Origin of the sequence: Caulobacter sp. DWR1-3-2b1 (assembly GCF_049895765.1) — a bacterium.
GTDB lineage: Bacteria > Pseudomonadota > Alphaproteobacteria > Caulobacterales > Caulobacteraceae > Caulobacter.
This window is the reverse complement of the sequence record NZ_JAFCSZ010000026.1, coordinates 1-53,526: the sequence shown is the minus strand read 5'-3', so window position 1 is coordinate 53,526 and position 53,526 is coordinate 1. Positions and strand designations below refer to the sequence as shown.

The following is a 53,526-nucleotide window of genomic DNA, read 5'->3' as shown; positions in this document are numbered from 1 at the left end:
CTCGAATGCAGTGTCAAATCGTTTTTCGCAAAACCATCCGACTTTCTCAACTTGGCCAACCCGAAGGCAAACCCGGAAGAGCTGGCAGCTTCTAGAGAAGCTACCAAATCCAGTCAAGCACTTTCTTCGAAGAAAACTTCTTAGATAAGACCGACTAGACTTTGCACCGCGCCGCTGAATTCTTGCGAAGACTTGGCGGCGGTGCCGGAGCGGGGCTTTTAGAGAAGCGCCACTCCGTAGTCAACCAACTCTTTTCGGCCATTTCAAATCCCAGAAACCGGGGAGCGAAAAGGCCAAAGAGATGAGCCAGGGCCGCCGGGGCCGCCCTCTGTTTGATGCATCACCGAGTCGATTGGAGCGCGGAAACTAACGAAGTGATCTGGACTAAGCAAGCGCCCTTCAGGGAACCAACTTCGTCCGGGCGCAATTCGTTTCCGAGCGAGGGGCGGATTTAGGCCTCGCCATCTGACATGGCAACCCCTGCGTGACGGTATAACGACGCTTTTTAAACGTCGCCCCTAATGTTGGCTTTCTGGGAGCCGCACCGTCAGGCCGTCGAGCGCGTCGCTGACCTTGATCTGGCAGGACAGACGGCTGTTGGGTTCGACGTTCTCGGCGAAGTCGAGCATCGACTCTTCCATGGCCGACTTCTCGCCGGTCTGGGAAAGCCAGGCGTCATCGACATAGACGTGGCAGGTGGCGCAGGCGCATGCGCCGCCGCAATCGGCGTCGATACCGGGCACATTGTTCTTCACCGCGCCCTCCATGACCGTCAGGCCTGGCTTGACGTCGAGAGCGTGTTCCGTGCCGTTGTGCTCGATATAGGTGATCTTGGCCATGCGCTGTCCTTGGATTCCCCTTTGGGCGGCTTTCAGGCCGCCACGTCCTTCATTGATACAGTAGCGTCGGCGAGCTTTTCCAGCGAGACCGGCGTACGCTTGGCGATCAATTGCTTGCCCGCCATGAATTCAGGCGGCGCATTGACCGCTTCGACGGCCTGGATCAGGTCGCCTTTCATATGGAAGACCGCAAACTTCGCCGCCGCGACGTCGCCGCGCACCAAGATGCGGTCCGCGTCGAACGGCAGGCCAGCGATCTGCAGCTTCAGGTCATATTGATCAGACCAGAACCACGGGACCTCGGGCGTCGGACCCGGGCGACCGACAATGGCGGCTGCGACCTGCTTGGCCTGTTCCAGCGCATTGGGCACGCTCTCCAGCCGGAACTGACGCTCATATAGCGGGAGAGGCCGGTGGCTGACGTCGCCGATCGCAAAGATGCGAGCGTCCTTCGTGCGCGCTTCGAGATCGACAACCACGCCATTGGCGCAGTCGAGACCGGCGTCCTTGGCCAGGTCGTCATTGGGGATGGCGCCCACTCCGACCAGGACGGCGTCGCAGGCGACGACGCGGCCATCGGAGAAGCGCACGCCGGTAACGTGGCCGTCAGCGCCTTCGAAGGCCGCGACGCCGGCATTGAGCTCGAAGACCACGCCCCTGGCGCCGTGATAATCCTGAAAGAAGGTCGAGAGCGCATGACAGGCGACGCGGGCCAGGACCCGTTCCTCGCGCTCGATGATCATGGCGTGCGCGCCGAGGGCCCGCGCAGAAGCCGCGGCCTCGAGACCGACATAACCGCCACCGACGACGACCAGGCGCTTGCCTGGACCCAGGGCGGTCTTCAGCAGTTCCGCGTCGGCCGCAGTGCGCAGGGCCAGCACGCCGGCGAGATCCACGCCAGGGATCGGCAGCATCCGGGCGCGGGCGCCGGTGGCCAGGATCAGATAGTCGTAGGCACAGGTCTCGCCCGAAGCCAGATGGACGACCTGTTCAGCCCGGTTGATGCGCGTGACGACGCCGCCCAGTCGCAAGGAAACGCCGTTGTCGGCGTACCATTCGGCGGGTTTCAAAGAGAGTGACTCGGCGTCGGCCTCGCCCTTGAGCCAGCCCTTGGACAGTGGCGGCCGTTGATAAGGCAGGAGCGGTTCGTCGCCGATCAAAACGATGGGACCTGTATGGCCGTACTGGCGCAGGAAGGCCGCCGCCGAGCCGCCGGCATGGCCGGCTCCCACGATGACCACGCGTGCGTTCAGATCGCCCGACTCAGCTGCGCTCAAGACGCGCCCTCCATTTCGTCAAAAATGACGGCGGCGTCACCTTTTGGCAAGCACCTTACACGGAAGAGAGAAGAGCGAGCGCGTCAGACGACGCGCTCGACCATCATCTTCTTGATCTCGGCGATCGCCTTGGCCGGGTTCAGGCCCTTGGGGCAGACCTGGGCGCAATTCATGATCGTGTGGCAGCGATAGAGCTTGAACGGGTCCTCGAGCTGGTCGAGGCGGTCGCCGGTCGCTTCGTCGCGGCTGTCGATCAGCCAGCGATAGGCGTGCAGCAGAGCCGCCGGGCCCAGATACTTGTCGCCGTTCCACCAGTAGCTGGGGCACGAGGTCGAGCAGCAGGCGCAGAGGATGCATTCGTAAAGACCGTCCAGCTTCAGGCGATCTTCCGGGCTTTGCTTCCATTCGGTCTGCGGCTCGGGCGTGTCGGTGTGCAGCCAGGGCTCAACCGAGGCGTACTGAGCATAGAACAGCGTCAGGTCGGGGATCAGGTCCTTGACCACCGGCGCGTGGGGCAGGGGCGCGATCTGCAGGTTCTTGCCGGGCACTTCAGCCCAGCCATAGGTGCAGGCCAGGGTGTTGCGGCCGCCGATGTTCATCGCGCAGGAGCCGCACACCCCTTCCCGGCACGACCGGCGGAAAGCCAGCGTCGGGTCGATGCTGTTCTTGATATAGAGCAGAGCGTCCAGAACCATCGGTCCGACCGCTTCCATATCGACGTCGTAGGTGTCCCAGCGCGGATTGCCGCCCGCCTCGGGGTCGTAGCGATAGATCTTGAAGGTCTTGACCTTCGTGGCTCCGGCGGGCGCAGGCCAGTGCTTGCCGGCCTTGACCTGGGAGTTCTTGGGAAGCGTAAGCTCGACCATCGGACCCTCAATAAACCCGTGTTTTAGGCGGGATGTAGGCGATGTCGTCAGACATCGTGTAGCTGTGGACCGGGCGGTAATCGATCTTCACCTTGCCGGTGTCGACGTCGAGCCAGGCCAGGGTGTGCTTCATCCACTCGCCGTCGTTGCGGTCGCCGAAGTCTTCCCGGGCATGGGCGCCGCGGCTTTCGGTGCGGTTGACCGCGCCGGCCACTGTTACGACCGCCTGGCCGATCAGGTTGTCGAACTCCAGGGTCTCCATCAGGTCGGTGTTCCACACCAGCCCGCGGTCGCTGACCTTGATGTCCTTGGCCTTCTCCCAGACCGCCGCCAGGCGCTGGGCGCCGCCGACCAGGGTTTCACCGGTGCGGAACACCGCAGCGTCTTCCTGCATGGCCTTCTGCATTTCGAGACGCAGGGCGGCCGTGCCCTGCGTGCCGCTGGCGTTGCGATAGCGATCGAAGCGCGCCAGGTGCGCGTCGGTATTAGCGTCCTTCAGCTCTGGCTGGGTGGCCATGGGCTTGAGGATCTCAGCGCAGCGCAGCGCGGCAGCGCGGCCGAACACCACCAGGTCGATCAGCGAGTTGGAGCCCAGACGGTTGGCGCCGTGCACCGAGACGCAGGCCGCCTCGCCCACGGCCATCAGGCCGGGGATCACCTGGTCGGGGTTGTCGCCCGACTTGGTGACGACTTCGCCGTGATAGTTCGTCGGGATGCCGCCCATGTTGTAGTGGACGGTCGGCAGGACCGGGATCGGAGCCTTGGTCACGTCGACGCCGGCGAAGACCTTTGCGGTCTCGGAAATGCCGGGCAGCCGCTCGTGCAGGACCTTCGGATCCAGGTGGTCCAGGTGCAGGAAGATGTGGTCCTTGTTGGGGCCCACGCCGCGACCTTCGCGAATCTCGATGGTCATGGCCCGGCTGACCATGTCGCGCGGAGCCAGATCCTTCACCGACGGCGCATAGCGCTCCATGAAGCGCTCGCCTTCCGAATTGCTCAGGTAGCCGCCTTCGCCGCGCGCGCCTTCGGTGATCAGGCAGCCGGCGCCGTAGATGCCGGTGGGGTGGAACTGCACGAATTCCATGTCCTGCAGTGGCAGGCCGGCGCGCAACGCCATGGCGTTGCCGTCGCCCGTGCAGGTGTGGGCCGAGGTGGCCGAGAAATAGGCGCGGCCGTAACCGCCCGTCGCCAGAATGACCTGCTGGGCCTGGAACCGGTGCAGGGTGCCGTCGTCGAGCTTCCAGGCGGTGATGCCTCGGCAGACGCCATCTTCCATGATCAGGTCGAGGGCGAAGTACTCGATGAAGAACTCGGTGTCGTGCGCCAGGGACTGGCCGTACATCGTGTGCAGCATGGCGTGACCGGTGCGGTCGGCCGCCGCGCAGGTGCGCTGGATCGGGCCTTCGCCATAGTTCTTGGTCATGCCGCCAAAGGCGCGCTGATAGATCTTGCCCTCGGCCGTGCGCGAGAAGGGCACGCCCCAGTGCTCCAGCTCATAGACGGCGGCCGGCGCGTTGCGGGTGAGGTATTCGATGGCGTCCTGGTCGCCCAGCCAGTCCGACCCCTTGACGGTGTCGTACATGTGCCAGCGCCAGTCGTCCTGGCCCATATTGCCCAGCGAGGCCGAAATGCCGCCCTGGGCCGCCACGGTATGGCTGCGGGTCGGGAACACCTTGGTGACGCAGGCGGTCTTCAGACCGGCCTGGGCGCAGCCGAGCGCGGCCCGGAGGCCCGAGCCGCCGGCGCCGACGACGACGACGTCGAACTTGTGGTCGATGAACTTGTAGGCCGACATCAAAAGGCTCCAGTGAGGGCGACCTTCAGGATCGAGAAGACCCCCAAGGCGCCGCTGAGCACGCAGACGAAAATGTTGAGGATGACGAGGGCGCTCTTGGTCGTGAACTTCTCGATATAGTCCTCGATCACGACCTGGACAGCGCCCTGCAGGTGGATCAGGGCGGTGATCAGCAGCAGGGCCAGCAACACCGCGTTCAGCGGGGTGGCCAGCCAGAGGGCCGCGCCCTCGAAATCACCGGCCGCCAGCTTCAGGCCCGCGAACACGCCCCACAGCGACAGCGGGATCAGGGCGATAGCCGAGACGCGCTCGGTCATGAAGTGGCTGACGCCATGGCGAGCGGCGCCCAGGCCGCGGGCGCGCGACAGCGGGGTGCGGAACCGTTCCGACTTGATCTCGGCCATGATTTAGAGCGCTCCCGTGGCGGCGGCGATCACCCAGGTGACGGCGGTGGCGACCACCGCGAAGGCGATCGCGGTCGCGCCCGTCAGGTCGGCGGTCTTCGGCGCGAAGCCGATCCCGGCGTCCCAGAAGGTCTGGCGGATCGCATAGGCGATGTTGAAGAATAGGGCGAAGGTCAGGCCCAGCAGGACGAGCTTGCCCAGCAGCGAGCCCATGACGCCGGTGTAGAGTGCGTAGCTCTCATGACCCGAAGCCAGGGCCAGAGCCCACAGCGCCAGCAGAACTGCGCCGACATACAGGCCCATGACGCAGCCGCGGTGCAGGATCGAGCAAGCCATGGTGATATGCCAACGCCACACTTGAAGGTGCGGCGACATCGGGCGCTCGGGCAGCCCCCGGCTCGTGTCGGTCATGATCGGTCCAACCCAAATAGGCATTGTGCGTTGCGAGATGCATTTAAGCCTTGGTGCGGGAGTGTCAACGAAACCACCACTGTTGAGAAACGTTCTCACGACGATATCGAGGGGCGCCGGAACCTTTAAGGTCAAGCTGGCATTCTCCTGCCTGTGATGCGCGGGAGGCGCGCCTGTATGCGTGATCCGATCGATTTCCAGATAGTGTTCGACCGGATCCCCAGTCCGTACATGATGCTTGATCGTGAGCTGCGTTATGTGGCCGCCAATCGCGCCTATCTCACGACCATGGGTCGTGTCTGGGAGGAGCTGAAGGGCGCCTATGTCTTCGACGCCTTTCCCTCGGACGGTGAGAGCCGCCAGATGCTGGAACGCTCGCTGGTCCGGGCGCGCGATAGCGGTCAGGTCGATCTATTGCCCCTGGTCCACTACGCGATCCAGCGACCCAGACACTTGGGCGGCGGCTTCGAGGCGCGGATCTGGAGCGCCACCCACACGCCAATCGCCGGCGACGATGGCGAAACCTGCTACATCCTGCAGCACACCCAGGACGTCACCGAGATACAGCGCCTGAAGGACGTGGCCTTCGGCGGCCGCGCGCCCACAGCGGCCTCCATGTTGGGAGACGACCTGCTGCGGCGGGCCGAGGCCGTCCAAGCCCAGAGCCTGCAGCTACGCCAGCTTTTCATGCAAGCTCCCGGTTTCATGGCCGTGCTGCGCGGCCCCGACCATGTCTTCGAGCTGGTCAACAACACCTATCTGCAACTGATCGGTCATCGCGACATCGCGACATCGTCGGCCTGCCGCTGGGCCAAGCCTTGCCCGAGGTGGTCGAGCAGGGGTTTCTCACCTTGCTGGACTCGGTGCGCAAGACCGGCGAGGCCTTTGTGGGTCAGCAGATCAAGATCGCGCTGCAACGCGCGCCGGGCGACCCCCTGGAAGAGCGCTATCTCGACTTCATCTACCAGCCGATCATCGAGGACGACGGCCAAGTCTCAGGCATCTTCGTCGAAGGCTCGGACATTACCGAGCGGGTCCTGGCCCAGGACCGCCAGCGCCTGCTGATGGACGAGCTGAACCACCGCGTGAAGAACACCCTGGCCACCGTCCAGGCCATCGCCCAGCAGACCCTGCGCGGGTCCGCTACGCCCGAGCGGTTCGTTGAAGCCTTCGAGTCGCGCCTCTTGGCCTTGTCGAAAACCCACAACGCGCTTACCGACAGCCAGTGGAGGGGTGCCGGCTTGTCGCAAATTCTCCGGCAGGAACTCAGCCCCTATGGCGCTGAGCGCGTGACGCTCAGCGGAACCGACGTCAAGCTCTCGGCGCGCGTCGCCCTGGCCCTGGGGATGGTGTTTCACGAACTGGCCACCAACGCCGCCAAATATGGCGCGCTGTCGGCCGGCGGTCACCTGAGGGTCAGCTGGTTCATGGAAGTCGACACCCTGTCGCTGGAATGGCGGGAGACCGGTGGCCCGACCCCTTCCCCGCCGACACGGCGAGGCTTCGGCTCCCGCCTGATCGAACGCAGCCTCACCGGCGAACTGCAGGGCTCGGTGATGATCGACTACGATCCGGCCGGCTTGATCTGCAGCTTCACAGTGCCGGCGGCGCGCGAGGTTTAGAGCATTTTTCGATCCGATAACCGTTTCACACTTATCGGAAAATGCTCTGGCGCAGGACGCTCAGGGCCAGGTGCTGCAGCAGCATGATGGTCTTGGCGTCGCGGATGCGGCCGTCGGCGATCATGGCCAGGGCCTCGTCGATGGTGGGCTCCAGAACCTCGATGTCCTCTCCCTCTTCGGGATGACCGCCGCCCTCGCCGATCCGCATGGCGGCGTCGTATTCAGCGATGAAGAAGTGCAGGATCTCGGTCACCGAGCCCGGGCTCATGAAGGCCTCGAACACCTTGCGGACCTCGCCCAAGCGATAGCCCAACTCCTCCTCGACCTCGGCGCGGATGCGAACCTCGGGCTCGGCGTCGTCCAGCAGGCCGGCGGCGGCTTCGATCAGCAGATCGTCGTAGCCGTTCACGAACGCCGGATATCGAAACTGCCGGACCAGCAGCACCGTGCGCTTGGCCAGATTATAAGGCAGCAGCACCGCCCCGTTGCCGCGGTCATAGTGCTCGCGGGCTTGCGTCTGCCAGGTCCCATCGCGGCGTTTCCAGTCAAAGCTCGTTGTCTTCAGAACGTACCAGTTGTCGGAAAGCAGCCTGGTCCCGCGCACGCGGATGCGGTCCTGGACGCTCATGGCTTTCTCCTAATCCCGCACGCGGGCCACATAGTCGGCCGAGCGCATTTCCTGCAGCCGCGAAACTGTGCGCTCGAACTCGAACGACCCATCGCCGGCCGGATAGAGATCCTCCGGCTCGGCCTCGGCCAGGGCCACCAGCTTGGCGTCGGCCTCGTAGAGCGCGTCGATCAGGGTGTTGAAGCGCTTGGCCGCGTCGCGCCGCTCAGGCGTCAGGCGCGGCACATCTTCAAGGAAGACGGTGTGGAAACGCTCGGCGAGGGCCAGATAGTCCTGGGGTCCCAGGGCCTGCTGGCACAGACTGGCGAAGGACGAGCGCAGCATTCCCCCGGCGGCGCGCGGCAGGCGGATCTTGCGGCCCAGCACCTCGAGGTTGGCGCCCGTTTCGGCCGATCCGTCCAGCATGTCGGCCCAGAGCCGCTCGAACTCGGCTTGGCAGGCTTTGTCGTTGGGCGACAGCCAAGTGCGCGCAGCCCGGAGGCGGTCCAGCCGGAAGTCCACCGGACCCCGCACGGCCACCACATCCAGCCCGTCCTTCAGCATCTCGATGAAGGGCTCGAACAGCTGGCGGTTCAGGCCGTCCTTATAGAGGTCGTCCGGCGGGCGGTTGGAGGTCGCCACCAGCGTCACGCCATGGGCGAACAGACCTTCGAACAGCCGACCCAGAATCATGGCGTCGGCGATATCGGTGACCTGCAGCTCGTCGAAACACAGCAGCCGCGCTTGGCCGGCGATCAGCTCGGCGGTCGGCACGATGGGGTCGTCGCCCCTGTGTTGGCCAAATCGCGCCTTGCGCTCGGCTGCGTCGCCCTTGCGCCAGGCGTCGATATGGCCGTGGACCTCGGCCATGAAGGCGTGAAAGTGGATGCGCCGCTTGCGGGTGACCGGCGCGCTGTCGAAGAACAGGTCCATCAGCATGGACTTGCCGCGTCCGACCGGCCCCCACAGATAGACGCCCCGCTGGCTCTTGGGCTTGCGGCCGAACAGCGAAAAGCTCGGCTCGCCCGCTGAGTCCAGGTCGGCCTCCAGCCGCGACAGGGCGTCGACGGCGGAAGCTTGAGCCACATCGGGCTTGATCTCGCCCTGGGCCAGGCGCTCGCGATAGGCGGTGCGGAGTGAAGTCGGCATCGGGACTGCGGTTAGCGCGGGACGCGCTTCAGGGAAAGGGGTGGGCCACCGATGGCCAGGTTCAGCGACAGAAAGCTTCCGAGGCCAGGACATAGCTGGGTCCGCGCCCCTGCCAGATTTCGCCGAAGTCGAACTCGGCGTCATCGCTGAAGACCACCAGAATTCGCCCGCGATCTGGCGCGATGATGTTGCGTATCTGGACGCCATCGACAGCGCCGCGCCGCTCGACCATCGCCACTGCGCCTTGGCAACCCGCCAGGGGCGCACTGAAGGACCATGCGCCCAACGCCGCATATCCTATGGCGGGGTCGCCTTTCCACATCACGTCGGTCGAAGCGGAGCTCACCAGACTGCGGGCCAGGAGGGCTTGATCGAATCGCACCAGGTCTTCCGGTGTCCCCAGGAGCGCGCCGGCCGCGCCGAAGGTGGCCAGATTGACCGGCTTGACCGCCTGACCCTTGGCGTTGGCGATGATCGGCCGCTCGTTGGCCTTGGCTAGGCGAAGCGACTGCAGCCCAAGCGGCCGCGCGACCCGGTCGGCCAGAAGTTGCTCATAGCCCTTCCCCATGGTCGATCCGAGCACGCTGGCAAGCACGATGGTGTCGCAGTTATTGTACTCAAAGCTGGTCTCGGGCGGGCGTTTGACTGGTCCTGCGCAGAAGGTAACGGCGTCATCCCGTTCCGCATCAATCGCGCGCCGCAGATAAAAGGCGGGGATGTCGTCGGTCTGGGGCGTATCCTCGGGATTGGCTAGGCCCGCGGTGTGGCGCAGCAACTGCCGGATCGTGACCCCGCCGATTGTCGGGGTCGGAAAGGCCTGCCAATACCGGGCGATCGGCTCATCGAGAGCCAGCTCGCCCCGATCGACGCCGGACATCACGATGACCGCGGCGACCTGCTTGCTTACCGAACCCCACGGCCAGATTGGCGCGTCGCCATAGGCGCCGGACCGCTCGTCGGAGAGGATCTTCGTGCGATCAGCGACCAGAACCCTGCCTGTCAACGGGGGGCCGCCAGAGCGGATGAGCGCGGCCAGCGGCTTGGCTTCGTTACCAACGGCCAGCGGCTGCGCCGTAGCGCCGCCAGACAACGCGGTGGCCACCGCGAGGATCAAGGCAGCGTTCCAGTGATGTCTGGGTTTTGTCAAACCCTTCACGCCCCCAGCTCTTTCCGCACGAACCGATAGGTCTCGCGCTTCTCGCAGGCGCAGGCGCGCATCTGGCCGTCCTTGGTCCACCAGACCATCAGCGGCCAAGCGAAGTTGACGCCATTATCCTTGAGCAGCGGGACCAGTTTTTCGACATTGGCGCGGCCGGCCTCGATCACCGCCGTGCGGGCGATGTCGCCATCGGCCGGCTTGATGCCCGGCGCGGTCCAGGCTTCGACCGGGGTCTCCTCCCACCGCTCGGCAAGAGCCCAGCTGCGGTTTACCCACAGCTCGGCCACGGTGGCGCGTTCGACGGGCGTGGATTTCGGCACGCCGTTCTTGTCGGCGCGGGCGATCTCGATCACCCGCGTATCGACGCCAGCCTTGTGCAGCCTGGGAAACTCATCGGCCTTGAAGCGCACGCAGTCGGGGCAGGTGCGGAAGCTGACCATGTAGAATTTCGGACCCGTCAGACCCGGCGACACCCAGCCAGACTCCTGCAGGATCTTGGCGATCTCGATCTGATGCTTGGTGATGGTTTTGGGCCGCCAGCGCAGCTCGATGTTCCAGTAACCGTAGGCGCCGGCGGCGATCACGACCACGATCCCAAGGGCGATCAGCCCGCGCATCAACTTCTTCACGTCCAGCACTCCCGTCGCCACACTTCCGTGGATTGGCGGACCTTAAGCTCAACCCTCGCGCGTCGGCCGTCAATTTTCCTGACATCGACCGCGACGGCGCCTAAGCTCCCGCCATGGTCAACGTTCCAGAGGCGCGTCCGGCGCCCAGGCCCCCGCATATCGTCGACACGCTCATCGCCGAGCGTGCGCCTCGGTTGACCGCCTCGCCCCTTTGGCCGCTCTTTCGCCCGCCGCTCTACGCTTTGCTCGGCTACGACAAGGCTCGGCGCATGGCCGACACCATCGCCGACATCGGCGGCCGCGCGGCGCTGGAGCACGTCTCGGGCCTGCTCGCCCTGAAAGTCGCCGTGCACGGTCTAGAGAATATTCCGCCGAGCGGCCGACTGGTCATCGTGGCCAACCACCCCACCGGCATCGCCGACGGCGTGGCGGTCCATGACGCCCTGAAGCAGGTCCGCCCGGACACCATCTTCTACGCCAATGCCGACGCCCACCGCGTCTGCCCCAGGTTCGACGAAGTGCTGATCCCCGTCGAATGGGTCGAGGCCAAGCGCACCCGCGACCGGATGCGCCTGACCCTGCAAATGACCCGCGAGACGCTTGAGGCCGAACGCGGCCTGATGATCTTCCCGGCGGGGCGCCTGGCGGTGAAGGACGCGCAGGGTCTTTTGATCGATCCGCCCTGGGCCACCTCGGCGGTGTCCATCGCCCGCAAATACGAGGCCCCGATCGTCCCGATCCATGTCGCCGGCCCGTGGTCGACCCTGTTTCACCTGTTCGACAAGCGCCATCAGGAGCTGCGTGACATCACCCTCTTCCACGAGCTCTTGAACAAGACCAGCCGACCTTTCGAACTGATCGTCGGCAAGCCCGTCGATCCCGCGTCCCTGGCGGCCGATACAGGGGAAGCCACGACCGCCCTGAAGCGCTATGTGGAGCAGGTCCTGCCAAAGCACCCCGAAGGCGCCCTGACTTGAGCCCTCTTCACCTCGCCGACGAGGCTGCCACCCAAGATCTTGGCCGGCTTCTGGCCCGCGCGCTGCGGCCGGGCGACGCCATCTGCCTGACCGGCCCTCTGGGCGCCGGCAAGTCGACCCTGGCGCGGGCTTTGATCCGCGCCCTGACCACGCCCGACGAGGAGGTCCCCAGCCCGACCTTCACCTTGGTGCAGTTCTACGAGACAGCCGCATTTCCGCTGGCCCATTTCGATCTCTATCGCCTGACCGACCCTGATGAGGCCTATGAGATCGGCCTGGACGAGGCTTTGGACGGAGGCGTCGCGCTGATTGAATGGCCGCAGAGACTGGAAGGGCGTTTGCCGCTCAACCGGCTCGATATAGACATCGCCCTCGACGGCGACGCGCGCAGCATCACCTTCACCCGGCACGGCGATTTCGAAGGACGCACCCTTGAGTTCTGAGCGCGAGACGGCCAAGGCCGCGTTCCTGTCATCCCACGGCTATGGCGACACCCGCCGCGAGAGCCTGGGCGGCGACGCCTCGACCCGCAGCTATGAGCGCCTGCATCGGGCCGATAGCGAGGGGGGCGGGGCTAGCTTCATCTTCATGGACCAGCCGCCGTCCATGGAAAGCGTGGTCTGCCCGCCGGGCGCCAGCGATGCCGACCGGATCGCGCTGGGCTACAACGCCGCCGCCCGCCTGGCGGCAGGTTCAGTCGCAGCCTTCGTAGCCACAGCCGCCTATCTGCGCGAGCGCGGCTTGTCGGCGCCGGTGATCCTGGCCCACGATATCGAGGCTGGTCTGGCAGTGCTGGAGGACTTGGGGGACGGCCTCTACGCCACCCTGATCGCCGACGGCCAGGACGAACGGCCGCTGTATGAGGCTGCCGTTGACGTCCAGATCGCCCTGCACGCCGAGATTCCGCCGGATGTCCTGACCGCCCCGGGTGGCGTGACCTGGCCCCTGCTGACCTACGACACCCTGGCCCTGAAGGTCGCCACCGACACCTTCCTGGAATGGTGGCCGAAGTTTGCGCGCCTGCCGGCGTTCTCGCCCGAGGCGGTAGCCGAATGGGACGTGCTGTGGGCTCCGGTCTGGGCGCGTGGCGAGGCAGGAGCCACCGTCTTCACCCACCGCGACTATCACGCCCAGAACCTGATCTGGCTGCCGGAACGCGAGGGTCCGTCCCGCGTCGGCCTGCTCGATTTCCAGGACGCGCTGCGCGCCCACCCGGCCTGGGACCTGACCCACCTGTTGCAGGACGCCCGCCGCGACGTGTCGCCGGAAACCGAAACCGCCATGCTCGACCGCTATCTGGCCGCCCGCCAGGATCTGGATCGCGAGGCCTTCATCGCCGACTACCGCGCCTTGGCCGCGTCAAATGCCGCGCGGATACTGGGGCGCGTGTTCGCTCGCCAAGCCCTGCTGGGTCGTCCCCAGTACGAAGCCTACATGCCGCGCACCTGGCGCTATCTGGAGCGAAACCTGCGAGACCCGGCCATGGCCGGCCTCAAGGCCTGGTTCGACGCTCACGTTCCGGCGGGGGCCCGCCGATGACTACCGCTCCCAAGATTGCGATGGTGCTAGCCGCTGGCCTCGGCACCCGCATGCGTCCCCTGACCGACGACCGACCGAAAGCTCTTGTCGAGGTCGGAGGCCGGGCCCTGATCGACCATATGCTCGACCGGTTGGTCGAGGCCGGGGTCGAGACCGCCGTGGTCAATGTTCACGCCTTCGCCGACCGGCTGGAAGCCCACCTGATCGCGCGTCAGGCCAAGGGCCTCGGCCCCCGAATCGTCATCTCCGACGAACGCCCCCGGGCACTGGAAACCGGCGGCGGCATCAAGAACGCCCTGCCCCTGCTGGGCGATGGCCCGGTCTGGGTGGCCAATATCGACTCGGTCTGGATCGAGAACGGCGCCCCCGCCCTCGACGCCGTCGCGGCGGCCTGGGATCCGGAGACGATGGACGTCTGCCTGCTGCTGGCCTCGACGTCTGGCTCGTTAGGTTTCCACGACAGCGGTGACGTGTTCCTGTCCGAGGACGGCCTCGTGCGCTTCAAAAACCCAGGTGAGGCCGCGCCGCTGGTCTATGTCGGCGTGCATATCTGCAATCCAGCCATTACGACCGAAGGTCCTGAGGGACCATTCTCGCTGCTGCCAATTTGGAAGGGCCTCGTCGCCAACGGCCGCGTCCACGGCGTGGCGCCTGAGGGCCTATGGATGCACGTCGGCGATCCGGGCGCGCGCGATCTGGCCCAAGCGCGACTGAAATGACCTTCGGCGACCCTTTTGAGCGCGAGGGGCCGCGCTGGTTCTCGATCCCGGCCCACCGCCCGTTCGTCGACGACCTGGCCCGGGGCTTTCTGGCGGCGTTGGCGCACATGGGCCCCGAAGCCCTTCCCCGCGCCACCCTGCTGACCCCGACCCGTCGCGGCGCCCGCGCCGTGGCCGACGCCCTGCTGGCCGCCAGCGACGGCCGGGCCCTGCTGCTGCCGCAGATCCGGCCGCTGGGCGACCTTGACGAGGGCGAGCCGCCTTTCGAACCCGGCGACCTGGCCCTCGACCTGCCGCCGGCGATATCGTCGCGTCGTCGCCGGTTCGAGCTGGCGCGGATCGTGGTCGATCACGCTCACCTGCTGAACTTCACCCCCGGCGCCTCGCAAGCGCTGGAAATGGCCAAGGCGCTGTCAGACTTCCTCGACAGCTGCCGGATCGAGGAGATCCAGACCGACGGCAAGCTCGATGGCTTGGCCGACGGCGACCTGGCCCAGCACTGGCAGGTCTCGGCAAGATTTCTCAAAGCGGTGTTGGCCGCTTGGCTAATGCGCCTGAAGGACCTTGGCCTGATCGACGTCGCCGACCGCCGCGTCCTGCTGCTGCGCGCCCTGGCCAAGCGCTGGACCGAGAATCCCCCCACCGAGGTGCTGGTCGCTGCCGGTTCGACCGGCACCGCCCCCGCCACCGCCGACCTGTTGCGCGTGGTCGCCGCCGCTCCGCTAGGCGCGGTCGTGCTGCCGGGCCTCGACGAGGATCTGGCTGAAAGCGCCTGGGAAAAGGTCGGTGAGCAGCATCCGCAGGGCGCCATGCGTCGTCTGCTCGATCGCGCCGGCATCACCCGCGCCGATGTCCGGCCGTGGTTTCCCGAGGCCGACAGCCGGGGTCGCTGGCGCCGGCGGATCGTCAACGAGGCCCTGCGCCCGGCCGAGGCCACCGCCGACTGGCTGGCCCAGATCGACAGCCTGCGCGCCGAAGCCCCGGATCTCGACCCCGTCGCCGAGGGCCTGAAGGGCCTGTCGCTGATCTCGGCCCGCACCGAGGAAGAAGCCGCCAGCACCTGCGCGCTTCTCTTGCGCGAAGCGCTGGAGGAACCCGGGCGAACCGCCGCCCTCGTCACCCCCGATCAGACCCTGGCCCGGCGCGTCACCGCGCGCCTGGTCCGCTGGGGCGTGATCCCCGACAGCTCGGCCGGCGCGCCCTTGGCCGCAAGCCCGGCCGCGATCCTGGCCCAGCATCTTGCTGGACTGGTCGCCGATCCACTCGACCCCGTGCGCCTGCTGGCCCTGGCCAAACATCCGCTGGTGCGCCTGGACGACGATCTGGAGGCTTCGACCACGCTGGAACTGAAGGGTCTGCGCGGCCCAGCCCCGCGCTCGGCGCAGGCTCTGCTCGCCAAGCTGGATGAGCATCCCGACGCCAAGGCCTTGGCGCAGCGCCTTCTGGCCGCTGTCGCCCATGCCGCCGGACCCTATGTCGACGAGATGGCCCCGCCCGCGAAAGCCGCCCTGGCCCTGACCGAGGCCCTGGAAGGCCTGACCGGCCCCGACCGGCTTTGGATCGGCTCGGCCGGCGAATGCCTGGGCTCCCTGCTTTCTACCCTGATCGAGGACGGCGTCGTCCTGCCCGACGCGCGGCCCCAGGCCTTCGCCGACATTCTCAACCGGCTGGTCAACGAGGAAACCCTGCGGGTTGGCGGCGCCACCCATCCGCGCCTGCGCATCCTTGGCGCCATCGAGGCTCGCCTGGTTCGCGCCGACCGGCTGGTTCTGGCCGGGCTGGAGGAAGGCGTCTGGCCGCAGGGCGCTCCGATCGATCCGTTCCTGTCGCGGCCGATGCGCGAGAAGCTGGGCCTGCCACCGCCCGAGCGCCGGGTCGGCCTGACCGCCCACGACTTCGCCCAGGCCGCCAGCGCGCCGGACGTCATCCTGGTCCATTGCGAGCGCCGCGGCGGCGCGCCCGCCGTCGAGTCCCGCTGGTTGTGGCGACTGAAAACCCTGGCCGGCGGCGCGGGCCTGAAGCTACCGCACCGCGACGACGCCCTGGACTGGGCCCGCGCTCTCGATGCGCCGGGGGCCTATGCACCCTATCCACGTCCAGCCCCGACCCCGCCGGTCGAGGATCGCCCGCGCAAGATGGCCGTCACCCGCGTCGAGGCCCTGACCCGCGATCCCTACGCCGTCTGGGCGCGCGACATCCTCAAGCTCTATCCGCTGGAACGACCCGACGAGCCCGTCGAGGCTCGGGCGCGGGGAACGGCTATCCATGCGGCGTTCGAGAAGTTCGCGGAGGAACATCCCGGCCCGGTGCCCGCCGACGCGCCGGCCATCTTCGAGTCACTATATATGAGCGAGTTGGTCGCCGCCGGCATGCCGCCAACCGCTCTGGCGCGCGAGCGGGCCCTGGCGAAGGAAGCCGCCGCCTGGGTCGCCGACTGGGAGCGCGAGCGCCGAGCCGGAGCCGAACAGATCATCGTCGAGGCCGAGGGTCAGCTGACTCTTCCGATTAACGGCAACCTCTTCACCCTGACCGCCAAGGCCGACCGCATCGAGCCAACCCGGGACGGCCTGGCCCATATCCTCGACTACAAGACCGGCGCCGCGCCGAGCAAAAAGCAGGTCGAGACCGGCTTCTCGCCGCAGCTGACCCTGACGGCGGCGATCCTGCTGAACGGCGGATTCAAGGACCTGCCGGATCGCAAGCCGGGAGACCTGACCTATGTCCTCGTCACCGGCCGCAAGCCGGCCGGTCTGGAAGAGGTCCGCGTCGCCAGCGCCGACAGCGAGCACGCCGCCTTCCAGGCACTGGACGGCCTGCGCACCCTGATCAGCCGCTATGACGACCCGGCTCAGCCCTACCGCTCGCGCACCGCCCCGCAGTTCGTCAAGGACCACCCCGGCGACTACGCCCATCTCGCGCGGGTGTTCGAATGGTCGACCAGCGGCGATGACGGGGAGGGTTCGGAGTGACCGTTCTTCCCGACTATCAGCGCCTCGCCGCCGATCCGGCGATCAGCGCCTTCGTCACCGCCAATGCCGGCTCGGGCAAGACCAAGACCCTGATCGACCGGGTAGCCCGACTGCTGCTGGCGGGGTCGACGCCCGAGGCGATCCTGTGCGTGACCTACACCAAGGCCGCCGCCGCCGAGATGCAGCGGCGGCTGTTCAAGCGGCTGGGCGGCTGGTCGGTAACGGCCGACGGCCCACTGCGCGCTGAACTGGCCAGGCTGGTGGGTGAGCCGGAAGAGGTCTTCGGCCCCGGCGAGCTCTCCAAGGCCCGCGCCCTGTTTGCCCGCGCGCTGGAAACCCCCGGCGGCCTGAAGATCCAGACCATCCACGCCTTCTGCGACAAGCTGCTGCGGCGCTTCCCGCTGGAGGCCGGGGTGTCGCCGGGCTTCACGGTGATGGACGACTCGGCCTCCTCGGCCGTGGCCCGCGCCGCCCGCCGCACGGTCGCGACCTATGTCGACACCCATGACGACGCCTTCGCCGTGGCCTATGCGCGGTTCTCGGTGGCTCTGGACTTCGCGGCCTTCGAGTCGATGTTCGGAACCTTCGAGATCCGGCGCGGGGCCATTGCCGACTATTTCGCCCGCCATGGCGGCCTCTCCGGCGCCATCGAGGACACTTGGCGGGTTTGCGGGTTCATCGAACCCTTAGATCCCGAGGCCATCGCCGCCGAAGCGATGGAAGAACTGAATCCCGACCTCTGGGAAGCCAGCGCCAGCCTGCTGGAATCCAGCGGCAAGGTCCGCGACACCGAGCACGCCGCCCGCCTGCGCCTCACCCTGACGACCCGCGCTTTTGACGACGCCCTCTGCGCCCTGTTCACCGACAAGGAAGAGCCCCGCAAGCACCTGCAAACGACCACGACCTTCAAGTCGAGGGAGGACCTGCGCGAGGCGTTGCTGGAAGAGACTGACCGCCTGTCGTTCGTCCGCCAGCAGGTCCGCGCCGCCGGGGTGGCCCACGACACGGCCGGCGCCCTGCGGCTGGCGGCGCTCTACATCTCGGCCCACGCCAACGAGAAGGCCTCGCGCGGCGCTTTGGACTTCGCCGACCTGATCGAACACGCCAAGGTGCTGCTGACCGAGAAGGTCGACGCCGCCTGGGTGCTCTACAAGCTGGACGGCGGCATCGACCACATCCTGCTGGACGAGGCCCAGGACACCGCGCCCGAGCAGTGGGCGATCCTGGAGGCCCTGACCAACGACTTCTTCGTCGGGGCCGGTGCGACCGGCTGGCGCAAGGGCCGTGACAACCGCACCCTGTTCGTGGTCGGCGATCAGAAGCAGTCGATCTATTCGTTCCAGGGCGCCGATCCGGCCCGCCTGCTGATCGAGACGCAAGGCTATATCGCCCGGATCGCCGACGCCGGTCGCGAGGGTTCGGCCGTGCCGCTCAGCGTCTCCTATCGCTCGACTCGCGAGGTGCTGAGCTTCGTCGACGCCCTCTTCGAGGTTCCAGAAAATCGGCTTGGCCTGATGCCGGGCGGCGGCGACCTGGAGCCGCACCAGGCCTTCCGCACCGATGGCCCCGGCTGCGTCGACCTGTGGCCTCTGACCCGCGAGCGTCCCGGCGAGGAACGCGACGCCTGGGACGCTCCGCTCGACGCCGAGACCGAGCACAGCGCCAACCGGCGCCTAGCCGAGGCCATCGCCACCGAGATCGCCGGAATCCTGGCGCGCGGCGACGAGGTCCACGACAAGGAAACCAAGGTCCGCCGCGCCGCCCATGCCGGCGACATCCTGATCCTGGTGCGGCGTCGCAAGGTGCTGTTCGAGGAGATTATCCGCGCCCTAAAGCGGCGCGGCGTGCCGGTGGCCGGCGCCGACCGGCTGTCGCTCTCGGCCCATATCGCCTTCGACGACCTGCTGGCCCTGGGCCGGTTCGTGCTGTTTCCTGACGACGATCTGACCCTGGCGGCTCTGCTGAAGAGCCCGTTCTGCGCCCTGACGGACGAGGACGTCTACGCTCTCGCCAAAAGCCGCAAGCCGCGCACCCTGTGGGCGACGCTGTCGCTCCGGGCCGCCGAGGATCCTCGCTGGATCGCCGCCCACGTCCTGCTGGCCTGGGCGCTGGTCGAGGGCCGCAAGCGCCAGCCGTTCGAGTTTTTTGCGACCTTGCTGGGCCGCGTCGACGCCGCCGGCCTCTCCAACCGCGCCAAGGTCCTGACCCGCCTGGGCGGCGAGGCCGACGAGGCGCTGGACGAGTTCCTGGCCCAGGTGATGGACGCCGAGCAGCGCAACATTCGCGACTTGGAGGCGCTGGTCGCGGACTTCGCGGCCCTGGACATCATCGTCAAGCGCGAGATGGAAGGCGCCCGCCGCGAGGTGCGGGTTATGACCGCCCACGGCTCCAAGGGTCTGGAGGCGCCGATCGTCTTCCTGCCCGAGACCACGGTGAAGCGCGGCGCCGGCGGCTCGCCGCTGCTGGCCACCGAGGCGGGCGGCGTCCTGTGGTCGACAGCCAAGGCGGCCGACTGCGCGGCCTCGACCCAGGCCCGCGAACTGCGCGACGAGAAGGAAGCGCAGGAGGCCCTGCGGCTGTTCTACGTCGCCCTGACCCGAGCGAGGGATCGCTTGGTTCTTTGCGGCCGCATAGACGCCCGCACCAAGGACGAGAATGTCGGCGGCTGGTACGCGGCGGCGCGGGCGGCCTTCGCCCATCCGGCCATCGCGCCGGACGTCCACGAGATCGGCGATCCCGACGCGCCCATCCTGCGCTATGGACCCGATCCGAAGACCCTGCCGAAGGAGACCCTGGCGGCGGTCGTCACCTCGCCCCTTCCGCCTTGGGCGCTGGGTCTGGCCGCCGCAGAGCCGGCCACTGCCCGCTACGCCGCTCCGTCACGGATCGAGGACGAGGCAGACAGCCGCGCCCCGGCCCCCTCGCCGCTGGCCAAGGTGGAAGGGCTGGGTCGCTATCGACGCGGCGAGATCATCCACCGGCTGCTGCAGATCCTGCCCGATGTCGCTCCGGCCGAGCGCCGCGCAGCCAGCGTCCGACTGCTGGTCGCCGAACGCGACCTTTCCGACGACCAGCGCTTGGAAATGGCCGCCGCCGCCTTCGGGGTTCTGGAGGATGACCGCTTCGCCGCCGTGTTCGGCCCAGGTTCACGGGCCGAAGTGGCCCTGGCCGGGACCAGCGCCGCCCTGCCCAGGGGCCTGGCGATCTCCGGCCGGGTCGACCGGTTGGTGGTGACGGACGAGCGCGTGCTGGTGGTCGACTACAAGACCAACCGCCCGGCTCCAGCCAGCATCGAGGAGGCCGACGCGGCCTATCTGGCGCAGATGGCGGTTTATGTGGCAGTGCTGCGGGAGGTCTTCCCGGACCGTCCCATCGAGGCGGCTCTGGTCTGGACGGATGGTCCCAAACTGATGCCGGTGCCAGAAAAGGTGATGTCTCTGGCGCTCGGCAGGATCGGCTAGGCCGTTGCCGGGACCGCGGCCGCCTCCTACATCTTCTTCAAGCGCTCGCGGACGACTCGCGGGCATTGTTGTTTTCGCGCCGCTCCCTCTCTTCACAAGATTGAGCGACGCCCTGATGGAGCAGACACCATGAGCACCGTGACGGTGACCGACGAGACCTTCGAACGCGACGTACTGCAGGCCGATGGGCCCGTGCTGGTCGACTTCTGGGCGGAATGGTGCGGCCCCTGCAAGCAGATCGCCCCGGCTCTGGAGCAGATCTCCGAGGAGCTCGCCGACCACGTGGTGGTGGCCAAGGTCAATATCGAAGACAGCCCTACGACCCCGTCGCGCTACGGCGTGCGCGGCATCCCGACCATGATGCTGTTCCGCGGCGGCCAGATGACCTCGATGAAGGTCGGCGCCATGCCCAAGCAGAAGATCCTGGAATGGCTCACCGAGGCCGGCGTCCAGCCAGCCTGAGTCTTTCCGTCCAGTCAGAGATCCAGCCGCCCATCCCGCCATGCGGGGTGGGCGGTTTGGTGTGTGGCCTACTTCTTCGCGGAAGTGACGATGAATGGCGAAGCGGCGGCCGGAGCAGCCTTCTTGTCGGCCTTCGGTTTGCGGACTTCCTTGTTGGACTTCTTCTGACCCTTGGCCATTGGCGACTCCTGCGAGAACGGGGGCGCCCGCCGGAAGGTCCGGCGGGCCGAGCCATTGACGGCGTCGCACAGCCATACGCCTGTCAGGGCGCTGACCCAAGCGCTGCCTCAGCTTGGCCAGGTCTCTTCGCTCATCGCCAGTACTTCGCCGGCCAGATAGAGCGAGCCGCAGATCAGCACGTGCGGCGTGGGGGACAGGGCCAGGACCTTGGCCAGGGCATCCTCGACACCGTCGCAGGCGTGGGCCCTCAGGCCGGCGAGCTCGGCGGCGGCGGCGGTCTGGGCGGCCGGCGCGGCGGCATGGCCCTCAAAGGTGACGGCGAAGACCTGAGCCTTCAGCGGCGCGAACGGTGTGAAAAAACCGGTGGCGTCCTTGTTGGCCAACAGACCCGAGATCAGCGCCACGGGCCGGCCATCGCGGGCCGCCAGATCGCCGAGCGCCCGCGCCACCGCCAGGCCGGCATGGGGGTTGTGGCCGCCGTCGAGCCAGAGATCGGCGCCCGCGGCCCTGGCCCTCTCAGCGAGCGGTCCGGCGATCAGACGCTGGAACCGGGCCGGCCAGACGGCTCCGGCGATTCCGGCGGCCATGGCCGCTTCGTCGATGCGCGGATCGTTCAACGCCAGCAACGCCGCGACGGCGAGGCCGGCGTTTGCGAACTGATGGTCGCCCGGCAGGGATGGCGCGGGCAGGTCGAGCAGGCGGTCCTGCATCTGCACCAGCAGGCCGCCGCGCTCGTTCCAGGCGTCGAAGTCGCGGCCCATCAAGGTCAGCGGGACGCCAGCCTTCTCGGCGGCCGCCTCGATCACGGCTTCCGCCGCTTCGTGCTGGCGGGCCGAGACGACGGGCGCGCCGGGTTTGATGATGCCGGCTTTCTCCACTGCGATCTGGCCGATCGTGTCGCCCAGGAACTCGCGGTGATCGATATCGATGGGCGCGATCACGCTAACGGCCGGTGTCACGACATTGGTCGCGTCCAGCACGCCGCCGAGGCCGACCTCAATGACGCACAGATCCGCCGGGCTGTCGGCGAAGGCGACCAAAGCGGCTGCGGTGGTGATCTCGAAAAAGGTGATCGGCAGGCCAGCATTGGCGGCTTCGACCCGGGCCAGCACGTCGGCCAGCTGGTCGTCGGTGATCAGGGTTCCCGCCAGGCGTATGCGTTCGGCGAAGCGCACCAGATGCGGCGAGGTGAAGACGTGGACCTTGAGGCCCGCCGCCTCGACCATGGCCCGCAGATAGGCGACCGTAGAGCCCTTACCGTTCGTGCCGGCCACGTGGATTACCGGCGGCAGGTGGTCCTGCGGATCGCCCAAGGCCTCGCACAATCGGCGCATGCGATCCAGCGACAGGTCGATCAGCTTGGGATGCAGGGCCTGCAGCCGCGCCAGGGCGGCGTCGTGGGCCCGAAGATGATCGCTCAACGGAAGGTTCAGGCCGCCTTGCGGCCCCGGCCCATCATCAGGGTGGTCAGGATCGAGCCCAGCACGGCCGGCAGGTCCTTGCGCGGCGTGACACGGTCGACCATGCCCTTTTCGACGAGGTATTCCGAGCGCTGGAAGCCCGGCGGCAGGGTCTCGCGGATGGTCTGTTCGATGACGCGCGGACCGGCGAAGCCGATCAGGGCGCCCGGCTCGGCCAGGTGGACGTCGCCCAGCATGGCGTAGGAAGCGGTGACGCCACCGGTGGTCGGATCGGTGAGGACCACGACGTAGGGAAGCGCCGCGTCCTTCAGTTCGTTGATGGCCAAGGTGGTGCGGGCCATCTGCATCAGCGACAGAGCGCCTTCCTGCATACGGGCGCCGCCGGCGGCGGTGAAGACCACCAGTGGAACGTCGCGCTCCAGGGCGGCGCGGGCGGCGGCGATGAAGCCCTCACCGGCGGCCATGCCCAGCGATCCGCCCATGAAGGCGAAGTCCTGGACCAGCACCACGACCTTGGCGCCGCCGACCACGCCGTGGGCGATGGCCATGGCGTCGGGCTCACCCGTCGCCTTGCGAGCCGCGATCAGGCGATCCTTGTAGGGCTTGCCATCCGAGAAATGCAGCGGGTCTTCGGGCACGGACGGGGTCGGCAGGGTCTCGTAGGCGCCATCGTCGAAGGTGAACTTGAAGCGGGCTTGAGGACCGATCCGCATATGGCGGCCAGCCGGAGTTACCCACAGGGCGGCCTCCAGCTCGGAGCGGAAAATCATTTCGCCCGTATCGGGGCATTTGACCCAGAGATTCTCGGGAGTCTCGCGCTTGGCGAAGGCGCCGCGTACGCCGGGGGCGATTCGCGAAAGCCAGCCGCCGCCGCGTCGGCCCTCAGCCGAGGCCTTTGATTTGTCGCCCTTTTTCGGGTCCTGGGGTTCAGCCATAGCCATAGCCTTAAAGCCTCACTTCGTTCCCGACGCGCGCCGAGCGCACAGCCTTAGCCAGCTCCGACGCCTTGAGAAGAACCTTCTCGGTCACGTTTTCGTTCAACTGGGCCGCGGACTCAATTTCATCCACAAGCGCCGAGCCCACCACGGCGGCGTCGGCGACGCGGGCCACGGCGGCGGCCTGGTCGGGGGTGCGGATGCCGAAACCGACCGCGACCGGCAGGCCCGAGGCAGCCCGCAGACGCGCCACAGCCGGCGCCACATCGGCGGCGTCGACTGACTTCACGCCGGTCACCCCGGCGACCGAGACGTAATAGACGAAGCCCGAGGTGCGACGGATCACGGCCGGCAGGCGCTTGTCGTCGGTGGTCGGGGCGGCCAGGCGGATCAGGGCGATGCCCTCGGCCTCCAGCGCGTCCGACAGCGGGTCAGCTTCCTCGGGCGGGCAATCGACGATGATCAGGCCATCGACGCCGGCCCTGGCGGCGGCGGCGGCGAAGCTTTCGAAGCCCCGGTTCAGGACCGGATTGAGATAGCCCATCAGGATGACCGGAGTGTCGGCATCGCCCTCGCGGAAAGCGGCGACCAGGTCCAGCGTGCCCTGCAAGGTCATGCCGGACTTCAGGCCACGCTGGGCGGCGCGCTGGATGGTCGGGCCTTCCGCCATCGGATCGGAGAAGGGAAAGCCCAGCTCGATCAGGTCGGCGCCGGCGCCGGGCAGGCCCTTCAGCACGCTCAGGGTCGTGGCGGCGTCGGGATCGCCGGCCATGATGTAGGTGACGAAGCCCGCGCGATTGTCGGCCTTCAGCGCCGCGAAACGGCGGTCGATACGGTCCTTGGTCACGTCTGGTCGATCCTAGATCTTACGCCCGAGGGCTTCGGCCACCGTGAAGATGTCCTTGTCGCCGCGACCGCAGAGATTCATCACCACGATCTTGCCCTTGCCCAGTTCGGCCGCGATCTCGCCGACCCGGGCCAGGGCGTGGGCCGGTTCCAGCGCCGGAATGATGCCTTCGAGTGTCGAGCACAGCTGGAAGGCGTCCAGCGCCTCCTCGTCGGTGGTCGAGACATATTCGGCGCGGCCGATCTCGTGCAGGAACGAGTGCTCGGGGCCGATGCCGGGATAGTCGAGCCCGGCCGAGATCGAGTGGGCGTCGATGATCTGGCCGTCGTCGTCCTGGAGCAAATAAGTGCGGTTGCCGTGCAGAACGCCGGGGCGACCGCCGGTCAGGGAGGCAGCGTGCTTGTCGGTTCTGACGCCATGGCCAGCGGCCTCGACGCCGATCAGGCGCACGCCCTCGTCAGCCAGGAACGGATGGAACAGGCCGATGGCGTTGGAGCCGCCGCCGATGCAGGCCACGACGGCGTCAGGCAGGCGGCCTTCCATCTCGAGGATCTGGGCGCGGGCCTCGATACCGATCACGCTCTGGAAGTCGCGGACCATCACCGGATAGGGGTGCGGGCCGGCGGCGGTGCCGATCAGGTAATAGGTGTCGTGCACGTTGGTCACCCAATCGCGCATCGCCTCGTTCATGGCGTCCTTCAGGGTGCCGGTGCCCGAGGTGACAGGGCGAACTTCAGCGCCCAGCAGGTTCATGCGGAAGACGTTGGGCTTCTGACGTTCGACGTCGGTGGCGCCCATGTAAACGATGCACGGCAGGCCGAAGCGGGCGCAGACGGTGGCGGTGGCCACGCCGTGCTGGCCGGCGCCGGTCTCGGCGATGATCCGGGTCTTGCCCATCCGCATGGCCAGCAGGATCTGGCCCAGGGCATTGTTGATCTTGTGCGAGCCGGTGTGGTTTAGCTCGTCGCGCTTGAAATAGATCTTGGCCCCGCCGAAATGCTCGGTCAGCCGCTCGGCGAAATAGAGCGGGCTGGGGCGGCCGGCATAGTGGGTGTTGAAGCTGGTCAGCTCAGCCTGGAACGCCGGGTCGGCCTTGGCGGCGGCATAGGCCTCGCCCAGTTCCAGCACCAGCGGCATCAGGGTCTCGGCCACATAGCGACCGCCGAAGTCGCCGAACCGCCCGTTGGCGTCGGGATAGGCGGAATAGTCGTTGGGCTTTGAGGCAGGCTGGGAGGGGGCGTTCACGAGATCATCCAAAGGCTGGGCGAAGCTACACGCGTTTGATGGCGTCAAGGAACGCCGTGATCAGAGCGGGGTCCTTTAGGCCGGGACCGCGCTCCACGCCAGAGGAAACGTCCACCAGCGGAGCTCCCGATACCCGGATCGCGTCGGCGACGTTCCACGGATCCAGCCCTCCGGCCAGGAAATGCGGGCGAGAAAATCGCCGGCCTTCCAGCAGGGTCCAGTCGAACCGTGCGCCGGTGCCGCCGGGGAGGGCAGAGCCTTCCACCGGCCTGGCGTCGAACAGAAACTGCTCGGCGACGGTCTCGAAGGCCCGGGCCTGTTCGACGTCGGCCGAGGAGGACACCGTCAGGGCCTTGATCACTCCGACGCCGGAGCGGGCGGCGATCTCGCGGATCCGGCTGGGCGTCTCCTTGCCGTGAGCCTGGATCAGGTCGGGCTTCATGGTCGCCATCAGGCGGTCGATCAGGGCGTCGTCGGGGTCGACCGTGACGGCCACCGTTTTCACCGCGCCGCTTCGCCCCCCCTTGGCCCTGACCGGATCGACCAGCCGACCGGCGGCCTCGGGGGTCAGGTTGCGGGGACTCTTGTCGAAGAACACGAAGCCCAGATAGGCCGCCCCGCCTTCGACGGCGGCGCGCACCGCCTCGGGGGTCGAGAGGCCGCAGATCTTGGCGCTGGTCCTGGAAGGCGAGCTCATGACGGGGAGGTACGGCGCGGGCGGCCCAGTGACAAGAGGGTCGGTGACAAGAGGGTCGGTGACAAGGGGCCCGCGCCGGATCGGCTTAGTGGGCGTGGCCGGCGTGGGGGTCCTGAACCGGAAGTCCCGCCTTCCAGACGAAGCCTTCGCCCGCCGCCTCGACCTTGCCCACACCGGGGAAGGGGAAGTGCGGTGAGAACACCAGGCCGCCGCTGGCGGCCAGTTGCTTGAGCAGGGCCACGCGGCTGGCGGTCGCCACCGGAACGTCGCGGTCGAAGGCGATGACCCAGTCAGGACGGGCCAGGGACACGATCGAGCTGTGGGCGGTGTCGCCGATATCCAGCAGGGTCTGGCCGCCCGAGCTGATCTCGTAGCCGACATGGCCCGGCGTGTGGCCCTTGATCGCCACGGCCCGGACGCCCGGGAACAGCGCGGCGTCCGGCTCGAAGGTCTTCACCTGGGCCGCGATGGCGTCGACCAGCGGCTTCATGGGCGCCTGCTCCTTCAGCGAAGCCCATTCGGCGCTGGCCATGCGGATCGTCGCCTTGGGGAAGGCCGACTTGCCCTCGGCGTCGACCAGGCCGCCGACATGGTCGAAGTGACCGTGGGTGATCAGCACGTCGGTGATGTCGCCCGGGGCGAGGCCGGCCGCAGCCAGGCTCTGGACCAGCACGCCCTTGTTCGCCGCGCCCAGGCCGGTGTCGAACAGGGCCAGATGGCCGGGCGTCCTGGCCAGCAGGGCGTCGACGCTGAGGCTGATCTTGTCGGCTGGCGCCCCGGCCTGGGTCAGGACCTTGGCCACCGCCGCCACATCGGCGTTGATGGCGAACACCTTGCCATTGTTGGGCGCCTCGAACCCGGCGTCGCGCAGGACCGTCAGGGTCAGCTCGCCGAGCTTGAAGCTCTTGGCCTCCGGGGCGGTCGGGGTCGGCGACTGGGCGGCGGCGCCGCAGGCGGCGGTGAGCATTGTGGCGGCGAACAGGGCGGCGAGCGGGCGCTTGGACAGCATGGGGACGTCTCCGGAAAACCAGTCTTCTACGTAGCGCTGCCCCGGCGTCCTGCAAGGGCTCCCCCAAGGTCTGGCGGCTCAGCCGCCGCCGGGTCCCAGCGTAGCGTCCGCCTTGACGGGCTCCGACAGTCTTGCCTCCATCCTGCAGACCAGGCCCGAGGGCCGGAATTCCATCACCGCCTCGCCCTTCAGCTCGCCGCGCAGGCTGCGCTCGATCAGCCGCGAGCCAAAGCCCCGGCGGGTCGGGATGGCCACGGGGGGCCCGCCGGACTCGGTCCAGCTCAGAGACAGGGTCCGCGCCCCGGCGTCATAGTTCCAGGCCAGGGCCACCCGCCCGCCGGGCGTCGACAGCGCCCCGTATTTCAGCGCATTGGTCGCCAGCTCGTGAAAGATCAGCGCCATGGTCAGGGCCCCGCCCGGCGCCAGCCAAACGGGCGGCCCCTCGATGGTCGTCCAGGCGGCGGCCTCGAACGGCGCTAGAGCCTGCTCGGCCACCTCGCGCAGATCGGCCCCGTTCCAGCTTTCGCGGGTCAGGACGTCATGGGCCTGCGACAGGCCCAGCAGCCGCGACTCGAACTTCTCGAAGGCCGCCAGCGGGTCACGCTCGTTGCGCAGGGTCTGGGCGGCGATCGACTGGACGGTGGCCAGGGTGTTCTTCACCCTGTGGTTCAGCTCGTTGATCAGCAGCCGCAGCTTGTCCTGATAGGACTGCTGCTCGCTCTCGGCCTGCTTGCGGGCGGTGATGTCGGAGACGATCAGCACCATGTGGCCGGGCTTGGCGCCCGCCCCTGGGCCAACTCCGTCCCCACTCCCCTCTCTGCGGGTCGGCCGCACGATGGAGGCGGTGAGGTGGAGCCAGGCCTCGCGGCCCCCCGGATCGATCAGCCGACGCTCGGCCGAATAGGTGTCGATCTCGCCGGCGTGCAGGGCCTGGGAGTCGCGGATGGCCGCCGCGATGTCGACGGGACGAACCAGGGTCTTCATCTCCACATCCAGCAGGGCCGCCCGCTCGCGGCCGAAGATCTCGCAGAAGCTGTCATTGACCTCCAGCAGCCGGCCATCCAGCGACACCCGCGCCACCCCCATGGCCGCGTGGTCGAACACGGCGCGATAGCGGGCCTCGGCGGCCTCCAGCTTCATCCGCGCCGCGATGGCGGAGGTGACGACCTCGGTATAGAGCACCAGCCCGCCGATAGCGCCGTCGTCGGTGCGCCACGGGGCCATCGACCAGCGGATCCAGTCCACCTTGCCGTTGCGGTCCACGAAGCGGTCGCCCTCGTCCTCGCGCAACTCGATCCCCTCGGCCAGCACCCGGGCGTGCATGTCGCGCCAGACCTGCGGGATCTCGGGGAAGACCTCGTAATGCAGCCGCCCGATCAGGGGCAGGTCGGCGGGCAGGTCCTGGTCGGTCAGATAGCGGCGCGAGGCGGCCAGATAGCGCATCTGGCGGTCGAAAATGGCGATGCCCATCGGCGCATGCTGCAGGGCCACGGCCACGCTGGGCGAGGCCGACGGGAAGGCGGCGTCTTCATTGGCGCCCGGACTCATGCCCGGCTCGCGCCCGACTTCCGGGCCGACTTCAGGGCTGACTTCAGGGCTGACTTCAGGGCTGACTTCAGGGCTGACTGGCGCGCGGCCATTTCCACCTCTCCTGCGTTCAGGCGCACGCTAACGGCGACCGACGCGCGAGTCATGGACCAAGCGGCGCCGCAGGCCATCACATCCGCGTTCGGGGGTGCGGCTATTTGTCCTTCCGCGCGACTTGGTGAGTGGAGACACGGCTTCACGCCCTCGCGCGGAAACCGCCGAGTTGGAGGAAAGGGTCGCGGAGCGTCCGGACCACGTCCGGATGAGAGTTTGATAAGTACCGTTTCGACGAAGCCGTGCGCTCCGCGTGATCGTTATCCGCCAGCGTCCCGTCGGGTGGCCCTGTTGAGGCCTTACCGGGAGCCGGGCTGTTCCGTTTCCGGAAGCGCCCAGCGGTCGGAGCAGACGGGCCCTCGCGGACTGTCACGCCTGTTTGTCTCCATCCACGCCAGCGGCGGGCGGGTCCTGCAACGCCAGGATCCCCGGACTGGTCGAGTATCCCCCTCGACCCCAGTCCCGCTCGATCACACCCCGCCGCCGCAATGGTCGCTGGCCTTGCGCCCTTCCCCTGCGACGAGGTGGGTCAAGAATACGGGAGGTTTTCAGGGGGCTGCGTCGATTGTCTGGGCGCCCGTACAGGTCCCCGTTCTCGCCCTTCTCCCCTTGCGGGAGAAGGTGTCGGCCGAAGGCTGACGGATGAGGGGTCGCACCGGAGCCAAAGCCTGGCCCCATAACGCCGCGCGTCAATCCCGACAGGCCTGTCGACCCCTCATCCGGCGCGGCGCGCCACCTTCTCCCGCAAGGGGAGAAGGATCGTCGATCCCCGCGCCCATCCGGGGATAGCGCGATCCCGATCCCCATGGTCGGCCTGGCAGCGCGAACCGAAAAGCCCGCCAGCGGCGAGGCCGCGCCTTAAATCCCTGGGGGCGAGCCTGCTCTGTCTGAGGGTCTCGTCAAGGACGACGCTCCGCGTCGCCGCGCCGCAGCCGCCAGAGGCGGTCCTTGACGAGACCCTCAGACAGAGCTCCAGTTCCACCAAGGGTTTTAGGAAAACCTGTTCGTCGTCTCAAGGCGATGAAGCTTTGCCTTCTAGCTGAGGCGTGTTTCCATTAGAGTATGACATTCAGCTACGTAGCTTACATCGACGAATCTGGAGACGAGGGCTTCGTTTTCAAACCGTTTCCGGAACGCGCTAGCTCGCAATGGTTCGTGCTCTCGGCCTTGATGATTCCCGCATGGATGGATGTCGCCGAAGTCAGGAATCTTCACCAAACAATTGGTCCGATCGAGTCAAATCGCGGGTCACCAATTCATTTCCACAAATTATCTCACGAACAGCGAGTTACGATTTGCGCATCTATCGGAGCATCCAATTTCAAGACGATATCGATCTGCATCGACAAAACTCGAATTACTAATGCAAGCCTCGCTGAAGGATACGCACTGTACTTCTACGCCACTCGATATCTGCTGGAACGAGCCTCTTGGCTAGCACGGGATGAGTTAGGACAAGTCAAAGGCGGCGATGGGAAGGTAAAGTTCATATTCTCCAACCGCTCACGAATGTCATACGACGACCTCAAAGACTATGTGGATAAACTTCGCACAAGAAGCGATGTCAGTGTGCACTGGCCGGCGGTCGACTCCGGGCTAATAACTACAAAGGCTCACAAGGACTTGGTAGGGTTACGCGCCGTTGACTGCGTGGCCTCGGGAATCCGCTTTGGATTAGAACTTTCCAATTATGGTTTCTGCGAAGATCGCTATGCGCGACTGCTCGCTCCATCCGTGTATCAAAGAGGCGGGAAAACGCGCCCTTACGGAATGAAGTTCTTTCCAAGCGTGCCAGACATCGAACCGCATCGGGACGACCGATACAAATGGCTGAACGACCTATTTCCCAAATAAAGTTGGACGCCCCCGGGCCAAGGATCCCACCCTTTCGGGCTGCCGCTCATCACGGCCTTGGTTATCCGACGAATGCGTCCAAAAGAAACATAGAGAACGAATCGAGAATTTGCAAGGACTCTGTTCGACCTATGAGTCAAGTGGCCTGACTTCGCCCCTACCCCTCCACCGGCTGATCATAAGCCGCCATCATCGCCATATTCAGAATCCGCGACACTGACGCGCTCAACGGCGCGATCTGGATGGACTTCGACAAGCCCAGAAGCACCGGCCCGATCACCGTCGCCCCGCCCAAACTCTGCACCAGCTTGGTCGAGATCGAGGCCGCGTGGATGGCCGGCATGATCAGGATGTTGGCGCTGTCGGTAAGGCGCATGAACGGGTAATTGGCGCGCTTTTCCGGGTCCAGCGCCAGTTCGGGCGGCATTTCGCCCTCATATTCGAAGTCGACGTCCATCTCGTCGAGGATCGCGACAGCCTCGCGCACCTTTTCCGAGCGCAGGCCCATCGGGTTGCCGAAGGTGGAATAGCTCATGAACGCGACGCGCGGCTTGAAGCCCAGGCGGGTGACGGCGCGGGCCGCCTCGCAGGCGATCTCGACCAGTTCCTCGGCCTCGGGCAGCTCGGTGACATTGGTGTCGGCCACGAAGATGGTGCGGCCCTTGGCCAGCACCACCGACATGCCCATGATCCGGCCGCCGGGGGCCGGATCGACGACGCGCAGCACGTCTTCCAGGGCCTGGTCGAAGCTGCGGGTGACGCCGGTGACCATCCCGTCGGCCTCCCCATGGGTGACCATCGAGGCGGCGAAGCTGTTGCGGTCCTGATTGATCAGGCGCTGGATGTCACGCTTCAGGAAGCCGTGGCGCTGCAGACGCTTATAGAGGGCGTCGACATAGTCCGGATTACGGTCGGAGACCCGGGCGTTGACGATTTCCAGGCCGCTGGCTTCGGGGTCGAGGCCCACCACCTTCATGTTCTCGTGCACCAGGTTCTCGCGGCCGCAGAGGATGGCCTTGCCGTAGCCGCCGGTCTGGTAGGCGTAGGCGGCGCGGATCACCGAGGGATCCTCGCCCTCGGCGAAGACGATGCGCTTGGGATTGGCCAGCACGGCGCCGGCGATCTTCTGCAGGAAGCCGGCGGTGGGATCCAGGCGCTGGGCCAGGCTGGCGCGATAGGCGTCCATGTCCTCGATCGGCTTGCGCGCCACGCCGGTGTCCATCGCCGCCTGGGCGACGAAGGGCGGCACGTACCAGATCAGGCGCGGGTCGAAGGCCGAGGGGATGATATATTGCGGGCCAAACTTCAGCTGGCGGCCGTGATAGGCGGCGGCGACCTCGTCGGGCACGTCCTCGCGGGCCAGCATGGCCAGGGCGTTGGCGCAGGCGATCTTCATCTCGTGATTGACGCGGCGGGCCCGCACATCGAGGGCGCCGCGGAAGATGTAGGGGAAGCCCAGGACGTTGTTGACCTGGTTGGGATAGTCGCTGCGCCCGGTGCCCATGATCGCGTCCTTGCGGACGGCGTGAACCTCTTCGGGCGTAATCTCCGGATCCGGGTTGGCCATGGCGAAGATCACCGGATTGGGCGCCATGCTGGCGATCATTTCCGGCGTGAAGGCGCCCTTGGCCGAAAGACCCAGCAGCACGTCGGCGCCGACCACCGCTTCAGCCAGGGTGCGCTTGTCAGTGTCGACCGCGTGGGCGCTCTTCCACTGGTTCATGCCCTCGGTGCGGCCGCGATAGAGCACGCCCTTGGAGTCGACCGCGATGACGTTTTCGGGCCGCACGCCCATGGCCTTGATCAGCTCCATCGAGGCGATGCCGGCCGCGCCAGGGCCGTTGAGCACCACCTTCACGTCGGCCAGGTTCTTGCCGGTGATGTGGCAGGCATTGATCAGGCCGGCGGCGCAGATGATCGCCGTGCCGTGCTGGTCGTCGTGGAACACCGGGATGTCGAGCAGCTCCTGCAGCTCGGTCTCGATGCGGAAGCATTCGGGGCTCTTGATGTCCTCCAGATTGATGCCGCCGAAGGTGATCCCGATGTTCTTGACCACCGTGATGATCTCGTCGGCGTCCTTGGAGCTGATCTCGATGTCGATGCTGTCGACATCGCCGAAGCGCTTGAAGAGGACGCTCTTGCCTTCCATCACCGGCTTGCTGGCCAGGGCGCCCAGATCGCCCAGGCCCAGGATCGCGGTGCCGTTGGAGATCACCGCCACCAGATTGCCCTTGGAGGTATATTCGTAGGCAAGGTCGGGATCCTTGGCGATGGCCAGCACGGGCACGGCGACGCCGGGGGAATAGGCCAGCGACAGGTCGCGCTGGGTGGCCATCGGCTTGGTGGCGACGACGCCGATCTTGCCCGGGGTCGGATAGCGGTGGAAGGCCAGCGCTTCTTCGTCGGTGAAGGTCTTCTTTTCGGTGTCGCTCATAACCGGCGTTTCCGTCCTGCGTGCAAGTTGATGGGACGAGCCGGTCGATGCGACGCGTCCTTATTTGCGGGCACCGTAGCGGCGGCGTCCGGCCCTCACAACCTGCGGCGTGGCGGAAAAAGTCGCGCAAACGCTTGTTGGGCTTGGCGTTGCGTCAATCGGAACGCGGTCCGCGCCGACGATCCGAGATTGACCGGGACCCTCGGAATGGGTGACTAGGCGATCATGACCACGCTCGTGAAAATCGCCATCGCCGGGGCCTTGGGCCGCATGGGTCAGGCCGTGGCCAGGACGCTGGACGCTCATGCCCTCGCAACCGCCGCCTGCCGCTTCGACCGTCCGGGCGCGGAAGGTCCGGGCCTGGTCGAACGTGACGCCGCGCTGGACGCCGCCGACGCGGTGATCGACTTCACCTTGCCGGAAGCCTCGGTGCTGCTGGCCGAGGCCTGCGCGTCTCTTCAAGAGAATGGGCGCGGCGGCCCGGCGGTCGTCATCGGCTCGACTGGCTTTTCGCCCGAACAGATCGCCCGCATCGACGCCGCCGCGACGAAGATCGCCATCGTCCGCTCGGGCAACTATTCGCTGGGCGTCAACATGCTGATGGGGCTGGTGCGCCAGGCCGCCGCCGCCCTGCCGGCCAGCGAGTGGGACATCGAGGTCTTCGAGGCCCACCACAAGCGCAAGATCGACGCGCCGTCGGGCACCGCCCTGATGCTGGGCGAGGCCGCCGCCGACGGCCGGGGCGTGAGCCTTGGCCAGGTCGAGGACCGCGCCCGCGACGGGGTCACCGGTCCCCGCAAGGAAGGCGCGATCGGCTTTTCCGTGGTGCGCGGCGGCGGGATCATCGGCGAGCACAGCGTGATCTTCGCCGGCGAGGAAGAGGTGCTGACCCTGTCGCACTCGGCCACCGACCGGGGCCTGTTCGCGCGCGGCGCGGTGGCCGCCGCCGTCTGGGCCGTAGGCAAGCCGCCGGGTCTCTATGACATGCAGGACGTTCTGGGCTTCCGAAGCTGAACCGGCCGAACTAGACATTGGATTGAGCCGGGGGGCTTGGAACCAGACCTAGGACCTGATGGACGAGCCGACGCCCGATCCCGCTCCCCCGACACGCTCCGCAGTCCGTCGCGCCTCAAGCAGACACGGGCGGCTGATCGACGCCGGTCTGGAAGCCGTCTCGCTGTCGATGCTGGGCTTCATCGCCGTCGGCCTGCTGGTCCATGGCGGTCGCCGTGAGATCAGCCGCGAGCTAGCCCAGGGCTGGCTGCGCGAGCGCGGCATCGACGCCGTGGTGGTGATCGACGACCTGGACGCCAGCGGCTTTTCCGGCTCGATCCTGCTCGGCCCCAAGAGCGACCCGGTCTTCGCCGCTGAACGGATCGAGGTGGCCTATGACCTGACCACGCCCTGGACGAAAGGTTTGGGGAATGGCAACGGCTTCGCCATCGACACCCGCGCCGTTCGCCTGGTGCGGCCCCGCATCAAGGCCAGCCTGACCGAGCAGGGCGGCCTGAATTTCGGACCCTTGCAGCCCCTGATCGACGAGGCCCTGGCCTCGCCCAAGGACCCCAAGGTCACCGGCCCCGCCATCCTCGTCGAGAACGCGCGGCTGGATCTGCGCACCCCCGGGGGCCTCGCCCGCATCACCGGCGACGCCAGCCTCGACGACGGCAAGCTGCTGCGCTTCGACGGCCGCCTGGCCCGCATGCGCTACGCCACCGGTGATCTTGTGGTTGAGGCGCGCGGCGCCCTGCTCTCCGCGCGCAAGCGCGGCCAGCGCCTGACGGTGGCGGCCCGCTTCGACCTCGACGCCCTGGTGGGTCAGGACCTGGAGCTGGACGACGCCCAAGGCCAGGTCGACGCCGACATCGCCTATCCCGACCTCGCCAAGCTGTCGGCGACCGGCCCCGCCGAGGTCCGGCTGGCCCTGAAGGCCGCCTCGGCCCGGATGGGCGCGACCCAGGCCAGCGACGCCGCCGCCAGCCTCGCCCTGATCGGCGCGCTCGACGGAACCCTGACCCAGGGCCGCTTCGACGGCCGGGTCGTCGGCACGGCGCGCGGCGACACCCTGCAAGCCCCGGGTCTGAACGCCCGCGACATCGGGCTGGATCTCGACCTGGGCCATGTCGCCGCTTCGAAGCTGGGCGAGAAGATCGCGGTGCAGGCCCGCGGCCACGTCCAGGCCGAGGCCGGCCAGGCTCTTGCGGGTGGCGCGGCCCTGCGCGACGCCTCGGCGCGGCTCGACATGACGAGCCTGATCCTGTCGGCCGACAAGGCCGGCGCCGCGGTCAGCGGCCCCCTCGCCGTACAGCTGGGCGCCAGCCGGCTGGCCAGCGGCAGTCTGGCCCTCAACAGCCTGGCGCTCGCCGCCAAGGGCCGGGTGGCCGGCCCCCTGAACAATCCGATCCTGACCCTGAAGGGCTCGGCCGGCGCCGACAGCGGCGTCTCGGCGCCCGACGCCGAGCGGCTGGCCGCGGTCCTGCCCGATCCCGCCGACGCCCGCGCCGCCGCCCAGGCCCTGCGAACCTTCGACCTGCGCGCCCCGGCCTTCGACCTGACCCTGCGCGACGGCCGGACGATCCTGGCGCTGCCTCGCCCCATCACCCTGACTGCCGCCAATGGCGTGCGCGCCGGCGTCGCCGCGCCGCGCGGCCCGCTGATGGACGCGATCGCCGGCCAGATGCGCGGCGGCCTCGTCGCCGACCTGTCCGGTGGCGGCCTGCCCACCCTGCGCCTTGAAGCCCCCGACTGGCGGATGGAAGACGGCGCGCTGAACAGTCGCCTGGCCATCACCGGCGAGGGGATCGATTACGCCCCGTTGGAAGGTCTGGCCGGACGCATCGAGGGCGTCGCCCGGATGGCCGGCTCACGCTTCAGCTTCGCCCTGGCCGGCTGCCAGCCCCTGACGGCCAAGCGCGTCATGATCGGCGAGACCCCGCTGAGCGCCCCGAAGGTTGTCGTCTGCCCCGGCGCCGGCCCCTTGCTGGCGATCAACGACGGCGCCTGGACCGCCGCGGCCCGGTTCAGCGACCTGACCCTCTCGCTCGACGAGGCGGAAGCTGCGGTCGAAGGCGGCGCGGGAAGCCTGACCGCCAGCGGCGCGGGCGGCCTGCCCCGCGCCGAGGTCAGGCTGGACCAGGGCCTGCTGCGCGACGCCGCCGAGACCCGGCGCTTCAATCCGATCAAGGCCGCCGGCCGCCTGTCGCTGTCGAACGGCCTGTGGAGCTGCGCCATTGACGCCACGACGCCTGTGGGCCAGCCCCTGGGCCGCATCGTCCTGCGCCACGACGTCGCCCGGGCGCGCGGCCGAGCCGAGCTGGACGCCTCGCGCTTGGCTTTCGTCAAAGACGGCCTTCAGCCAGGCGACCTGTCGCCGATGGCGGCCTGGGCGACCCAGGCCTCGGGTCCGGCCAGCTTCACCGGCCTGTTCGCCTGGGACGCCGACGGCATGAAGAGCAATGGCCGCCTGGTGGCCAGCAAGCTCGACTTCACCAGCCCCATCGGCTTCGTGGCTACCCTGGACGGGACCATCGACTTCACCAGCCTGACCCCGCTGGTCAGCGCCCCCGACCAGAGCCTGAAGATCGTCCGCATCGACAGCATCGTGCCGCTGCAGGGCTTCGCCGCCGCCTTCAGCCTGGGCGCCGAGTCGCTGCACATCTCGTCGGCCGCCTTCGAGGCCGCCAAGGGCCGGATCTCGATCGAGCCGACCGAGGTGCCACTGGATCCGGAGAAACCGATCCGGGGCGTGATCGTGGTGGAGCATCTGGACTTGGGCGAGCTGATCGCCGCCTCTTCTCTGGTCGAGAAGATCCAGCTGGACGCGGTGGTCGACGGCCGCCTGCCGTTCGAGCTCAGCGCCAAGGGCTTCCGGTTCCTCGACGGCAAGGTCAGGGCGATCAAGCCCGGCCGTCTGGCGATCTCGCGGGCGGCCCTGACCGGCGTCCAGGCCGGCGTGCAGGGCAAGGACAGCGACAGCCCCGGCGCGCCCGCACCACCGCCATCGCCGGCTGCTCCGGTCAACGCCATCCAGGACTTCGCCTATCAGGCCATGGAAAACCTGTCGTTCGACACCCTGGAGGCGGGCGTCAACAGCACCGACCAGGGCCGTCTGGCGATCCTGTTCCACATCAAGGGCGAGCATGATCCCAAGGTCAGCGAGAAGGCCCGGATCAGCCTGCTGGACCTGATCCGGGGCTCGGCGTTCAACAAGCGTATCGCCTTGCCCGCCAAGACCCCGGTCGAACTGACCCTCGACACCTCGCTGAACTTCGACGAACTTCTGCAAGCTTGGCGACGCGCCTATAAGGGCGAGGACCCCTCTCTCAGCCAGGATGGGGCTTCACGTTCAGCCCCGGTTCAGCCGTGACCGTTCAAATTCCACTCGAACTGGAGACAATCGCATGAGAAAGCGCGCCCTGCTGATGGGCCTGATCGCGATGGGAGCGCTGGGAGCCTGCACCCCGACGATCCGCGTGAAGGTCGACCCGATCAATATCTACGCCAAGCTGGACGCCGACGTCCGGGTGCGGCTGGACAAGGAAGTCCAGACGCTGATCCAGCAAAACCCCAACCTGTTCTAGGAAAGGAACCGACATGATGCGCAAGACACTGACGGTTCTGGCCATCGGCCTGTCGCTCGCCGCCGCTGGCGCGGGCGCCGCCCTGGCCCAGTCCGCCGCCGCCAAGGCCGCCGTCGATGCCGGCAAGGCCGCTGGAATCGTAGGCGAACAGGCCGACGGCTTCCTCGGCATCGTGGCCGGCGGCGACGCCGCCCTGCGAGCCTCGGTCGCCGAGATCAACACCGGCCGCGCCGGCGCCTACAAGGACATCGCCGCCAAGACCGGCGTGACCCCCGAAGCCGCCGGCCAGGCCACCGCCAAGCAGCTCTACAGCCGCCTGGCGCCGGGCCAGTACTGGAAGCCGCTGGATGGCGGCTGGATGAGAAAGTAGGCGACTGATTAAATCCTCCCCCTAGCGGGGGAGGTGATCGCGAAGCGATCGGAGGGGGAAGTCGGCTGACTCATTGCGGCCTTCCCCCGCCGGCCTGCCGGCCGCCTCCCCCTAGAGCCCTTTCCGACCTGATGGCTTCATCAGGGTCGGGCGAAAAGGGCTCTAAATCAAAAGTTTAGAGCATTTTTCGATCCGATAACCGTTTCACACTTATCGGAAAATGCTCTAGCGGGGGAGGATCTTTCTGGAACCGCCCTCGCCCCTCCCCTAAGGAAGGGCCATGTCCGGCCAGTCCACGACCCTGAAATGCCTGACGCCCTATGCCGCCCTCTTTGGCGCGATCATCACCCTGTGCGTCGGGACCTCCTTCGCCAAGCAGCTGTTCCCCGTGGTCGGCGCCCAGGGCACCACGGCCTATCGCGTCGGCTTTTCGGCTTTGTTGCTGCTGGTCCTCTGGCGGCCCTGGCGACACCCGCTCAGCCGCGCCGACCTGACCGCCGTGGCGCTGTACGGCGCGGTCATGGGCCTGATGAACCTCTGCTTCTACATGTCCCTGCGGACCATCCCGCTGGGTCTGGCCATCGCCATCGAGTTCACCGGGCCGCTGGCCCTGGCCCTGATCCACTCGCGCAAGCTGGTTCACTTCATCTGGATCGGCCTAGCCGCGATAGGTCTGTTGCTGCTCCTGCCGCTGAAGCCGGGCGCCAGCGCCCTGGATCCCGTCGGGGTGGGATTCGCTGGCGCGGCGGCGGTACTGTGGGCGCTCTATATCGTGCTGGGCAAGCGCACCGGCCACATGCACGCCGGGCGTTCCGTGGCCCTGGGCATGAGCATGGCGGCCCTGATCGTCGTGCCCTTCGGCCTGGCCGAGGCCGGCGGCGCTCTGCTCAATCCCCGCCTGTTGCTGCTGGGCCTGGTGGTGGCGGTGCTGTCCAGCGCCATTCCCTATTCGCTGGAGATGGTCGCGCTCAAGGGCATCCCCAAGCGCAGCTTCGGCGTCATGCTGAGCGCCGAGCCGGCCGTCGGGGCGCTGGCGGGGCTGTTGATATTGGGCGAGCAGTTGGCCGCGCTGCAATGGCTGGCCATAGGCTGCATCATCGCGGCCTCGGCCGGCACGATCCTGACGACGCCGACGGAAGTCGAGCCCGCGCCTTAAGCACCCCGCGCGACGAACCCGCCGTTGCGGAAGCCCTGATCGGCCTTGCCATAGACAAACACTCCACCGTCAAGCGCGGTGAACCTGCCGCCGGCCGCGATCAGGATGGCGTGGCCGGCGGCCGTGTCCCATTCCATGGTTGGGCCATGGCGCGGATAGATGTCCGCAGCGCCCTCGGCGATGCGGCACAGCTTGACCGAGCTATCCATCGGCGTGCGCCGGTCGAAGCCGTATTCCAGGGCCAGATCGGCCGCGCGCGCATCGGTCATGGTGTGGCTGATCAGGGCCACGGCCTCGCCTTTCGGCCAGACGCGGACCTCGGCGCGGGTCTCGGCGCCGCCCGGCGCCAACCGCTTGAGCACGCCATCCGAGGTGGTGAACCAGGTCTCGCCGGTAGCCGGGGCCAGGATGGCGCCGGCTACGGGAACGCCGTTTTCGATCAGGCCGATATTGACCGTGAAATTGGGATCGCCGCGCACGAAGGCCTTGGTGCCGTCGATGGGGTCCACCAGGAAGAAGCGCGGGCCGATGTCCTCGGGCGCACCAAACTCGCTGGCGTACTCTTCCGAAACCGTCGGCACGTCCGGAAAAATCTCGGCCAGCCGCTGCAGGATCAGGCGCTCGCCGGCCTGGTCGGCCTCGGTCACCGGACTGGAATCGGCCTTCTGGACGACGTTCAGCTCGGTGCGCCAGAACGGCAGGATGACCGTCGCGGCCTCCTCGCAGATCCCGGCGAGGGCGCGGCCCCAATCAGCGAGAGGCAGGGCAGCGAGAGGCAGGGCAGCGAGAGACAGGTCGGAAGCGCTCATTCAGGATCCTCTGGGATCGTTGCCGACGAAGACGAGCGTCACCCGCCGGGCGTCGATCGTTTGCTTGCCGGCGTCTTCGAAGTTGACGGTGACGCGATGTCCGATCACCGATTGCACCTGGCCAAGGCCCCAGTCGGGCTGGTCGGAGTGGCGCACCAGGACGCCAGGTTCGAGAAACGGATCCATAATGCGACCCTGATAGGGCCTGTCCGTTCCAGATGAAATCATCTGGAACGGATAAACAGGGCCGCCTGTACATTTGAGCGTGATAGTCGCCGAAACCGGCATCCACTTTCGGCTATCACGCCTCCCCACGGCTCAGTTTGCCAAAGCCTCAAATCACGCCAGAGTCCGCGATCATGACCGACACGCCCTCCGAACCCGTCCCAGTCGCCGTTGACTTCAACGGGCCAGACTTCGCCGCCATGCTGGCGGCGCGCCTGTGTCACGACTTCATCAGCCCGGCCAGCGCCATCGTCTCGGGCCTGGACCTGTTGGACGACCCGGCCGCCCAGGACATGCGCGAAGACGCCATGAGCCTGATCGCCTCGTCGGCGCGCAAGCTGGCCGACCTGCTGCAATTCTGCCGCGTGGCCTTCGGCGCCTCCGCCTCGGCCGAGAACTTCGACTCCCGCGAGCTGGAAAAGCTGGCCCAGGGCGTCTTCGACCACGTTCGCCCCACCATGGTCTGGGCCATAGACTCGCAGTCGATCAACAAGGCCGCGTCCCGGGCCCTGCTCAACATCGCCCAGCTGTCGGCCAGCGCCCTGCCAGCCGGCGGCGTCGCCACCCTGAAGGGCGTCACGGCCGAGGGTCGGTTCCTGATCACCGCCGATTCCCTTGGTCCCCGCGCCCGCCTTCGCCCCGAAGTGCTGGCCGGCCTGCGCGGCGAGGCCCTGACCGAAGGCCTGGGCGGCCCCTGGGTGCAGGCGGCCTATCTGCACGCCTTGGTGCGCGCGGCCGGCGGCCAGGTCGCCGTCGAGGCGGCCGAGGATCGCATCAGCCTGGCCTGCTGGGTTCCCGCCTAAAGGATTGCAGCGGAAAATCGCCCGTTCATCGTTAAGACTCACGGCTCCTTAACCTCGACGTCCGACCATGGACGTCTAGGATTGGAGCATGCCGTGAAGACCTGTTTGGTGGTCGACGACAGCCGGGTGATCCGCAAGGTCGCCCGCCGAGTCCTCGAGGACATCGGCTTTGAGATCGCCGAGGCCGCCGATGGCATGGAGGCTCTCGCGTGGTGTCGCGCCGCAATGCCCGATGCTGTCCTGCTCGACTGGAACATGCCCGTGATGAACGGCATCGAGTTCCTGCGCCAGCTGCGCAACGAACCGGGTGGCGACGCCCCGACCGTGGTGTTCTGCACCGTCGAGAACGATGTCGATCACATCCGCACGGCGCTGGAAGCCGGCGCCAACGAATACATCATGAAGCCGTTCGACGGCGAGATCATCGCGGCGAAGTTTGCCGAAGCAGGCCTGCTGTGACCTCCGAGGACATGGACCTGCTGGCCGCAGTGTGCCGCGCTCGCGCCGGCCTGAAGGTCGACGTCGACAAGACTTACGTTGTGGAAAGCCGCCTCTCGCCGCTGGCTCGAAGGGAAGGCTTCGATTCCATCGAAGCCTTGATCGCCAGCCTGCGCGCCAAACGCGAGGAGCGTCTGATCTGGGCGGTCGTCGAAGCCCTGACCTTCAACGAAACCAGCTTCTTCCGCGACCGCGACGTCTTCGCCCACCTTCGCGACACCGTCCTGCCGACCCTGTCGAAGGCCCGCCGCGACCAGCCGATCCGCATCTGGAGCGCCGCCTGCTCGACCGGCCAGGAGGTCTATTCCCTGGCCATGGCCTCGGGCGACAGCCGCGATGTCGAGCCGGGCGCGAAGTTCGAATTCTTCGGCTCCGACCTTTCGGAGCGTTGCCTGGAAAAGGCCCAGAGCGGCCTCTACACCCAGTTCGAGATCCAGCGCGGCCTGCCCATCAGGCAGCTGGTCAAGCATTTCGCCAACCAGGACGACACCTGGGAAATCTCGCCCCGCATCCGCCAGTTGGTGCGATGGAAGCGGATCAACCTGCTCAGCGACCTGTCCTCGCTGGGCAAGTTCGACGTTATCCTCTTGCGCCACGTGCTGGACGGCATGGAGCCCAGACTGCACGGCCGGCTGATCGAGAACATGGCCGCGCGCCTGGCCGACGACGGCGTCCTGGTGCTCAGCCCTGGCGACCAGCTGACCGGCGGCGCCGCGACCCTGTTTGAAGCCTCGGACACGGCCGGCGTCTTTATCCGCCGTTCGGCCGATCAGGCAGAAGCGGCCGCCTGAACCCCCGACTATCGACGCACGAAAAAGCCCGCCGATCCTGGGGACCGGCGGGCTTTCTTTCGGACCCGAAGGTCCTGGTCTTACTTGGCGTCTTGAGCGGTCTCGGTGACAGCCTTGCCGGCCGAGGAGACGTCCTTGCCGGCGCCTTCGACGGTGTTGCAGGCGGCGACGGAAAGGCTGGCGGCGATGGCGGCCAGGATGATCAATTTGCGCATGGTGTTCTCCGGTGTTTTTCGGCCCGAAAGGGCATGGAACCTGTTCGCTTCAGACAACGTGCCCGGCGAAGCTAGGTTCCAGGCGGAGGGGGCGCTTGTGGCGTCGGGAAAACCAGTCGGACAAGCAGACCGCCCTGGTCGCTGGTTTCGAAGGTCACCGTGCCGCGAAGCTGGCGCGCGAAGGCGTTCATCAGGGTGCGACCGACGCCTTCGCCGGGCGCCTGATTGGCGCCGGGGCCATCGTCGCCGATGGACAGTTCGGCTACTTCGCCGCGCACGGAGAAGTTCACCGACAGCACCCCGCCCCGATCGGCGAAGGCATGCTTCTGGGCGTTGGTGATGGCCTCGACCGCGAACAGGGCGATCGGAGCCAGGCGGTCGGGATCGATGACCAGGGGATCGGCGTGGACCTCGGTTCGCACCGCGCTCGCACCAGCAATTTCGCCGGCTAGAAGCTGCGCCGTCAGCTCTTCCATGAACGGCCGCAGATCGACCCGCTTGAGGTCGGGACCTTGGTAGAGGGCCCGATAGATCTGGGCCAGGGCGGTGATGCGCTGGCGGGTGTCGTTCATCGCCGCCTTGGCGGCGGGATCGGTCAGGGCCCGCTGCTGCATATTCAGCAGGGACGTGATGATCTGCAGGTTGTTCTTCACCCGATGATGGATCTCGCGCATCAGCGCGTCCTTCTCGGCCAAGCTGTCCATCAGCGAGGCGTCGCGCGCGACGAGGGCGCTGGCCATATCGTCGAGCGCGGCGGCCAGTTCGCGGATCTCGGGCGGCGCACGCTCGGCCTGCAGCGGTCGCACGGTGAAGCGGCCTCGGGCATAGATTGCCGCAACGCGCTGCAGATAGACGATCCAGCGGATCACGGCGCGCTCGGCCGCATAGAGCACCGCGCCCAGCGCCAGGCCAAAGGCCAGCAGCGGCAGGACCAGGCGTGAAATCGGATTAATCCAGGCCCAGGACAGCAGGCCCGGCGACGGCGCCGACAACAGCACGAAGACGCCGCTCTCGGTCAGGGGCGCGGCGGAATAGACCCGGCTGCGCCCGTTGCGATCCTTGCCCGACCACAGCACCGCGCCGCGTTTACTGGCTGTGGCGCGCCATCCGGGCGGCGGCGTGTCGAAGGCGCCGGCTTCGGTGGAGGCGAAGACCGCGCCATGCGAGTCGGCCAGGGCGATCTCGGCGCCCTCGGGCATGAAACGGTTGGCGGTCTCGAGGCGCAGGCTGCTCAGGGTTAGTACGGCGACCATGGCGCCGTCGAACCTGTCGCCAGGACCCGCGGCCCGCACGGCGGCCAGGACGGAGGGTTCGGTCGCATAGACCACGCCCGGCGCGCCAGCCACGACCAGATCGGCCCCGGCCCCCAGTTCACGGAACCAGGCTCGTCCGGCCCGTGTAGGATCGGCCGGTGTGGTCGCCGCGGCGCAGACCACCCGGCCCCGGGCATCGAATCTGACGAGATTGGCGTAGCCCGGCAGCCGCGATCGGACATCGGCCAGCCGCTGGGCGCATTCCAGACCCACCGAGCCCGGGCCGAGCGTCTGGAGAAGAACGCCAGCCGCCTCGATCCGCGCGCGGGCTATGGCCGCGCTGCGTCCAACGGCCAGTTCCAGGCTTTGGCGACGCAGATCGGCCTCGGCGCGGAAGGCGAAGATCGATTGCATGCCGCCCAGCAACAGAACCGGCAACAGGGCGACGAAAAGCGCCGCCGCCAGCCGGGCGCGAATTGAATTTACAGCCTCCGCGCCCCGACTTTTGAAAGGTCTCACCGCAAGGAGCTCAATCGCTCCGCGTCGGCCAGGATCGAACCCATCGCATCGCCCGCCGACCTGCCGTCCCGGTTATAGGCGCCGGCTTCGAGGATGACTTGCAGCGCCCGGCGGGCGCGGCTGACGCGACTTTTGACGGTGCCCACGGCGCAGCCGCAGATCTCGGCGGCCTCTTCATAGGCGAAACCGCCGGCGCCGACGAGGATCAGGGCTTCTCGCTGTTCGGCGGGAAGCATGCCCAAGCTCATGCGCAGTTCGTCGAGCGCGACGGGAGCCTCGGGATCGTCGACCGCCACCAAGGTCCGCTCGGCGGCTTCCTGATCGAGCTGGCTCTGGCGCCAGGACCGACGCTTTTCCGAATAGAACTGGTTGCGCAGGATCATGAAGGTCCAGGCCTTCATGTTGGTGCCCAACTGGAAACTGGCCCGCGCGTCCCACGCCTTCATCATGGCGTCCTGCGCCAGATCGTCGGCTGCCGTGGGGTCGCCCGTCAATGTACGGGCGAAGGCGCGCAGGTGCGGGATCAGCGTGACCAGCTCTCGCTTGAAAGCATTGTCACGCGGCGGATCGAACGGCGAACGGCCGACCTGAGCTTCGGTGTCCGTCATGCCTATTCCTTGCCTGCAGGCTTTTCGGCCTTGCGCAGGATTTCCAGGAATTCGTCGGGAACCTGCTCGTTGACGACATCGTCGAACATCTGGCGCAGTTTCACGCCAATAGCCTGCTGACGCAGGCGAGCTTCGTCCAGCGCCGCAGCGCCTTTGCGGTGGTCTTCCATGGGTACGTGTTCGATCATGTCTTCGACGCCGATATATAACGCGGCGCCCGCCCCCTTTGGCCGAATTTGTTTCTGCCAGACTACAACGCGGTTTTCCGTATCGGGTTCCAAAAGCTTGGGCATAGAATGGCAAAATTCCGCGATGAGCGGAACCGGCTTAACAAGGCGGCGTTTAAGACCCTGATCCCATGGCCCAGCTTGGCCATTGGATCGTGTTTTCACATCGCGTTTTTCACTAAGACACCGCATCGGGAGGGGTCATGAGTCTTCTTGCTCGGCTGGCGCCACATCTACCTTATATCCGTCGCTACGCCCGCGCCCTTACTGGCGATCAGAATACCGGGGACCACTATGTGCGGGTCGCCCTTGAAGCGCTTGCCGCCGGGGAGCGATCCTTGGACGCCGACCTGTCGCCCCGCGTCGCGCTCTATCGCGTCTTCCATGCGATCTGGCTTTCGACAGGCGCTCAGCTTGAAGCGCGTCATGACGACAGCGGTTCCGCCGCCGACGACGCCACCCAGCGTCTGATGCGGATCGCGCCGCGGTCGCGTCAGGCGTTCCTGCTGACTGCCCTGGAAGGCTTCACGCCGACCGAGGCCGCCCAGATCCTGGATTGCGAATTCGGCGACATCGAACGCCTGATTTCCGAAGCCCAGACCGAAATCGACGCCGAACTGGCGACCACCGTGCTCATCATCGAGGACGAACCGGTCATCGCCGCCGACATCGAGGCGCTGGTTCGCGAGCTGGGTCACGAGGTCACCGACATCGCCGCCACCCGCAGCGAGGCCATCGAGGCTGTGACACGCAAGACCCCGGGTCTGGTTCTGGCCGACATCCAGTTGGCCGACGGCTCGTCGGGCATTGATGCGGTCAAGGACATCCTGGCCCGGCTGGACGTGCCGGTGATCTTCATCACCGCCTTCCCCGAACGCCTGCTGACCGGTGAGCGCCCGGAGCCGACCTTCCTGATCACCAAACCTTTCCAGCCAGAAACGGTGAAGGCGGCGATCGGTCAGGCCCTGTTCTTCCATCCCAGGCGCACCCGCAAGGCCGCCTGATCCAGGCCCCTGAAACGTCAACGGCCGCCCGGGAGGGCGGCCGTTCTCGTATTGGCGCGCAGCAGAAGAAGACCGTTAGCCGGCGGGCGTCTGGCGCGCCGGGCTCTGCGGGGTGTCATAGCGACTGGCCTCGACCGGGGTGTCGACGCCATTGTTGCGTTCGACCGCAGCTAGATCGCCCGAACGGAAGCTCCAGGCGCCAAACAGCGCTATGGCGGCCAGAACCGTCGAGACGACCAGAATCCAGAAGATATGCTGTCCCCATCGACCTTGGCGCGCGCGCGTGGCGTTCAGGCGTGTGACGGGCTGATCGGCGGGCATATCGTGCTCCTTCGGATATCAGTTGGCGGGCGCGAGCATCTCGATCGGCGTCGCGCGAGCGCTGAAAGCCTGAACAACGCCAGTCGACGCAGCCACCATCGCGATCACCATCAACGCCATCAACCGCGTCCGGGCTGTTTTCTGGCGCCGGGTCGGCGCCGCGTAGAAAACCGTTCCGCCATGCTCGGCTTGGTAGCTCCGGATCACGACGCGCCCTCATTTGTTAGAATGCGACCCGCTTGGCCGCATCAGAACAACGCCCGCGCCCTCCACCCGTTCCATTGTGCGCCGCTCGGCGGCGTTTTAGCGCCGCCCGAAAAATAATCGTTCACGGCCGGGAACCAGCCCTTGGAGATCGCGTTTTCTCTTTGTGAAGGCGGCGACGCCCCCCCGACTTGAGGTTGGCGCAAGCCAGCCTGCCGCCTTCGCACCCCCCCTCCTTTAATGCGACTTGCAGGCGGCCCGCGCTTTGCTGTGAGCGCTGTTGTGGCAGCAAAAAACCCCGCGCCGGTTTGACCCGGACGGGGTATTCCGCGATCTGGCGATCTTAGGGCTTGCTGACCTCGAAGAAGATGTCCGCCCGACGGCGCAGCGGCGCCGAAGCGCCAGCCCCCGTGGTCGCACCAGCATCCCCGGCCGCCGCGACATCGAACTCCACCTGACCAAAGCCGGCCCGGGTCAGGGCCTTGGTGACCGACAGCGCGCGGCGTCTGGACAGATCCATATTGACGTCGGCCGCACCGACCGCATCGGCCAGACCGACGACGCGGGCCTTGTCGATCTTGCAGCCGCGCGTCATGGCGCCTGCGCTGTTTAGCACCGAGCGCGCCTCGCGCGTGACTTCGGCTTGATCGCGCTCGAAATAGATCGAGACCTGGAAATCCGCGCAGGCCGTCGGCTGGGTCTCTATCGAGGCGCGGGTCGGCTTCCAGGGCGCAGACGCGCACCCCGCTAGCAACAACCCGGCGCCAAGGGTCGCCATGGCGATCTTGATGGTCATAGTGCCTCCCCGTGTGATGGACATGGCAAAGGGCGACCGACAATTTGCCGGCCGCCCCTAGGGTTTTCATGGGCGAGATCGCTCCCTAGCGGGGGCGACCGTCCTCCCAGAAGTAACGACCGCTGCGCGAGTCATAATAATAATATCGACCTGCGCGTTCGTCATAATACTGGCGCTTATTGACCGTGGTCGCGCCGCAGCCGCCGTCTTCTCGGCAGCCCTTGACGGCGCCGGCAGAGCCACCGAGGGCCGCGCCGATAGCCGCGCCCGTGCTGGCGCTTCCGCTGCCTACATTGTTGCCGATCACGGCGCCCGCGAGAGCGCCAAGAGCCGCGCCGCCGGCCGCGTTACGTTCGACATTGCCGGTCGATGTGCAGGCCGAGGCGATCAGGCCTACACCCAGCAGGGCGATCATGGTCTTCTTCATTGTGGCTCTCCCATCGAGCTATCCCAGTCTGGCTAACGGCCAGCTCTATCCAAGGTTCCGTTGCGAAGCTCGGAACTCCCGAAAAGCGTGGCCGTTAGCCAGTTTGATAATCAAGTGGGAAAGCCAGTGCGTCGCGTAGAAATCATCGCCAACATCGCCTCGGGATCTGTGGGCGCGGACGCGCCAGCCGTCGCCGAGCGCATTCTTGCCGAGCATGGGGTGGCTGGAACGGTGCACACCCCGGGAGGTGACCTCTCAGCCTGCCTCCGCAAGGTCATCGATTCCGACCCGGACGCGGTGTTCATTATCGCGGGGGACGGCACCGCGCGGGCCGCCGCCGAGATGTCTGGCCCGGACGGTCCGCCCATCGCCCCCTTGCCGGGCGGGACGATGAACATGTTGCCCCGCGCCTTCTATGGCGATCGCGCCTGGCCCGAGGCCATGGAGGCGTGCCTGACCCAGGGGACGCCGCGCATGGTGTCCGGCGGCGAGATCTCCGGACGCCTGTTCTTCGTCGCGGCCATACTGGGCAGTCCGGCCCTGTGGGCGGACGCGCGCGAAGCGGCGCGGGCGGGCAAACTGCGACTGACGGCCCTGCGAGCTCGGCGAGCCTTTCGCCAAGCCTTCTCCGGCCGCCTGCGCTTTACGCTCGACGGTCGCCCCAAGCAGAAGACCGAAGCCCTGACCCTGATGTGTCCCTTGGTGTCCAGCGCCATGGACGAGGACGAGCTAGCCTTGGAGGCCGCCGCCGTGGATCCGTCCAACGCCATCGAGATCTTCCGCCTGGGCGTCAGCGCCCTGACCGGCTCATGGCGCGACGATCCATCGGTCAGCATGGGTCGCTGCCGGCTGGGCAAGGTGTGGGCCGCCGGCCGCATCCCGGCCATTCTGGACGGCGAGCCCATGCGGCTTGAACCCGAGGTGCAGATCCGCTTCCGTCCCAAGGCCTTCCGCGCCGTGGCCCTGCCCGCGTGACCATGACCATCAAGATCATCCAGGTCTCGGACATCCATTTCGGCGGCGAGAATCAGGCGGCGACCGAGGCGGCGCTGGCGCGGTTTCATCTGGAAAAACCCGACCTGATGGTGGCGGCGGGCGACCTGACCCGCGATGGCGTGGTGGCCGAGTTCGACGCGGCCCGGGCCTGGCTGGATCGCGCGCCCACCCCCCTGTTCACCACCCCGGGCAATCACGACACCCCCTATGTGGGGCCAGGTGAGCTGTTCGAGCGGCTGGTCGCCCCATGGCGACGTTACGAGGCGCGCTTTGGTCCCGCCGATGGCGGGGTCTGGCGCGCGCCGGGCGTGTCGGTCTTTGGCGTCAACACCGCCCGCCGGGCGCAGCTGCGCTGGAACTGGTCGAAAGGAGCCATCTCCGGCGGCCAGATCCGCCGCCTTGAAGGCCAGCTGGCCAGCGCGCCAGAGGACGCCCGGATCGTCGTCTGCCATCACCCCCTGATGGAGCTGACCGGCGAGCCGATGACCAGCGAGGTGCATGGCGGAACCCGGGCAGCCAACAGCCTGTCGATGGCGGGGGCCGATCTGGTCCTGTCGGGCCATATCCACACACCGTTCGTCGCGCCCTACCCGTTCGGCGACGGCAAGACCCGGGCGGTGGTCTCTGGCACCCTGTCGGTACGCGAGCGCGGCGTTCCGCCCAGCTTCAATATCATCGAGGTCGACCCGACCGAAATACGGGTCACGGCCATGGCCTTCGAGCGCGTCGAGTTCGTCACGCTGCGCAGCTGGGCCTTCGACCGGCGGCAGGCCTGAAACGCAAAACGGCGCGGCCTTCGCCGCGCCGTCTCACAACTTGTCAGTCAGCGTGCGCTATTGCGGAGCCGGATAACGCCAAGCCTCGCCAGCGCCCTTGGCGGCGGCGAACTGGCTGTCGGCCAGGGTCCAGTTAGCCAGGGTGTCGAACCAGGCTTCCAGGAAGCCCTTCCGGTTGTTCTGGTGATCCAGGTAATAGGCGTGTTCCCAGACGTCGCAGACCAGCAGCGGGGTCACGCCGGGTTCGGTCACCGTGGTGGCCGCATCGTGCGTGGAGATCACCTTCAGCTTGCCGCCTTCGGCGACCAGCCAGACCCAGCCCGAAGCGAAGTGACCGACGCCCTCGGTGACGAAGGCGGTCTTCAGCGACGCGAGGTCACCGAAGGCCTCGTCGATGGCGGCGGCCAGATCGGCGCCCGGCGCGGTTCTTTCCGGGCTCATGGCGTCCCAGAAAAAAGCGTGGTTCCAGGCCTGGGCGGCGTTGTTGAACACCTTGCCAGGCGCGGCGGTCTTGATGACCTCTTCCAGCGAGCCCTTGTCGTCGCCGTTTAGCAGGCCATTGAGGGCCGTCACATAGGCGGCGTGGTGCTTGTCGTGGTGGAAATGCAGGGTGTTGGCCGAAACGGTCGGCTCCAGCGCCTCATAGGCGTAGGGAAGATCGGGCAGCGTATACATGCTCACTCCATGGAAAGGCGTTCCCCGGAGGGATGGGAACGCTCGAACAGACGGGATTTAGCGCGGCGGGTGCCGCGGTTCCATGAAGGCCTTGAAAACAGCCGCCGTCAGGATCGGATTTTTCAAGGCGAAGACGCCCACGGCGAGGCTCGCGCCGATCGACAGCAAGGGTCGATCCTTGACGATCGCCACCACCTTTTCGGCGAGGCCGAGCGTATCTGGCGTCGAGGGACCGCGTTTCGCGTCATGCCGGTGTTCGACCTTGCGCGCTGCGAGCAGGCCGGCAATGGCGACGATCAGGGCGGCGACGGCCGCGACCACAGCCGCAGCCCCTGCGTCACCCAGAAAGGTCTGGACGACGGCATAGAGCGCGAATGCGGCCGCGAACACGCCAACGGCGGCTGCGGCCGCAATGGCCGCCGCCGCCGCGAGCGTCATCAGGGTTTTTTCGAAGATCACCGGTTGTTCGAGCGATTGCCGGCGAGCAGCAGGCCCAGCAGAACGCCGACGCCGAGGCCGGCGAGGGTCGCGGTCAGGGGACGTTCGCGAACCCGTTCGGTGACATAGCGCTGGGCGTCATCCAGCTGCTGTCCGGCGGTGTCGGTATAGGTGCGGCTCTGGGCGCGCAGGGTGTCAAAGCCCTCGGCGACGGACTTCTCTACGCGCTTGGCGGCTTCGGCCAACGAGGCCTTGGCGGCGTTCGCGGCTTCCACGAAGCTGCGCTCGGCATGTTCGACGCCAGTGGCGACGTCGCTCTTTACCTTTTCGGCGTCTTTCGCCGCGGTATTCAGGGCATCGATAGGCATGGTCATCTCCGGTTCGCGGCGCGGCCAGCAGAGCGAGCCGGCGATCTAGCTGAGCCCCGTCAACGCGGAGCGGCGCCAAGCGGTTCCATAATAGCGCGCGGCTAAGAGCTTCACCACAGCGGAATTTCATCGGCACTCGCGCCAGACGCGAAGCGAGTCTATGGTCGAAGCATGGAGGATTCCCACTTCGCGCACGACGCCGACAAGGAAGTCGCCCGGCTGCGCGCGACCAAGGCGTTGAAGGCGTTTGACAGCCTCGGCGACGATCCCCGTTTTCTGCGCCTGACACGCTTGGCGGCCAGTTATTTTCAGGCGCCCCGCGCCGCCCTGTGGCTGATCGGCGCTGGCCAGCTGCATTGCAAGGCCAGCTTCGGCGGCAGTGGCGACGTAACGCCCCGCGAAGGCTCGATCGCCGATCTGCTGATCGCCCTGCGCGAACCCCTGATCTGCGAGGACACCCGCGCCGATGCCCGGCTCGCAGCCCTGTCGCTGAAAAATGTCGGCTTTCTGGCCAGCGCGCCCCTGATCGATCCTGGCGGTCAGGTGGTGGGGCTGCTCAGTGTCGAAGATTCGCATGCCCGGCCATCAGGGTCGCCCGACGCGCGCCAGTCCCTGATCGATCTGTCGGCCATGGCGATGGAAACGTTTCTAGGCGACTGCGACACTGGAGAGGCGGCTTGCGCCCGCACGCCGGAAAGCGAACGCCTGGCGCTCGCCATCGGCGCGGCCAGCCTGGGCGAGTTCGAGTGGGATCGCGGGCTGGACATCTACCGGATCAGCCGACGCCTGGCCAAGATCGCCAACCTGCCCGAGGGGGTCGTTCCGGCCGAGGACGGCCAGGCCCTGTTTCGCTACATCCATCAGGACGATCGCGCCGAGATCCAGCGCACGGTCGACGAGCAGTTGCGCAAGCGCGGCCGCTATGAGGTCGAGTTTCGCCGTAATCCCGACGAGAACGGGCGGATTCAGTGGAACCGCGCCGCCGGCGTGATGACGGTCGATGAGGACGGCGAGCCGACCCGCCTGATCGGCGTCATCCAGGACATCACCGACCGCAAGCAGCAGGACGAGCAGCGCGAAAGCCTGCTGGCCGAGCTGGACCACCGGATCAAGAACCTGCTGGCGGTCGTCCAGTCGGTCGCCGCCCAGTCGGCCCGCAAGTCGGCCTCGCTGGACGTATTCCTGAAGACCTTCGCGGGTCGGCTGAAATCGATGAGCTCGGCCCACGACCTGCTCAGCGCCGCCCGCTGGCGGGGGGCCACCCTGGCCCGCATCGCCGCCGCCGAGCTGGGCGGCGTGGCGCCGACCCAGACCCGCTGGGATGGGCCGGAGCTGTTCCTTACCCCGCGCGCGGCCTCGGCCCTGTCGCTGACCCTGCACGAGCTGGCCGTCAACGCGGTGAAGTACGGCGCCTTATCGAGCGAGAACGGCAAGGTCGAGGTCGTCTGGCGCCGCTCGCCTGACGGCGGCTTTGCGCTGGAGTGGCTGGAAACCGGCGGTCCGCCGGCGACGGAGCCGACCAAGCGCGGCTTCGGGGCCACCCTGATCGAGGACGTGGTCGGCCGCGAACTGGGCGGGCGCGCCCGCATGGAATACAAGCGTGGCGGCCTCAGCGCCCTGATCCAGGCTTCGCCCGAGGCCCTGGCCGACGGTCTGCCGCCTGAACCGGAAAAGGCCGCGCCTGAACGCATCGTCGAGACGCTGATCGCCGCCGACGAAAACGTCCGCCCCGGCGCCATCGCCGGCCTGAAGGTGCTGATCGTCGAGGACTCCTTGCTGCTCGCGCTTGAGCTGGAAGCGGGCCTCGAGGACGCCGGGGTCGTGGTGGTCGGCTGCGCCGCCGAGCTCAGCGAAGCGTTGTCGATGCTGGATCAGGTGTTCGACGTGGCGGTGCTGGACGCCGATCTCAACGGGCAGTCAGTCGCGCCCGTGGCAGAGATCCTGCGCCGCGAAGGCCGCCCGTTCGTGTTCGCCACCGGCTATGCCGACAAGGCGGCCCCCATGGGCTTCGACGCACCGATCGTCCGCAAGCCCTACAACGTGCACCAGATCGCGCGCGCCATCGCGGACGTGACCGGGCGGCATTAGCCGTAAGATCCTCCCCCTGAAGGGGGAGGCGGCCGAAGGCCCGCCGGCTCATCAGCACTTCCCCCTCCGTCGGCTTCACCGACACCTCCCCCGTCAGGGGGAGGATCTTGCGCTAGATGTTTGGTCCCGGACTTTGATGGGTTGGATCGACGTTGAATCTGTCGGGCTCTTTTGTCCAGATTTTGCAGATGTATTCGTATGGGGTCAGGCCGTTGAGGGTCTTCAGACGGC

Annotated in this window: 54 protein-coding genes and 2 pseudogenes; 22 read left to right on the top strand and 34 right to left on the bottom strand. The window is 67.2% G+C overall.

The genetic code is table 11. From position 1 onward, the window contains the following. Positions 1 to 518: 518 nt before the first annotated feature. The 6 genes from ACP69S_RS18140 to sdhC form a co-directional block, all read right to left on the bottom strand. Positions 519 to 839, bottom strand: coding sequence for a 2Fe-2S iron-sulfur cluster-binding protein (locus ACP69S_RS18140; RefSeq protein WP_425999626.1), 321 nt, complete (start codon positions 837 to 839; stop codon positions 519 to 521). Positions 840 to 871: 32 nt separating this feature from the next. Continuing rightward, positions 872 to 2,092 carry an NAD(P)/FAD-dependent oxidoreductase gene (locus tag ACP69S_RS18135; RefSeq protein WP_425999630.1) on the bottom strand — a complete coding sequence of 407 codons (1,221 nt, stop codon included), beginning with the start codon at positions 2,090 to 2,092 and terminating at the stop codon, positions 872 to 874. Positions 2,093 to 2,199: 107 nt separating this feature from the next. Then, complete coding sequence (locus ACP69S_RS18130) at positions 2,200 to 2,982, bottom strand: succinate dehydrogenase iron-sulfur subunit (RefSeq protein ID WP_425999625.1); 783 nt, start codon at positions 2,980 to 2,982, stop codon at positions 2,200 to 2,202. 7 nt (positions 2,983 to 2,989) lie between these two features. Then, positions 2,990 to 4,777, bottom strand: a complete 1,788-nt coding sequence (gene sdhA, locus ACP69S_RS18125) for a succinate dehydrogenase flavoprotein subunit (protein WP_425999624.1) — start codon at positions 4,775 to 4,777, stop codon at positions 2,990 to 2,992. After that, entirely contained in the window at positions 4,777 to 5,181 is a 405-nt protein-coding gene (gene sdhD / locus ACP69S_RS18120) for a succinate dehydrogenase, hydrophobic membrane anchor protein (RefSeq protein WP_425999621.1), read from the bottom strand. The genes sdhA and sdhD overlap by 1 nt, the downstream gene beginning before the upstream one ends. A 3-nt stretch (positions 5,182 to 5,184) precedes the next feature. Continuing rightward, a complete protein-coding gene (gene sdhC / locus ACP69S_RS18115; protein ID WP_425999620.1) occupies positions 5,185 to 5,592 on the bottom strand; it encodes a succinate dehydrogenase, cytochrome b556 subunit in 408 nt (135 codons plus the stop codon). 156 nt (positions 5,593 to 5,748) lie between these two features. Here sdhC and ACP69S_RS18110 point away from each other — a divergent pair. Next, positions 5,749 to 6,093 (top strand): annotated as a pseudogene (locus ACP69S_RS18110) (PAS domain-containing protein); the annotation flags it as partial. A 326-nt stretch (positions 6,094 to 6,419) separates the two neighbouring features. Further along, positions 6,420 to 7,214, top strand: coding sequence for a sensor histidine kinase (locus tag ACP69S_RS18105; protein ID WP_425999629.1), 795 nt, complete (start codon positions 6,420 to 6,422; stop codon positions 7,212 to 7,214). A 31-nt stretch (positions 7,215 to 7,245) separates the two neighbouring features. On the opposite strand, the gene ACP69S_RS18100 is transcribed toward ACP69S_RS18105, so the two are convergent. The 4 genes from ACP69S_RS18100 to ACP69S_RS18085 form a co-directional block, all read right to left on the bottom strand. Then, positions 7,246 to 7,842 (bottom strand): NUDIX domain-containing protein, encoded by a 597-nt coding sequence (locus tag ACP69S_RS18100; RefSeq protein WP_425999619.1) that lies wholly within the window; start codon positions 7,840 to 7,842, stop codon positions 7,246 to 7,248. Between the two features lie 9 nt (positions 7,843 to 7,851). After that, positions 7,852 to 8,970, bottom strand: coding sequence for a cell division protein ZapE (gene zapE, locus ACP69S_RS18095; RefSeq protein ID WP_425999617.1), 1,119 nt, complete (start codon positions 8,968 to 8,970; stop codon positions 7,852 to 7,854). A gap of 61 nt (positions 8,971 to 9,031) precedes the next feature. Continuing rightward, positions 9,032 to 10,084 (bottom strand): serine hydrolase domain-containing protein, encoded by a 1,053-nt coding sequence (locus ACP69S_RS18090; RefSeq protein WP_425999615.1) that lies wholly within the window; start codon positions 10,082 to 10,084, stop codon positions 9,032 to 9,034. Positions 10,085 to 10,122: 38 nt separating this feature from the next. After that, a complete protein-coding gene (locus ACP69S_RS18085; protein ID WP_425999614.1) occupies positions 10,123 to 10,758 on the bottom strand; it encodes a hypothetical protein in 636 nt (211 codons plus the stop codon). Positions 10,759 to 10,871: 113 nt separating this feature from the next. Here ACP69S_RS18085 and ACP69S_RS18080 point away from each other — a divergent pair, with 113 nt between their 5' ends. The 7 genes from ACP69S_RS18080 (at position 10,872) to trxA (ending at position 20,885) form a co-directional block, all read left to right on the top strand. Next, complete coding sequence (locus ACP69S_RS18080; RefSeq protein ID WP_425999612.1) at positions 10,872 to 11,735, top strand: GNAT family N-acetyltransferase; 864 nt, start codon at positions 10,872 to 10,874, stop codon at positions 11,733 to 11,735. Continuing rightward, positions 11,732 to 12,178 carry a tRNA (adenosine(37)-N6)-threonylcarbamoyltransferase complex ATPase subunit type 1 TsaE gene (gene tsaE / locus ACP69S_RS18075; protein WP_425999611.1) on the top strand — a complete coding sequence of 149 codons (447 nt, stop codon included), beginning with the start codon at positions 11,732 to 11,734 and terminating at the stop codon, positions 12,176 to 12,178. Before ACP69S_RS18080 ends, tsaE begins: the two co-directional genes overlap by 4 nt. Further along, a complete protein-coding gene (gene amgK / locus ACP69S_RS18070) occupies positions 12,168 to 13,274 on the top strand; it encodes an N-acetylmuramate/N-acetylglucosamine kinase AmgK (protein WP_425999609.1) in 1,107 nt (368 codons plus the stop codon). The genes tsaE and amgK overlap by 11 nt, the downstream gene beginning before the upstream one ends. Next, positions 13,271 to 13,993: an N-acetylmuramate alpha-1-phosphate uridylyltransferase MurU gene (murU, locus tag ACP69S_RS18065; protein ID WP_425999608.1), complete on the top strand. Its 723-nt coding sequence runs from the start codon at positions 13,271 to 13,273 to the stop codon at positions 13,991 to 13,993. The genes amgK and murU overlap by 4 nt, the downstream gene beginning before the upstream one ends. Further along, entirely contained in the window at positions 13,990 to 16,962 is a 2,973-nt protein-coding gene (gene addB, locus ACP69S_RS18060; RefSeq protein ID WP_425999606.1) for a double-strand break repair protein AddB, read from the top strand. Before murU ends, addB begins: the two co-directional genes overlap by 4 nt. Next, positions 16,959 to 20,423 carry a double-strand break repair helicase AddA gene (gene addA, locus ACP69S_RS18055; protein ID WP_425999605.1) on the top strand — a complete coding sequence of 1,155 codons (3,465 nt, stop codon included), beginning with the start codon at positions 16,959 to 16,961 and terminating at the stop codon, positions 20,421 to 20,423. The genes addB and addA overlap by 4 nt, the downstream gene beginning before the upstream one ends. Positions 20,424 to 20,552: 129 nt before the next feature. After that, positions 20,553 to 20,885, top strand: coding sequence for a thioredoxin (gene trxA, locus ACP69S_RS18050; protein WP_425999603.1), 333 nt, complete (start codon positions 20,553 to 20,555; stop codon positions 20,883 to 20,885). 68 nt (positions 20,886 to 20,953) lie between these two features. Here the strand turns inward: trxA and ACP69S_RS18045 are convergent, their stop codons facing one another. The 9 genes from ACP69S_RS18045 to ACP69S_RS18005 form a co-directional block, all read right to left on the bottom strand. Then, the gene (locus ACP69S_RS18045) at positions 20,954 to 21,064 is read right to left on the bottom strand and encodes a hypothetical protein (RefSeq protein WP_425999601.1); all 111 of its coding nucleotides are present in this window, start codon (positions 21,062 to 21,064) and stop codon (positions 20,954 to 20,956) included. A 108-nt stretch (positions 21,065 to 21,172) separates the two neighbouring features. Further along, complete coding sequence (locus ACP69S_RS18040) at positions 21,173 to 22,486, bottom strand: bifunctional folylpolyglutamate synthase/dihydrofolate synthase (RefSeq protein WP_425999600.1); 1,314 nt, start codon at positions 22,484 to 22,486, stop codon at positions 21,173 to 21,175. 8 nt (positions 22,487 to 22,494) lie between these two features. Beyond that, positions 22,495 to 23,427: an acetyl-CoA carboxylase carboxyltransferase subunit beta gene (locus tag ACP69S_RS18035; protein WP_425999598.1), complete on the bottom strand. Its 933-nt coding sequence runs from the start codon at positions 23,425 to 23,427 to the stop codon at positions 22,495 to 22,497. A gap of 4 nt (positions 23,428 to 23,431) precedes the next feature. Beyond that, complete coding sequence (gene trpA, locus ACP69S_RS18030; protein ID WP_425999597.1) at positions 23,432 to 24,268, bottom strand: tryptophan synthase subunit alpha; 837 nt, start codon at positions 24,266 to 24,268, stop codon at positions 23,432 to 23,434. Positions 24,269 to 24,280: 12 nt separating this feature from the next. Beyond that, positions 24,281 to 25,513, bottom strand: a complete 1,233-nt coding sequence (gene trpB, locus ACP69S_RS18025) for a tryptophan synthase subunit beta (protein ID WP_425999596.1) — start codon at positions 25,511 to 25,513, stop codon at positions 24,281 to 24,283. 25 nt (positions 25,514 to 25,538) lie between these two features. Then, a complete protein-coding gene (locus ACP69S_RS18020) occupies positions 25,539 to 26,210 on the bottom strand; it encodes a phosphoribosylanthranilate isomerase (protein ID WP_425999594.1) in 672 nt (223 codons plus the stop codon). A gap of 85 nt (positions 26,211 to 26,295) precedes the next feature. Next, complete coding sequence (locus tag ACP69S_RS18015) at positions 26,296 to 27,219, bottom strand: MBL fold metallo-hydrolase (RefSeq protein ID WP_425999593.1); 924 nt, start codon at positions 27,217 to 27,219, stop codon at positions 26,296 to 26,298. 78 nt (positions 27,220 to 27,297) lie between these two features. Next, the gene (locus ACP69S_RS18010; RefSeq protein ID WP_425999591.1) at positions 27,298 to 28,767 is read right to left on the bottom strand and encodes a sensor histidine kinase; all 1,470 of its coding nucleotides are present in this window, start codon (positions 28,765 to 28,767) and stop codon (positions 27,298 to 27,300) included. Next, complete coding sequence (locus ACP69S_RS18005) at positions 28,764 to 28,913, bottom strand: hypothetical protein (RefSeq protein ID WP_425999589.1); 150 nt, start codon at positions 28,911 to 28,913, stop codon at positions 28,764 to 28,766. Before ACP69S_RS18005 ends, ACP69S_RS18010 begins: the two co-directional genes overlap by 4 nt. A gap of 1,009 nt (positions 28,914 to 29,922) precedes the next feature. Here ACP69S_RS18005 and ACP69S_RS18000 point away from each other — a divergent pair. Then, a complete protein-coding gene (locus ACP69S_RS18000) occupies positions 29,923 to 30,714 on the top strand; it encodes a DUF3800 domain-containing protein (RefSeq protein WP_425999587.1) in 792 nt (263 codons plus the stop codon). Positions 30,715 to 30,871: 157 nt separating this feature from the next. Here ACP69S_RS18000 and ACP69S_RS17995 read toward each other — a convergent pair whose 3' ends face one another. Further along, positions 30,872 to 33,148 (bottom strand): NADP-dependent malic enzyme, encoded by a 2,277-nt coding sequence (locus ACP69S_RS17995; protein ID WP_425999585.1) that lies wholly within the window; start codon positions 33,146 to 33,148, stop codon positions 30,872 to 30,874. 225 nt (positions 33,149 to 33,373) lie between these two features. On the opposite strand from ACP69S_RS17995, the gene dapB reads away from it, so the two are divergent. From dapB to ACP69S_RS17970, 5 genes are all read left to right on the top strand, one after another. Further along, on the top strand, positions 33,374 to 34,162 hold the full coding sequence (gene dapB / locus ACP69S_RS17990) for a 4-hydroxy-tetrahydrodipicolinate reductase (protein WP_425999583.1): 789 nt from the start codon (positions 33,374 to 33,376) through the stop codon (positions 34,160 to 34,162). Between the two features lie 58 nt (positions 34,163 to 34,220). Then, positions 34,221 to 37,514, top strand: a complete 3,294-nt coding sequence (locus ACP69S_RS17985) for an intermembrane phospholipid transport protein YdbH family protein (protein ID WP_425999581.1) — start codon at positions 34,221 to 34,223, stop codon at positions 37,512 to 37,514. Between the two features lie 34 nt (positions 37,515 to 37,548). Continuing rightward, positions 37,549 to 37,728 carry a YnbE family lipoprotein gene (locus ACP69S_RS17980; protein WP_419319176.1) on the top strand — a complete coding sequence of 60 codons (180 nt, stop codon included), beginning with the start codon at positions 37,549 to 37,551 and terminating at the stop codon, positions 37,726 to 37,728. Positions 37,729 to 37,741: 13 nt separating this feature from the next. Beyond that, on the top strand, positions 37,742 to 38,098 hold the full coding sequence (locus tag ACP69S_RS17975) for a YdbL family protein (protein ID WP_425999579.1): 357 nt from the start codon (positions 37,742 to 37,744) through the stop codon (positions 38,096 to 38,098). A gap of 280 nt (positions 38,099 to 38,378) precedes the next feature. After that, on the top strand, positions 38,379 to 39,254 hold the full coding sequence (locus ACP69S_RS17970) for an EamA family transporter (RefSeq protein WP_425999577.1): 876 nt from the start codon (positions 38,379 to 38,381) through the stop codon (positions 39,252 to 39,254). Here ACP69S_RS17970 and cysQ read toward each other — a convergent pair. After that, positions 39,251 to 40,063 (bottom strand): 3'(2'),5'-bisphosphate nucleotidase CysQ, encoded by an 813-nt coding sequence (gene cysQ, locus ACP69S_RS17965; RefSeq protein WP_425999575.1) that lies wholly within the window; start codon positions 40,061 to 40,063, stop codon positions 39,251 to 39,253. The two genes, ACP69S_RS17970 and cysQ, sit on opposite strands and share 4 nt — an antisense overlap. Beyond that, positions 40,064 to 40,252: a DUF3553 domain-containing protein gene (locus ACP69S_RS17960; protein ID WP_425999628.1), complete on the bottom strand. Its 189-nt coding sequence runs from the start codon at positions 40,250 to 40,252 to the stop codon at positions 40,064 to 40,066. It lies immediately after the preceding gene. Between the two features lie 170 nt (positions 40,253 to 40,422). Here ACP69S_RS17960 and chpT point away from each other — a divergent pair, with 170 nt between their 5' ends. From chpT to ACP69S_RS17945, 3 genes are all read left to right on the top strand, one after another. Then, a complete protein-coding gene (chpT, locus tag ACP69S_RS17955; protein WP_425999573.1) occupies positions 40,423 to 41,091 on the top strand; it encodes a histidine phosphotransferase ChpT in 669 nt (222 codons plus the stop codon). Positions 41,092 to 41,172: 81 nt separating this feature from the next. Next, positions 41,173 to 41,550, top strand: coding sequence for a response regulator (locus ACP69S_RS17950; protein WP_425999571.1), 378 nt, complete (start codon positions 41,173 to 41,175; stop codon positions 41,548 to 41,550). Beyond that, positions 41,547 to 42,380 carry a CheR family methyltransferase gene (locus tag ACP69S_RS17945; RefSeq protein WP_425999569.1) on the top strand — a complete coding sequence of 278 codons (834 nt, stop codon included), beginning with the start codon at positions 41,547 to 41,549 and terminating at the stop codon, positions 42,378 to 42,380. The genes ACP69S_RS17950 and ACP69S_RS17945 overlap by 4 nt, the downstream gene beginning before the upstream one ends. 80 nt (positions 42,381 to 42,460) lie before the next feature. Here the strand turns inward: ACP69S_RS17945 and ACP69S_RS17940 are convergent, their stop codons facing one another. From ACP69S_RS17940 to ACP69S_RS17925, 4 genes are all read right to left on the bottom strand, one after another. Further along, on the bottom strand, positions 42,461 to 42,595 hold the full coding sequence (locus ACP69S_RS17940) for an entericidin A/B family lipoprotein (RefSeq protein WP_425999567.1): 135 nt from the start codon (positions 42,593 to 42,595) through the stop codon (positions 42,461 to 42,463). Between the two features lie 71 nt (positions 42,596 to 42,666). Further along, complete coding sequence (locus ACP69S_RS17935) at positions 42,667 to 44,367, bottom strand: sensor histidine kinase (RefSeq protein ID WP_425999565.1); 1,701 nt, start codon at positions 44,365 to 44,367, stop codon at positions 42,667 to 42,669. Further along, positions 44,364 to 44,975: a sigma-70 family RNA polymerase sigma factor gene (locus ACP69S_RS17930; RefSeq protein ID WP_425999563.1), complete on the bottom strand. Its 612-nt coding sequence runs from the start codon at positions 44,973 to 44,975 to the stop codon at positions 44,364 to 44,366. Before ACP69S_RS17930 ends, ACP69S_RS17935 begins: the two co-directional genes overlap by 4 nt. Positions 44,976 to 44,977: 2 nt before the next feature. Next, the gene (locus ACP69S_RS17925) at positions 44,978 to 45,163 is read right to left on the bottom strand and encodes a NepR family anti-sigma factor (protein ID WP_425999627.1); all 186 of its coding nucleotides are present in this window, start codon (positions 45,161 to 45,163) and stop codon (positions 44,978 to 44,980) included. Positions 45,164 to 45,405: 242 nt separating this feature from the next. Between ACP69S_RS17925 and ACP69S_RS17920 the strand changes: the two genes are divergently transcribed. Then, the gene (locus tag ACP69S_RS17920; RefSeq protein ID WP_425999561.1) at positions 45,406 to 46,206 is read left to right on the top strand and encodes a response regulator; all 801 of its coding nucleotides are present in this window, start codon (positions 45,406 to 45,408) and stop codon (positions 46,204 to 46,206) included. Positions 46,207 to 46,281: 75 nt separating this feature from the next. On the opposite strand, the gene ACP69S_RS17915 is transcribed toward ACP69S_RS17920, so the two are convergent. The 4 genes from ACP69S_RS17915 to ACP69S_RS17900 all read right to left on the bottom strand — a co-directional run bounded on the left by ACP69S_RS17915 (position 46,282) and on the right by ACP69S_RS17900 (position 47,954). Further along, positions 46,282 to 46,527, bottom strand: a complete 246-nt coding sequence (locus ACP69S_RS17915; protein WP_425999559.1) for a hypothetical protein — start codon at positions 46,525 to 46,527, stop codon at positions 46,282 to 46,284. Between the two features lie 18 nt (positions 46,528 to 46,545). Further along, positions 46,546 to 46,734, bottom strand: a complete 189-nt coding sequence (locus tag ACP69S_RS17910) for a hypothetical protein (RefSeq protein ID WP_425999557.1) — start codon at positions 46,732 to 46,734, stop codon at positions 46,546 to 46,548. 340 nt (positions 46,735 to 47,074) lie between these two features. Next, positions 47,075 to 47,527, bottom strand: coding sequence for an OmpA family protein (locus ACP69S_RS17905; RefSeq protein ID WP_425999555.1), 453 nt, complete (start codon positions 47,525 to 47,527; stop codon positions 47,075 to 47,077). Between the two features lie 85 nt (positions 47,528 to 47,612). Next, positions 47,613 to 47,954: a YMGG-like glycine zipper-containing protein gene (locus tag ACP69S_RS17900; protein ID WP_425999553.1), complete on the bottom strand. Its 342-nt coding sequence runs from the start codon at positions 47,952 to 47,954 to the stop codon at positions 47,613 to 47,615. Between the two features lie 126 nt (positions 47,955 to 48,080). On the opposite strand from ACP69S_RS17900, the gene ACP69S_RS17895 reads away from it, so the two are divergent. Continuing rightward, positions 48,081 to 48,929 (top strand): diacylglycerol/lipid kinase family protein, encoded by an 849-nt coding sequence (locus ACP69S_RS17895; protein WP_425999551.1) that lies wholly within the window; start codon positions 48,081 to 48,083, stop codon positions 48,927 to 48,929. A gap of 2 nt (positions 48,930 to 48,931) precedes the next feature. Next, positions 48,932 to 49,726: a metallophosphoesterase family protein gene (locus ACP69S_RS17890; protein WP_425999549.1), complete on the top strand. Its 795-nt coding sequence runs from the start codon at positions 48,932 to 48,934 to the stop codon at positions 49,724 to 49,726. 57 nt (positions 49,727 to 49,783) lie between these two features. Here the strand turns inward: ACP69S_RS17890 and ACP69S_RS17885 are convergent, their stop codons facing one another. From ACP69S_RS17885 to ACP69S_RS17875, 3 genes are read right to left on the bottom strand one after another with little or no spacing between them, the layout of a single operon-like run. Continuing rightward, positions 49,784 to 50,401 carry a superoxide dismutase gene (locus ACP69S_RS17885; RefSeq protein ID WP_425999547.1) on the bottom strand — a complete coding sequence of 206 codons (618 nt, stop codon included), beginning with the start codon at positions 50,399 to 50,401 and terminating at the stop codon, positions 49,784 to 49,786. A gap of 57 nt (positions 50,402 to 50,458) precedes the next feature. Beyond that, positions 50,459 to 50,860: a hypothetical protein gene (locus ACP69S_RS17880; RefSeq protein ID WP_425999546.1), complete on the bottom strand. Its 402-nt coding sequence runs from the start codon at positions 50,858 to 50,860 to the stop codon at positions 50,459 to 50,461. Beyond that, positions 50,857 to 51,207 carry a hypothetical protein gene (locus ACP69S_RS17875; protein ID WP_425999544.1) on the bottom strand — a complete coding sequence of 117 codons (351 nt, stop codon included), beginning with the start codon at positions 51,205 to 51,207 and terminating at the stop codon, positions 50,857 to 50,859. The genes ACP69S_RS17880 and ACP69S_RS17875 overlap by 4 nt, the downstream gene beginning before the upstream one ends. Before the next feature lie 171 nt (positions 51,208 to 51,378). Between ACP69S_RS17875 and ACP69S_RS17870 the strand changes: the two genes are divergently transcribed. Further along, on the top strand, positions 51,379 to 53,295 hold the full coding sequence (locus tag ACP69S_RS17870; RefSeq protein ID WP_425999542.1) for an HWE histidine kinase domain-containing protein: 1,917 nt from the start codon (positions 51,379 to 51,381) through the stop codon (positions 53,293 to 53,295). A gap of 112 nt (positions 53,296 to 53,407) precedes the next feature. Here the strand turns inward: ACP69S_RS17870 and ACP69S_RS17865 are convergent. Next, positions 53,408 to 53,526: pseudogene (locus ACP69S_RS17865) on the bottom strand (IS481 family transposase); the annotation flags it as partial.

Bases quoted from the DNA above. Each gene is read 5' to 3' on its own strand.
- ACP69S_RS18140 (WP_425999626.1), bottom strand. From the start codon at position 839: ATGGCCAAGATCACCTATATCGAGCACAACGGCACGGAACACGCTCTC.
- ACP69S_RS18130 (WP_425999625.1), bottom strand. From the start codon at position 2,982: ATGGTCGAGCTTACGCTTCCCAAGAACTCCCAGGTCAAGGCCGGCAAG.
- sdhA (WP_425999624.1), bottom strand. From the start codon at position 4,777: ATGTCGGCCTACAAGTTCATCGACCACAAGTTCGACGTCGTCGTCGTC.
- sdhD (WP_425999621.1), bottom strand. From the start codon at position 5,181: ATGGCCGAGATCAAGTCGGAACGGTTCCGCACCCCGCTGTCGCGCGCC.
- sdhC (WP_425999620.1), bottom strand. From the start codon at position 5,592: ATGACCGACACGAGCCGGGGGCTGCCCGAGCGCCCGATGTCGCCGCAC.
- ACP69S_RS18100 (WP_425999619.1), bottom strand. From the start codon at position 7,842: ATGAGCGTCCAGGACCGCATCCGCGTGCGCGGGACCAGGCTGCTTTCC.
- zapE (WP_425999617.1), bottom strand. From the start codon at position 8,970: ATGCCGACTTCACTCCGCACCGCCTATCGCGAGCGCCTGGCCCAGGGC.
- ACP69S_RS18080 (WP_425999612.1), top strand. From the start codon at position 10,872: ATGGTCAACGTTCCAGAGGCGCGTCCGGCGCCCAGGCCCCCGCATATC.
- murU (WP_425999608.1), top strand. From the start codon at position 13,271: ATGACTACCGCTCCCAAGATTGCGATGGTGCTAGCCGCTGGCCTCGGC.
- addB (WP_425999606.1), top strand. From the start codon at position 13,990: ATGACCTTCGGCGACCCTTTTGAGCGCGAGGGGCCGCGCTGGTTCTCG.
- trxA (WP_425999603.1), top strand. From the start codon at position 20,553: ATGAGCACCGTGACGGTGACCGACGAGACCTTCGAACGCGACGTACTG.
- ACP69S_RS18045 (WP_425999601.1), bottom strand. From the start codon at position 21,064: ATGGCCAAGGGTCAGAAGAAGTCCAACAAGGAAGTCCGCAAACCGAAG.
- ACP69S_RS18035 (WP_425999598.1), bottom strand. From the start codon at position 23,427: ATGGCTATGGCTGAACCCCAGGACCCGAAAAAGGGCGACAAATCAAAG.
- ACP69S_RS18020 (WP_425999594.1), bottom strand. From the start codon at position 26,210: ATGAGCTCGCCTTCCAGGACCAGCGCCAAGATCTGCGGCCTCTCGACC.
- ACP69S_RS18015 (WP_425999593.1), bottom strand. From the start codon at position 27,219: ATGCTGTCCAAGCGCCCGCTCGCCGCCCTGTTCGCCGCCACAATGCTC.
- ACP69S_RS18010 (WP_425999591.1), bottom strand. From the start codon at position 28,767: ATGAGTCCGGGCGCCAATGAAGACGCCGCCTTCCCGTCGGCCTCGCCC.
- ACP69S_RS18005 (WP_425999589.1), bottom strand. From the start codon at position 28,913: ATGACTCGCGCGTCGGTCGCCGTTAGCGTGCGCCTGAACGCAGGAGAG.
- ACP69S_RS18000 (WP_425999587.1), top strand. From the start codon at position 29,923: ATGACATTCAGCTACGTAGCTTACATCGACGAATCTGGAGACGAGGGC.
- ACP69S_RS17995 (WP_425999585.1), bottom strand. From the start codon at position 33,148: ATGAGCGACACCGAAAAGAAGACCTTCACCGACGAAGAAGCGCTGGCC.
- dapB (WP_425999583.1), top strand. From the start codon at position 33,374: ATGACCACGCTCGTGAAAATCGCCATCGCCGGGGCCTTGGGCCGCATG.
- ACP69S_RS17985 (WP_425999581.1), top strand. From the start codon at position 34,221: ATGGACGAGCCGACGCCCGATCCCGCTCCCCCGACACGCTCCGCAGTC.
- ACP69S_RS17980 (WP_419319176.1), top strand. From the start codon at position 37,549: ATGAGAAAGCGCGCCCTGCTGATGGGCCTGATCGCGATGGGAGCGCTG.
- ACP69S_RS17975 (WP_425999579.1), top strand. From the start codon at position 37,742: ATGATGCGCAAGACACTGACGGTTCTGGCCATCGGCCTGTCGCTCGCC.
- ACP69S_RS17970 (WP_425999577.1), top strand. From the start codon at position 38,379: ATGTCCGGCCAGTCCACGACCCTGAAATGCCTGACGCCCTATGCCGCC.
- cysQ (WP_425999575.1), bottom strand. From the start codon at position 40,063: ATGAGCGCTTCCGACCTGTCTCTCGCTGCCCTGCCTCTCGCTGCCCTG.
- chpT (WP_425999573.1), top strand. From the start codon at position 40,423: ATGACCGACACGCCCTCCGAACCCGTCCCAGTCGCCGTTGACTTCAAC.
- ACP69S_RS17940 (WP_425999567.1), bottom strand. From the start codon at position 42,595: ATGCGCAAATTGATCATCCTGGCCGCCATCGCCGCCAGCCTTTCCGTC.
- ACP69S_RS17930 (WP_425999563.1), bottom strand. From the start codon at position 44,975: ATGACGGACACCGAAGCTCAGGTCGGCCGTTCGCCGTTCGATCCGCCG.
- ACP69S_RS17925 (WP_425999627.1), bottom strand. From the start codon at position 45,163: ATGATCGAACACGTACCCATGGAAGACCACCGCAAAGGCGCTGCGGCG.
- ACP69S_RS17920 (WP_425999561.1), top strand. From the start codon at position 45,406: ATGAGTCTTCTTGCTCGGCTGGCGCCACATCTACCTTATATCCGTCGC.
- ACP69S_RS17915 (WP_425999559.1), bottom strand. From the start codon at position 46,527: ATGCCCGCCGATCAGCCCGTCACACGCCTGAACGCCACGCGCGCGCGC.
- ACP69S_RS17905 (WP_425999555.1), bottom strand. From the start codon at position 47,527: ATGACCATCAAGATCGCCATGGCGACCCTTGGCGCCGGGTTGTTGCTA.
- ACP69S_RS17900 (WP_425999553.1), bottom strand. From the start codon at position 47,954: ATGAAGAAGACCATGATCGCCCTGCTGGGTGTAGGCCTGATCGCCTCG.
- ACP69S_RS17890 (WP_425999549.1), top strand. From the start codon at position 48,932: ATGACCATCAAGATCATCCAGGTCTCGGACATCCATTTCGGCGGCGAG.
- ACP69S_RS17885 (WP_425999547.1), bottom strand. From the start codon at position 50,401: ATGTATACGCTGCCCGATCTTCCCTACGCCTATGAGGCGCTGGAGCCG.
- ACP69S_RS17875 (WP_425999544.1), bottom strand. From the start codon at position 51,207: ATGCCTATCGATGCCCTGAATACCGCGGCGAAAGACGCCGAAAAGGTA.
- ACP69S_RS17870 (WP_425999542.1), top strand. From the start codon at position 51,379: ATGGAGGATTCCCACTTCGCGCACGACGCCGACAAGGAAGTCGCCCGG.